Raw genomic sequence first — 56,981 nt, 5'->3', positions numbered from 1 at the left:
TTTCCGAAGGCAGTCATGAAACAGGTTATCCAAAGCGCCCGTACGGGCAAGCTGTCGCTGAAGCAGGTTCCCGAGCCCAAGGTGCGCGGGGGTACTGTATTGGTGCGCACCGAGGCTTCGCTGATTTCTGCGGGCACCGAGCGCATGGTCATCGACTTCGCCAAGAAGTCGCTGGCCGGCAAGGCCAAGGAACGTCCGGATCTGGTCAAGAAGGTCCTCGACAAGGCCCGTCGCGACGGATTGATGGCCACCTTCAAGACGGTGATGGCCCGACTCGACGAGCCGTTGCCCTTGGGCTATTCCGCCGCCGGTCGGGTGGTGGCCATCGGTAAGGGGCTGGAAGGAACCTTCCACATCGGCCAGCGCGTGGCCATGGCTGGGGCTGGTCTGGCCAACCATGCCGAGTTGAACGTGGTGCCGCGCAATCTGGTCGCCTCGATTCCTGACGATGTCAGCGACGACGAAGCCTGTTTCGGCACCTTGGCCTCCATCGCCATGTCCGGTGTACGCAATCTGGCGCCGCACTTAGGCGACGTGGTGGCGGTCCTCGGCGTCGGTCTGGTCGGGCAGTTGGCTGCGCAATTGCTGGCTTTGTCCGGCGCCCGGGTCATCGCCATCGATGTTGACGCCCAGCGTTTGGCTCTGGCCAAGGCCAATGGCGCCGAGCTGACCTGGGTGTTGGGTCAGGCTGGCCTGCCGGAAGCGGTGGCGGCCCTGACCGGCGGTGTGGGGTGTGACGGCGTGCTGATCGCTGCGGCCACCGATTCGTCCGAACCGTTGGAACTGGCCGCCGAATTGGCGCGTGACCGCGCTGCCCTGGTCATGGTCGGCAAGACCGGTACCGAATTCCCCTATGCCGCCTTCATGAAAAAAGAATTGCGCATTATGGTGTCGCGTTCCTATGGACCGGGCCGTTATGACGAGGATTTCGAGGGGCGCGGCGTCAAGTATCCGGTGGGCTGGGTGCGCTGGACCGAATCCGACAATCTGCGCGAATGCGTCCGGCTGATGAGCTCCAGTTTGCGTCAGCGTCTGGATGTGGCCTCACTCATCACCCATCGCTTTGCTTTCGACAATGCGGAAGACGCCTATGATCTGGTCACCACCCGGCGCGAACCCAGCATGGGCGTGGTGCTTAAATACGACAGCGAAACAAAGCCCGCCGTGGCGCCGGTATTCAATCAGGCGCATCCCGCCGCCGGGGCGTGCGTGCTGGGGGTGATCGGTGCCGGCGCCTTTGCCCGCACCGTGCTGCTGCCGGAACTGAAGCGGCTGCCCGGCATCACCTTCCAGACCATCTGCACCACCCGCGGTCAGACCGCCGACCATGCCGCTCAGGCTTTCGGCTTTGGCCGCGCCACCACCGAAATCGACGACGTGCTCAAGGATCCGGCCATCAATGCGGTGCTGGTGGCCACCCGGCACTCCAATCACGCCGAGCTGACCGCCCGTTGTCTGGCGGCGGGCAAGTCGGTGATCGTGGAAAAACCGTTGGCGCTGGACCACGCCCAGGTCAATCAGGTGATCGCCGCGCGCGAAACCTCGTCCGGCTTCTTCACCGTCGGCTTCAACCGTCGTTTCGCCCCCATGATCGTCGAGGCCGTCTCGCTGCTGGCCCGCCACCAGGGGGCGAAAATGCTGGTGCTGCGCGTCAATGCCGGGGCGCTGCCGGCGGAAAGCTGGGTCAACGCGGCGGAAGAAGGCGGTGGCCGTATTCTGGGTGAGGTCTGCCATTTCGTCGATCTGGCCCGCGCCCTGGCGGCATCCCCCATCATCAGTGTCCAGGCCGACGCCGCCCAGGTCAGCCATGGCGGCTGCGACGATCTGACCGTGACCCTGACGTTCCGCGATGGCTCGCTGGCCACCATTATCTACACCGCCCAAGGCGACTCGGCCTTCTCCAAGGAACGCTTCGAGTGTTTCGCTGGTGGAACAGTCATCGCTATCGACAATTTCCTCACCCTATCGATCACCGAGAATGGCCGCACGCGGGTGGAAAAGGCCAGGATGGGGCAGGACAAGGGCCATCGGGCCGAACTGGCCGCCTTTGCCGCCGCCGTCGCCGCCGGCGGTCCAGCCCCGGTGGATGAGGCTGAATTGGTCGAAACGGCGCGGGCCACCATTGCCGTGCTTGAGTCCTTGCGCGAAGGACGGCGGATCGTTCTGGGGGATTGATGGACCTCTTGGTGCAGATGGGGGGTGGCTTGGCCCTGGCCGCCTTTGCCCTGACGGTGCTGGCGACGCGGCGGGTGCTGGTCTATTTGCGCCAACGGCAAATCCTGGATTTGCCCAACGAACGCTCCAGCCATAGCTTGCCGACGCCGCGCGGCGGCGGTTTGGCGACCACGCCGGTGATGGTGCTGGCCTTGCTGGCCCTGCCCGATTTCCGCTTGCTCGCGGTCGGCGCGGTGGTGCTGCTGGCCATATCCTGGGTCGATGATCGTAAGGGTTTGCCGCCCGTGCCGCGCTTTGCCGCCCAGGCGGTGGTTGTTACCATCTTTTTGCTGCTGCTGCCGGCGGAGAGCCTGGTGTTTCAGGGTTTGCTGCCGGCCTGGGCCGACCACCTGCTGGCCGGGTTGTGCTGGCTGTGGTTCGTCAACCTGTACAATTTCATGGATGGTATCGACGGCATTACCGGGATCGAAACGATTTCCCTGGGATTGGGTGTCGCCTTGGTCGGTGGGGTGGCCGTGGCGGCGCCCGGCTTGGCCATTGCCGCTGTAGCCGCTGGTTTCCTGCTGTTTAACTGGCACCCGGCCAAATTGTTTCTGGGCGATTCAGGCTCGGTGCCGTTCGGTTATGTATTGGGGGGATTGCTGATCCTGCTGGCGGTTCAAGGCCATTTGGCCGCCGCCCTGATCCTGCCTGCCTATTATCTAGCTGATGCCACGATCACCATCAGCCGTCGGGCCCTGGCGGGGGAAAAAATATGGCAGCCGCATCGCCAGCATTTTTATCAACGGGCAGTGCAAGGCGGCAAGCGCCACGATCAGGTGGCCATCGCCATCGCTATTGGCAACGCCGCCTTGGTCGGCTGCGCCATGCTGGCCACCAACGCTCAGGTCGTGCTCGGCTGTGGGCTTGCCATCGTGTCGGTTGCGGTTTTGCTGATCGTGTTGCAACTGTGGTCGCGGGGGGGGCGAGCATGAAAATTCTGGTCACTGGGGCCAGCGGCTTCGTCGGATCACGGCTGGTGGCGGAATTGCTGCGTCGGGGGCATCAGGTGGTGGCCCCCATGCGTCGGCCGCGTCCCTGGGCCGGGGTGGACACCCTGCCCATCGGCGATTTGGGGCCGGACACCGATTGGTTGGCGACTTTGTCCGGCTGCGACGCGGTGGTCCACAGCGCCGCCCGCGCCCATGTTCTTGATGACCGATCCGCTGACCCGTTGGCTGTGTTCCGCCGGGTCAACCGCGACGGCACCCTGCATCTGGCCAAACAGGCGCATCAGGCCGGGGTCAAGTATTTCCTGTTCATTAGTACCATCAAGGTTAACGGCGAAAGCACGCCGCCCGACTGTCCGTTCCGGGCTGAAGACGCGGCTAATCCGCAAGATGCTTACGGCATCGCCAAGGCCGAAGCGGAAGCGGGTCTGCGCACCCTGGATGGCCTGGCTCTGACCGTCTTGCGCCCGCCGCTGGTGCATGGACCGGGGGCCAAGGGCAATCTGGCGGTGTTGATCAAGGCAGTCGCCAGGGGAATGCCCTTGCCGTTGGGGTTAGTTCGTAACCGGCGCTCCATGGTCGGCGTCGACAATTTGGCCGACGCGGTGGCCTTTTTGCTCGACCATCGTCCGGCAGGAAGGTTTCTGATTCGAGACGATGGCGACTTGTCCACCGCCGAGCTGGTTCGGACCCTGGCTGCCGCCCTGGGGCGGTCGCCGCGGCTGTTGCCGGTGCCACCGGTTCTGTTGGCTTTGGCCGCCCATCTGCTGGGCCGCCGGGCTATGGTCGAACGGGTGTTGGAATCGTTGGTGGTGGACGACACCCCCTTGCGCGCCTTAGGCTGGACACCGCCACTTTCCTTGCAGGCGGGCTTGGCCCGCATGGTCCGGGACGACAGATGAACCAATATCCAGAGACGCTGATTCCCGTCATCTTGTCCGGTGGGGCCGGTACCCGGCTGTGGCCGCTGTCGCGCGAGCTGCGGCCCAAGCAATTACTGAAGCTGAATTCAAACCTGAGCTTGTTGCAAGAAACGGCGGGACGCCTGGGCGGGCGGCCCATGGTGGTGTGCAATCAGGAACATCGTTTCATCGTCGCCGAGCAATTGCGCGAGTTGGAGATGGAGCCGCGCGCCATCGTCATCGAACCGGTGGGACGCAACACGGCGCCGGCGGTGGCGGTCACCGCCTTGCTGGCCACGCCCGAGTCCCTGCTGCTGGTGATGCCGTCCGACCATCAGGTGCGTGACGTCGATGCCTTTCGTCAAGCGGTGAGCCAAGCGGTCCCTTTGGCGCAAGCCGGCCAGTTGGTGACCTTCGGCATCCAGCCGACCGAGGCCAATACCGGCTATGGCTATATCAAGCGGGGGGATGGTTTCGCTGTCGAAAAGTTTGTCGAAAAGCCGGACCGCGAGACGGCGGAAGCTTATCTTGCCTTGGGCCAGTATCTGTGGAATGCAGGCATCTTCTTGTTCCAGGCCAAGACCTATCTCGACGAATTAGTCGCGCACCATCCGGCCATGGTCGAGCAATGCCGCGCCGCCTTGGATCAGGGCAGCTCGGATCTGTTCTTTTTCCGTTTGGCGGAGGAGCCCTTTGCCGCCATCAGCGGCGAAAGCATCGATTATGCGGTGATGGAAAACACCAGTCGCGCCGCCGTGATACCGGTGGACATGGGCTGGTCGGATATCGGTTCGTGGTCGGCACTGTGGCAGGAAAGTCATCGCGATGACAAGGGCAACGTGCTGTTGGGCGACGTTATCGCCGAGGGTGTGGATAATTGTTATGTGCGCGCCGATGATCGTCTGGTCGCTGTCATCGGTGTGCGCGATCTGATCGTGGTGGCCACCGACGACGCCGTGCTGGTGGCAGACAAGACCTGCGACCAGGACGTGAAGAAGGTGGTGGAGCGGTTAAAAATAGCCGGTCGGTCCGAGGCTACCCAAGGCAGCCGGACATGGCGGCCCTGGGGCTGGTTTCAGACCATAGACGACGGGCAACGCTATCGAGTCAAGCACATCCAGGTCAATCCGGGAGCAAAATTATCCCTGCAAAAGCACTGGCATCGTTCGGAACATTGGGTAGTGGTGACGGGTACCGCCCTGGTTACCTGTGGCGACAACACCTTTACCTTGCGGGAAAACGAATCCACCTTTATTCCCGCCGGAATGGTCCATCGCTTGGAAAATCCCGGCAAGCTGCCGCTCAGGATCATCGAGGTGCAGTCGGGTGAATATGTTGGGGAAGACGATATCGTCCGCATAGAGGACGATTATGGACGGGGTGTGAGGTAACCCGACATGGGGATGCAGTTGGCCACTTTACTTGTCGCCCCCGTGTTCCTGCTGGTTGCCGTGGGCTTGGGCGGCTGGCTCGTACCGCGAAGTGCTCTGGGTGTCCGCGCCATGGTGGGGGTGGCCCTTGTTTCCGTGGTCGTTTTGTTCGCTCATACCGCCGCTGGCCTGCCGTTGGCCGGGGTTGTCTGGACTCTGACGGTGGCTGGGCTGGGTGGGGTCTTGCGCCGCCCACCGTCACATGACGCCTTGTTTCATCCTCTGGTCGTCCTGGTGGCCGCCCACGCCGTTTTGGGTCTGATCCATGGCGGTGTTGCCTATGTGCCGTGGGGTGACGATGAGTTCATAAATTGGCTGCGTGCGGCCAAACAGCTTTACCTAGCCCGTTGGGATTTCTTGCCGCACATCCAGTTTTCCCTGCCGTCTTATCCCCAGGCTTGGCCCACTCTTTTGGCGCTGCCTTCGATCATGCTCGGGCGGTTCAGTGAGGACATGGCGTCCGTCCTTCCGTTCGCGCTGCATGTGGCCTTCCTTGGCGTGCTGTTCGACTTTGCCGGGGCGTTATCCAATCGGCGCACTGCCTGGGTGCTGGTGCTCTTTGGGTTGACGGTTGAGATTACCTGGAAGCTGCTGCCGCTCAACCTGATGTCGGAACAGCCTCAGATTTACGCCGTGGCCGCCGTGTTCGTGCTTTGCCTATGGGCGGAATTGGGCAAACCGTGCCAGCGTCGATCTTTGCTGTTGGCCGCTGGAATGGTGACGGCCCACGCCTATCTGATCAAGTCGGCGGCACTTCTGTTGGTGCCCGCCTTGATGGTGGTGGTGGGTTGGCCTTTAGTGGTCGGCTGGCGTCAATGGCGGTGCCGGATGGGAACAGTCGCCACGGAAGCGCTGCTGGCGTTGGGGCCGTTCACGGTCGTCTGGTTTGCCTGGAGTCGTTTGGCCGGGGATGGCGACCACTGCGCGACCAGCCTAGACAATTATCTCTCCGCATCGGGAGTAAGGCATCTGCTGGCTGACACTTCGGCCTTATCGGCCTATGTGCGGGCATCGCTGGAGTATTATGCCTCGTATAAGGTGCCGCTCAGCGTTGCCACCGGATTGGGGCTGGCCTTTGGTTTGGCGGCGACGGTTACCCGGAAGGTAACGGTGGCGACGTTAGTTTATGCGCTTCTATATCATGTCGTATTGTTTTGGAGCTACCAGACTTGCCCTGACAGTTTCAATTTCTTCCTGTCCTCACTACAGCGTTACATTCTGGTGCCGCTTCGGGTCTTGCACGTGTTGGGCTTGATCTTGCTGTTCCATGCCCTGCTGCCACGAGTGCCGTTCCCGTCGCGCCGTTTTGGCACCGTGCTGGTTGCTGCTGCCGCATTGTTGGCGGCGGGTCAGGTATGGTTCCTGCATCGTGGTCTTGTGGAAATCCGCCAACGCATCAACGGTGGAGAATTTGCGGCCATAGGGCAGGCGATCAAGGCGTCCGAAGAACCGTTGCGGCGGGTTGTCGCCTCGTGGAACGGTCGGCCGCGGGTTCTGCAAATGGCACGATTCGCCTATGCGTATCCACTTTATCCAACTTACCATTACTTAATGAATGCCGATGGTCGGACCTTGCCTTTCGCCTATTGCCTAGCAACCGGTGAGGGAGAAGTGGTGCGCTTGGACGCCTTGGTGCCCAATGACTGCGTCGGAACTACCTTGGAACAGGAATTGGCGGCCACCGACATCGTCTGGCCGCTGTCGTTATCCCCGCCCATGATCGATAAACTCAGGCCTTGGCTGGATCAGGGCTGTCCCATGGATCTTTCCGGTCAGCTGTTGGTTCGGCGTGGCGATGCCTTCACCTGCGGTCCCCCATGACCTTGCCACCTGCTCTTCACCGCGTCGTGCGGGTGGCCAGTTGGATGATCATGATCGCCGCGTTGGCCTATCTGGCTGGGGTGGTGGTGCATGCGTTGCCTCGATTGGGAGAATTTCTGCGCCGTGAAATGATCGTGCCCATGGTGCTGGCCATCCCCGCCTATACGGTGCTGCTGGGTGTGGTGGCGTTGGGATGGGCGGCGTTGGTGCTGTCCGCCATGCCGCGCGGGCGGTCGTTGCGGGCGCTGGTGGCGGTGTATGGCACGTCGCAACTTGCCAAATATCTGCCTGGCAATGTCTTTCATTTGGTTGGACGGCAAATGCTGGGGCAAGGGCACGGCTTTGCACAAAAAGCCATGGCGGTCGCCTCGGTTCAGGAAGGGGTGTCCGTGCTGGTCGCCTGCGTGGCCTTATCGTTGGGTGCCGAACTGGTGTCCGACTGCGTGATTGTTCCGGTCGCCAAAGGCCTCGGGGCGGCATTCTTGCTGGCGGGAGCGGTTTTGCTGCTGCTGGCGCTGGCCTTTCATCGCCATTTCGGGTCTTTCGGAGCGTACATACATGTACCGGCCCTGCTGGGGGCCTTGTTTTGCCATACGCTGTTCCTGGTGGGCAGTGCCGTGATCGTCCATGCCCTGGCGGGCGCGCTGGTCATGGCACCGCTGTCGTTCGCCACTGTATTGGCCAGTTGGTGCTGGGCTTATCTGTCGGGCTTTGTCACTCCGGCGGCCCCGGGCGGAATCGGTGTGCGCGAGGCTGCTTTCGTCGCCTTGCTGCCGCAACAGGACGAATTGGGCATGGTCCTGGTCCTGGTTTTCGCCATGCGCGTGATTTCGGCGCTGGGGGATCTGTTGTTTGCCGCCATTGCCTTTCGGCTGGGCCGGGTTCAGGCCGGTTGAGCGGCCATGGCGGTACGCATGGCTGCGGCCATGATGGTCAGCGTTGGCGATGCCGCCGGACTATCGGGAAAAACCGTCGAGTCGCACAGATACACCCCGGGCTCCAATCGACCATTGGCATCAACGCCCGCCGTCCCATACGGCAGCGTCCCGGCATAGTGCGAACTGGTTTTTTGACGCAGCAGCGGGACGCTGGGCACCAGGAATCCCTGGCAGCCAAGTGCGCGGCGTAGACTGCGCCATAACCCTACGGGCATGCCACCCGTGCGGCGCAGGGACAGCCTGGGTGCCCCGTTCGCTGCCAATCCCATGCGTATGACTGAGCCATGATCGGAATGAAGGTAAAGCCGACCGATCACCAAATGCTGCCGCAGAAGGCGTCCGACCGGCACCAATGCGGACCATAACCCCCCGGGGGTGAAATAGGCCCAAAGATGATCCATGGCCGGATAAAGCTGTACCGATGCCGATGGCAAGGCCGGGTCTTTCGGGATCACGGTGATGCAGCCGTTGGTCATACCGAAATATCCGGCGTCTTCCGCAGGGGCGACAGTGCCGCCGGTGACCAGGATGGGAAAAGTGAAGACCGGGTTGTCCAGCATGTCCAGAGCGGACACGGCTGGCAGGGTGCGTAACAGAATTTGCGCTGTTCCCAGGCACCCTGCGGCTACGAGGATCAGGTCGAACGGCCCGACCTGTTCCTGCTCTCCTTTCTCCCAAAGGATGGAAAGGGTGCGGGATTGGGAATGGACGGCCAGCACCTTAGCTGCGGTCACCTTGCAAAGCACGCCTTCGGCAATCATCCGCTCGATGGTGATCGAGGCGGAATAGATGGACTGGCGCGGACAACCGGCCATGCAGTCGCCGCTATAGGTACAGCATCGGGTCGTTCCCGGCCGTGTCTCCACCGCTAGGGTCGGCAGAAAAGGTTCCAACCGTAAATCGGGGGAAGAGCTGGTCCTTGCCGCCGCCAAAAGGCGGGCGATGGCTGCGACCGGGCGCAGTGGCGGGCGGTCTCCCGTGCCGCACAGCCCCATTTCGGCGGTGGCCCAGTCGTAGAACGGAGCCAGTTCGGCCTCGTCGATGGGCCAACGCCGCAAGTCGGCGGCGTCAAAACGCATGCCCAGCCCCCCCCAATAGCCGGTCAGACCACCGCGGTCACGGGCTTCCCACAGCCGGCCCCAGCCAGGTACCGGCATGGTGGGGCATTTGGCTCCCCAATGAGTCTTGGGAGGAGGAAAGGACAAGCCGTGCCGCTGCCGTGTCTGTCGGTAAAGGTCGTGCCAGTAACGGGGCGACGGTTCAAGGGAAGGAGGCGGAAGTGGGGGCGGGTCGGGCGGTTCGCGGCGTTCGAACAGGTGAGTTTCAGCCTGGGGAAAGCGTCTTTGCACCCCCAGCAAGGTGCCCGCGGCGGCGGCACCCGAGCCGATGATCGCGATGCGGATTCGCGCTCCTGGGGCCGCCACGACGGCTAGGGCCGCTTCTGCTGGCGGATCAGTTCGGCGATGATGCCGAAGGAGAGTGACTGCATCCCCAACATGACCAGCCCGAACACCAGATTGACGTTGGTCACCGGTTTATCGGTGATGCCCAGAAAATACATCGCTATTTGGATGATGAAGAGTACGCCGCCGATCAACGTACAAATCAGTCCGAACCGGCCAAAAATTCGCATGGGGGCGAACATTGCCAGGATGATCAGAATTTGACTGATGGCGATGATCGGATAGCGCAAGGAAATAAAGGACTGACCGGTGGTACGCGGCCGGAACGACACATCGACCTGGGTGAATCGCATGCCGTTGAAATAGGCGTCTAACAGAATTTGCTGGGAATAATTGTAGTTTCCGGGAATATGGAACTTGCTGAGATAGGCGGCGCCCAGGGCGATGATCCCCGGCTGTCCATCGGTGACCTCCTGTTTGGTCAGGAAGCCCATCAATGCATTGAAGAACTTGTTCCCCAATCTGCGGATCAAGGGCATGCGGTACGCGATGCGGTTGTGCCGATGACCATAAACCAAGTCAGCCCGGTCCTCCAGGATGGGAGAGATAAGGGCGGGAATGTCGGTGGGGTCATGCTGCAGGTCAGCGTCGAACTTGACGACGATGTCCGCTCCCCTTGCGATGGCCTCGTTGATACCGGTACGCACCGCCGCTCCCAGTCCCTGATTGATCCGGTGGGAAACCAGTCCATCGACGCCGGCTTTTTCCGCCTCGGCCACCGTGCGGTCTTTCGAACCGTCGTTGACCAATAAAATGTGAAGGCTGCCGCCCAAGCCGCCGATGGTATCGGCAATGGAACGCAGACCGCTTATCACCGCCGCGATGGAGGATTCCTCGTTATAGGCCGGAACCACCACGAAGAGCTGGAACGGTTTGCATGCGGTCGAATGCTGTTCCGGTTCGTCAGCTTGTGGATGTTTGGCGTCCATGGCTTTCATTTGTCACTGATTTTCTGGCTGTTGCGCGAAATACGACCGAAGTGCGCATACGATATTTTTCGCTTGCGCATGGGGATATCCCGGATAGGTCGGCAGGATCAGGACAGAGTCTGCCACGTGGCGTGTTTGGGGGCAATGGCGTTGGAAGGGGGCGAAGACGTCATAATCGGCGCAATTGCCGATGTGCTGGATGACCACGTCCAATCCAGACCACAGAAGATGTTCCTGGCAGGCTAGGCGGTCCGGCACCTGGATGGCGTAGCCCAGGAAAATGTCCTCGGCTCCGGGTAGGCTTTCAGGATGGGTGATTTCAGGAATCCCGCGCAAGCCGTCGGCGTAGATGCGGGCCAAGGCCAGACGCTGTTCCTGTTGCGTGCTGATCCCCGACAACTGAGTCAGGGCGATACGGGCCTGCATGGGAGTAAGGCGGCAATGCCAAGCGACGGGGAGGGTGTGGCGGACGATCGGATTGCGTTCGGTGGAGAAAAGGGCGGCACCCGTACGTTCACCCACCAAAGCAAGCCGACGGAAAAGGTGCCGGGTCAGCCATGGGAACACGAGACGAGACACCGCCATGGCAATGATGGCGCAATGGATGACTCGCTTGGCCAGCACTGCGGTGGCCACCTCGGGCCATTGGCGGATGGCGGTGCGGATGGTGGTGGCCAGCGTATCATCGTCGGTAATCACCATGCCGCCGAAGAAGCAGTTGACGTTCTTGGCCCTGCCGAAACTGAAGATGCCCACTTGGCCCACCGCCCCTGCCATCCGTCCGTGCCAGCGCCCGCCGAAGGCTTGGGCGACATCTTCGATCAGCACCGAACCATGGGTATCGCACAGGGCGGAAATCGCCGACAAGTCGGCCAACATGCCATGAAGGTGGGTGACGATTACTGCCGCAGTATCGTCGTCGAGTAAGGGGGGCAGTGTGATGGGGTCCAGGTTGCCCGAGCGTGGATCGACATCGGCGAAGACCGGTGTGCCGCCGGCGCAGACGACCATGTTGACGACGTCATATATGGTGTAGGGCGACAGAATCACCTTGCGCCGTTGAGTGCGGGCCAGGATTTCCCTGATCACCAGATATAACCCGACCCGTGCCTGCGGTACCGCCACCGCATGACGGCGTCCGGTCATACGGCAGACTTCGTTTTCAAGCCGGGCCACGTCGTCGCCGTCATGCACCCGTCCCGCCAGGACGTCCCGCGCCGCCGCCATGAAAATGTCGGGGGTGCCATAGAACTTGAAACGCGGCCAAGCGGTCATCTGCCGGATTCCTTCGGCACCAAACTGACGATTTGGTTGTGCCCCAGCATGAAGCGAGAATAGTGAGCCAGTTTCAGGCCGGCCAGCGCGGCGGCGCTTTCTATGCGGGCGCGATCGGGCAGGCCAAGGTTGCGGTCATAGGTGTCCGCCCCGAATATCCCCAGGCGCGCCCCCATGCGGTGCAGTAGGTCGGCCTGCGGCATGGGTGAGGTGACCACGATCCGCCCGCCGGGGTTGAGCCGGGCGGCGAAGCGGGACAGCAGCCCAGGCAAATCGGCCACATAGCCGATTACCGCCATGGCGATGATGGTGTCGAAACCGCTTTGGCCGTCCAACTGGTCGGCGTGCAGGAAGGTATATCCCGGATGCAGGCGCCGTGCCTCGGCCAAGGCGGTCGGGTCGGCGTCCAGGCCGACGAAGCGCTCTGCCGGCACTAGGTCGCACAAACGGCCTCGCCCGCAGCCAAAGTCCAGCACCCGTCCTTGCAGATGGGGACGCACCGTGTCGATGCGGATACGGGCCAGAAGCGGTGAAAATACCCCGTTCACGACGTGCCGTCTGTGTTCAATGACGCTTCCTTTCTTAGAACGCAGAGCACCCACATGGAAAAAAGGCGTGAGTTGAGCTTGTTCAACATGTTTTCCATCGCCATCAACGGACGAGCGTAATACTTGACTGCAGCTGGTGGAATCCTGAAATGCATGGAGCTGAGTACAAACAGATGTGCCAGGTTGCCGCCGTATTGCAGCCGGTCAACCACCGCTTTTCCCTCGAATGCTTTCAGCACAAGGTCGATATCGATCGAGGCTTCGTTGTCCTGGAAATATTGCGGGTCCAGTCGGTACCACAGCTTGCGGGCGCGGTCGAAAGCCGAGCCGCATTCAGGCTCCCACAACAGGAAGCGTCCGCCGGGCTTCAATACCCGGTGCACTTCGGCTAGGCACTGATCCAAATGAGGGTGGCTGTGGTGCAACGATTCGGTGACGACCATGTCGAAGCTGGCATCGGCGAATCCCATGGCGGTCATCGATCCGGTGACCACGGCGGAATCAGTGAACCGACGCCGGAAGATGGCGCATTGGGCGTCCGAGATGTCCAGCCCGACCACTTCGGCCTCATGTTCCTTGAAAAAGAGCGAATTCTGTCCGCCGCCACAGGCCATATCGAGCACGCGGATCCCGCCGAGTGCTACACCCTTCAGGATATCCGCGAACAACTCCTTGCGATACAGCAGGGCGTAGGGGCTGGAATAGCTGGAATCATATTCGCCAGCGATTGCGTTGTAATAAGCTCTCTGTGTGCTCAATGGGTCGGTCAAGGCCTCTGTCCTGGCTGGATTCCTACCGTCATTGCCGCTCAATCCAGTTCGAAGGCGTTCTTGTAATCCAGCTTCAGGGCTGGATCCTGGTCTTCCTTTTTCAGGAAGCAATTGCCGACGGTCAGCACCTCGATTTCGCTGCCCATGAAGCAGCGGAAGGCGTCTTCAGGGGTGCAGACAATGGGCTCGCCGCGGACATTGAAGCTGGTGTTGACCACCACCGGGCAGCCGGTTTTGCCCTTGAAGGCCGAAATCAGCGCGTGATAGCGCGGATTGGTGTCGGCGTGCACGGTCTGGATGCGGGCGGAATAATCCACATGGGTGATGGCCGGCAGGGTGGAGCGCGGCACGTTCAGCTTGTCGATGCCGAACAGGGCGTTTTCTTCCTCGGTCATGGCCCGACGGTGTTGTTCGGCCACCGGGGCGACCAGCAGCATGTAAGGTGAATCGCCGTCGATTTCGAACCATTCCGCCACGTCTTCACGCAGCACCGAGGGGGCGAAGGGGCGGAAGCTTTCGCGGTACTTGACCTTGAGGTTCAGCATTTTTTGCATGCTTGGTGAACGGGGGTCACCCAGGATCGAACGTCCGCCCAGGGCGCGCGGGCCGAATTCCATCCGGCCCTGCATCCAGCCGACGGCTTTTTCGTCCGCCAGGGCCTGGGCGGTTTGTTCGATCAGGTCGTCATCCGACAGCACGGTGAAAACGGCACCGGCAGCTTTCAAGCGGGTCTCGATATCGTCTTGTTGCCATACCGGACCGAGATACGATCCCTTCATGGCGTCCTTGCCGCCGCCGGTCACGCTGCGCGGTTGGCCCTTGTGAATGTGATAGCCGGCCAGGGCCGCCCCCAGGGCGCCACCGGCATCGCCGGCCGCCGGCTGAATCCAGATATTGTCGAAGATGCCTTCGCGCAAAATCTTGCCGTTGGCGACACAGTTCAGGGCCACGCCGCCGGCAAGACACAGATTCTTGGCCCCGGTTTCAGCCCGGATGGACCGGGCCAGTTTTAGCACGATATGCTCGGTGACCGCTTGGATCGACGCCGCCATGTCCATGTGGAACTGGGTCAGCGGGTCCTTATCGGCCTGACGCACTGGTTGACCGAACAACGATGCGAATTTGTCGTTGGTCATGGTCAGGCCGGTACAATAATCAAAGTAGCTCTGGTCCAGGTGGAACGAGCCATCGGCTTTGACATCGACAACCTTGTCCAAGATAAGGGCGGCGTATTTCGGCTCGCCATAGGGCGCCAGCCCCATCACCTTGTATTCGCCGGAATTGACCTTGAAGCCGGTGTAATAGGTGGCGGCGGAATAAAGCAGGCCGAGGGAATGGGGGAAATGCAATTCCTTATGGATTTCCAGGGAATTGCCCGCGCCCATGGCCAAAGAGGTGGTGGTCCACTCGCCGACGCCGTCCATGGTCAGTACGGCGGCATCCTCGAACGGTGACGGGAAAAAGGCCGAGGCGGCGTGCGACAGATGGTGTTCGGCGAACAACATCTTGCCCATCCAGTCGAAATCCGTGGCGAATTTCTTGAATTCCTTCGCCAACAGATCCTTTTGGAACAGCTTTTCCTTCAGCCACACCGGAATGGCGGTCTTGAACGAGGAAAAGCCCCGAGGGGCGAAGGACAGATAGGTTTCCAGCAGCCGTTCGAATTTCAGGAATGGCTTGTCATAAAAGACGACGAAGTCGATATCGTTCAGGCCGATTCCAGCCTCAGCCAAGCAATATTCGATGGCCAGCTTGGGAAAGGCCGCATCGTGTTTTTTGCGGGTGAAGCGCTCTTCTTGGGCGGCGGCAATGATGCGGCCGTCCTCGATCAAAGCGGCGGCACTGTCGTGATACAGCGCGGAAAGGCCAAGAATCTTCACCCGCAACCCCTTTTAGAACAGCGTGTAGATGAACGGTGCCACCGCCGAGCCTTGGCTGAGGATGATCAGGCCACCGAACAGCACCATCATGACCAAGATGGGCAGCAGCCAATATTTCTTGCGCGCACGCAGGAAAGCCCACAATTCAAGCAGGAACGCCATGGTCACACCTTATTAGAATTGAGTCTTCATGGAATCCGGCTTGGGACCGGGCGGATCACGGGGGATCCAATAGCTGGCGGCGCTTGCGTCGCGCTTGAGCCGCATGGGGTCCTTGCCGGTGGCGCGCATCAGCAGGCCGACCGGGGTGACGGTCAGAAAGAACAGCAGGCCCATGATCAGCGGCGTCATGATTGAATGCAGCAGCAGGCCAAACTTGAACCAAATCAAGTTCAGCGGCTTAAGCAATGCCGGTCGGGCCAGGGCGACGATCAGAAAAAGCACGGCAACGGCCAAGGCCCACAGCCGGATATCACCGCCGCTTTTCAGCGGCCACAGGCCAATAATGGCGAAAACGGCGGTGAAAATGAAGCCGAACGAACGTTCCGATCCCATCTGCGCCGGCGCGGAATGGCCTTGGGTTTCCAGAACCGGAGAGGATTTGTTGCTCATGCCCGTCGCGCCATCGTAAAAACCTCGGCTCTCATAGCATGGGGAAGGAAATGCTTCAAACGCTAACCCCCGGACGCAAGCGCTGTTCCAAAACGTCACACAGGGCGTGGCCGATCAGGATATGCATTTCCTGAATGCGGGCGGTGACCGTCGATGGCACCACGATCAGGGGATCGCACAGACCGACCATCTTGCCGCCATCGCGCCCGGATAGGCCGGCGGCGATACCGCCAAGGCCGCGGGCCGCTTCCAGGGCCTTCAACACATTGGGGCTGTTTCCCGAGGTGCTGATGCCGAGGGCGACGTCGCCGGGGCGCAGCAAGGCTTCGATCTGGCGGGCGAAGATATCGTCATAGGAAAAATCGTTGGAGCACGCGGTCAGGATCGAGGTGTCGGTGGTCAACGCCAAGGCTGCCAGGGCACGACCGTTGGTGCGATAGCGGACCACCAGTTCGGCCGCCAAGTGCTGGGCATCAGCGGCGGAGCCGCCATTACCGAAAAACACGATCTTGCCGCCCTGATTGAGCGATCGGGTGCAGGCCTCGGCAAGAGTGACGAAGGCGGGGCCGACGCTGTCTTTGCTGGCGGCAACGGTCTGTTCATGCTCGATGAATTGATCGGCCAGGAATTGGCGCGGGTCCATGGGTCATCTCCGTCCCCGAAAGTCGCCTCCTTACCTAATGCAACCGTCTTCGCCGTTCAACCTCCATCGGCGAGACTTTTCAGGTGGCGGTTGGCGACCACCAGCATGGACAGATCCAAGTGCGGTGCCGCGCGCAGTTCCGCCACCAGGGAATCGGCGCGGGCGATATCGTCGTGACGGCTTTCACGCCATTGTTCCAGCGCTTGATCCGGGGGTAAATCCGGTGACGCGGTGAGAACCGAATGGGTGATCGCTCGTTGCAGGGCGTGCAGATCCTCGGTGGCGGCATTGATGGCCAGTTTCTGCCAATGGCCGTTGGCGCTTAGCTTTTGCGCCGAAGACCGCAACCAGCCCAGACCAAAGCGATGGCCGACCAGGAAGTAAAGCTGCCCGACCACCGCTACCGGCAAATGATGCACATCGGCCAGACGGACGATATCGGCGGCCGAAGCCAGCATGATCAGCCCGCCGATCTTGGTGGATAAATCGACCGGGGCGCCTTGGGCGACGTATTCTTGCGCACGGGCGGCCATGGCTTCGGCCAGTTCGGTTGGCAAGATGGCGGTGTCCGCCTGTTCCAGGGCGGCGATTCCGGGGGCCAGGCTGGCGATGGCCGCGCCCATGTCCATGGGAGAGGCGACGGAGCGCAGGACCCAGCCGGTGGTGCGTTCCAGCAATCGGTTGGCCTCGGTCAGCAAGGTGATTTGCACCGATGCCGGAACCGATCCATCCAGGGCTTCCACCGCCTGCCACAACGAACGCAAGCCGTAGGTGTCGCGGGCGACGACATAGGCGCGGGCAATATCGGCGGGGCCAAAACCGGTGCGATCCATCATGTCGAGTACGAAGCCGATCCCGACCCGGTTGATCATGGAATTGGTGATGGCGGTGGCGACGATTTCGCGCCGCAATCGGTGACAGCCGATTTGCGCGGCAAAGCGGTCTTGCACGGCCGTGGGGAAATACCGGATCAGATCGGCGGCCATGAACGGATCATCGGGCAGGTCCGAGGCGATGACCGCGTCGTGCAGCCAGATCTTGGCATAGGCCAGCAGCACCGACAGTTCCGGCCGGGTCAGGCCGCGTCGATGGGCGGCGCGTTCCAGCAAGATATCGTCGGTGGGCAGAAACTCGATGGTGCGATCCAACCGCCCGGCCTTTTCCAGCAGACGCATGAACCGGGCGTGACCATCCAAAAACTCGGCGCCGCCGGCTTCCATCACCGACAAGGCTTGGGTTTGCAGGTAATTATCGCGCAGCACCAGCGCGGCGACGTCGTCGGTCATCGAAGCCAACACGTCATCGCGCTGTTTGCCGGTCAGATCGCCGGCGGCGACGATTTCGTTCAGCAAGATCTTGATGTTGACCTCGTGATCCGAGGTATCGACGCCGGCGGAATTGTCGATGGCGTCGGTATTGAGCCTAATCCCGGCCAAGGCCATTTCCACCCGCCCGCGCTGGGTGATGCCCAGATTGGCGCCCTCGCCGATCACCTTGGCGCGGATGTGGCGGCCATCGACGCGGATGGCCTCGTTGGCGCGATCGCCCACCTCGGTGTGACTTTCGTCATGGGCCTTGATGTAGCTGCCGATGCCGCCAAAGAACAGCAGATCGACCGCGGCGGTCAGCAGGACCCGGATCAGGGCATTGGGGGTCAGAACCGTTTGGGGGATGGCGAAGCGTTCGGCCATTTCGGCGGAAATGGCAATGGTTTTGGCCGCGCGTGAAAACACCCCGCCACCGGCTGAAATCAGCGTGGCGTCGTAATCCCCCCAGCCCTTTACCGCCTTGAACAGGCGCTGGCGTTCGCTAAAGGAAAGGGCGGCGTCGGGATTGGGGTCAAGGAAGATATGAGAATGGTTGAAGGCGGCGACCAACCGGGTATGGGGCGAACACAGCATGCCGTTGCCGAAGACGTCGCCTGACATGTCGCCGATGCCGATGGCGGTGAAAGCGGTGGTCTGTATATCGATTCCGCTGTCGCGGAAGTGCCGTTTCACCGCTTCCCAGGCGCCGCGCGCGGTAATGCCCATGGCCTTGTGGTCGTAGCCCTTTGAACCGCCAGAGGCAAAGGCGTCGCCCAGCCAGAACCCGTATTCCAGCGACAAGGCATTGGCGATATCGGAAAAGCTGGCGGTGCCCTTGTCGGCGGCGACCACCAGATAAGGATCGTCGCCGTCGCGGCGGACGATGCCGGCGGGGGGGACCACGGCGCCGGCGCGAAGATTATCGGTCAGATCCAGCAGGCCGCGCATCATGGTCTGATAGCAGGCGATGCCTTCGGCCAGCAGGGCCTCGCGCCCCCCTTCGGCCGGCGGTTGCTTGACGACGAAACCGCCTTTGGCTCCCACCGGCACGATGACCGCGTTCTTGACCATTTGCGCCTTCATCAGGCCCAAAATCTCGGTGCGGAAATCGTCGCGGCGATCCGACCAGCGGATGCCGCCGCGCGCCACCTTGCCGCCGCGCAGATGCACGGCTTCGACTCGGGGGCTATAGACGAAGATCTCCACCTTGGGCCGGGGCAGCGGCAGATCGTCGATCAGGGTCGAATCCAGCTTCAACGACAGATAGTCCAGTCCTTGGAACCAGTTGGTGCGCAAGGTGGCCGAGATCAGGTTGAAGAAACGACGCAAGATGCGGTCGTCATCGGCGCTATCGACCCGATCCAACAGGGCAGTGGTTTGGGCCTCGATGATGCCGGCATCACCGGATAAATGGGTGGGATCGAACAACGCCTTGAACCAGGCGACCAACGTCGCCGTTTGTTCCGGGTTGTCGTAAAGGGCGCGTTCCACATAGCTTTGCGACAGCGGCGAGCCGGCTTGGCGCAGATATTTGGCATAAGCGCGGACGATGACCACTTCGGTCCAGTCAAGACCGGCCATCAGCACCAGCCGGTTGAAGCCGTCGCTTTCGGCGGCGCCGCGCCAGATGGCGGTCAAGGTCTTTTCGAACAGGCTGGCGCGGTCGCCGATATCGATGGCGGCGCCATTGGCCGATTGGACCTGGAAATCGTGCAGCCAGAACGACTGGTCCAGATCGGCGGCGCGGATTTCATGGGGGACTTCGGTGATCACCCGCAGGCCCATGGCTTCCAGAATGGGCAGGATATCCGACAGCGCCACCGTGTCGCCCCGGCGCAGCAATTTCAGCCGGGCTTCATGGGCGGGGGCCTCTACCGGGCGGTACAGGTTCAAGGCGATGTCTTCGCCCGCGGCCACCCGTTCCAGCCGCTCGACATCGCCCAAGGCGGCCAGCGGCATCTGGCGCTCGCGATAGGCGGCGGGAAAGCCATCGCGCCAGCGCCGCGCCAGGGTCAAGCCGCGTCCCTCGCCGTGACTGTGAACCAAGGCTTCTTGCAGGTGATCCGACCATGACCGGGTGGTGATGGCGATGCGGTTTTCCAGCTCGCTTTGGTCGGGATGGGGCGAGGTGCCGGGATGGGTGCGGATGATCAGATGCAGACGGGCCAGCGGACCATCGGATACCTGGGTATAATAAGCGTCCAGGCTGCCGTCATAGGCCTGTTCCAAAATGCGGGTCACCGCCAGGCGCATGGGGGTGTCGTAACGGTCGCGCGGCAGATAGACCAGACACGAGGCAAAGCGGGAAAAATCGTCGTGGCGGACGAATAAGGCGACGCGTGGACGGTCTTGAATGCGCAAGATGCCCAAGGAAATCCGGAACAGTAAATCCTCGGAAATCTGGAATAATTCGTCGCGCGGATAGGTTTCCAAGATATTGGCCAACGCCTTGGCGTCGTGGCTATGGCGGGGAAAGGCGGCGCGAGCTTCGACGCGGGCAACCTTTTGCCGCAACAACGGAATGCTGTCCGGATTGCGGGTATAGGCGGCCGAGGTGAACAAGCCGATAAAGGCGTGCAAGGCCGTCACCCGGCCATTGGCATCGCAATATTTGACGCCGATGACATCCATGTGGGCCGGGCGGTGCACATGCGATGGGTTGACCGACTTTGTCACCAGCAGCAAGCCGGGAGCGTTGACGAAAGCGCGGACTTCGTCGGGCATGGCCGCCAGCGCCATGGCGTCGTCGAACACCATCATTTGACTATTGCGCAAGATACCCAGGCTTTCGCCGCTTTCCGCCGCGACCATGGGGGCCTCGGCCGGGCCGGACAAAGTGAAGCGGCGATAGCCGAGCAAGGTAAAATGGTTGTCGTGCAGCCATTGGAGAAAGGCGACGCTTTCGTTGACATCCTCGGCGGCGGCGCTGCCGCAATTATGGGGTAATTCCGCCGCCACGTTTTGAATGCGATCGCGGATGCCGTGCCAGTCGTTGACGGCGGCGCGGACCTCGGCCAAGACCGTGCTGAGCTGGGTGCAAATCCCGGCATGGGCATGGCTTTCCTGGCGGTCCACCTGGATATGCATGACCGATTCGTTCAGGCTGCCTCCCATTGCCGTCAAGCTGCCGTCGGTGGCGCGATCGACCGGCAGGATGGGGTGCATCAACTGGTGGATGCTCAGACCCAAGGACGACAGCCGCATGGCCACCGAATCCAGCAGGAAGGGCATGTCGTCGTTGACGATCTCGATGACCGAATGGGACGATGTCCAGCCGTCGGCTTCCAGGTCGGGATTGAACATGCGCACGCAAACCTGTCCGGGAACGCGCTGTTTCATGAAGCCCAGCAGGCCAATGGCGATGGCGAAAAATTGGTGCGGGTCGATGGTGTCGAGATCGGCGCCGGGCAATCCGGCCAGCAAGGCGGCGGCGACGATTTCGGCTTGGGGGACGCGCTCATCCTTAAGATGCTGGTGGATGATGGCGGTGACGTCGTTGGCCAAATTGGCCCGCAAGAAATCGCTGCTGTGGTTCATGACGCCATCCCCTTGATTGGGCATTCGGATTTGCCGTTAACCCATTAGGTGGCTTTTGACGGAGCGTTTCAACAGGGGACGGCGCTTATTTTGGCCGTCCTGCCGCCCGACATAATTGCATGATGGCGCGCGAGCAGATTTCCTCGGCCGGCATGCCGGTGGTCTTGCACTCGGTTTCGGCTTCGATCAGCCGTTCCAGGGCTTGGCCGACGCGATCGGCCGGCCAGCGGGAAAGTTGGCGGCGGAAACGATCAACGGCCTTGAAGATGACCGGGGGCTTAAGCGCATTCATCGCCTGTTCGCTTGATTTGCCCTGGGCCATGATGCCGGCAGCCAAATGCAAGCGCTGAAAATGCCGCGACAAGGCGCGCAACACCGCCACCGCATGGGTGCTTTCACGGAACAGGCGGTCCAGCACCCGCTGGGCGGTGGCGTGGTCGCCTTCGGCGGTGGCCATGGCCAGATCGTCCATGGACAGGGCGGCGGTGTCGCCGATACAGGCGAGCGCGTCGTCCAGGCTGACGCGGCCAGGGGCGCCCATGTACAGGGCCAGCTTTTGCAATTCCGACCGGGTCAACCGGCGATCGCCGCCCAGATGATCCATCAGAAAGGCCATGGCCTCGGGTTCGGCGGTGAGCTGATTGGTTTTCAGCTCTTCGGCGATGACCTGTTGCAGGCTGGCGCCTTCGTCGCCATAGCAGGCCAGGGCGGCGGCATTGCTGGCGCCTTCGAACAGCTTACGCAGACTTGAGCGTGGCCCCAATTCCCCCGCTTCGACCACCACCAGGGCATCGCCGACGGGATTGGCAAGGAAGCTTTGGAACAAAGACGACACGGTGTCGCCGCCATCGCGCAGCATCACCACCCGGCGTCCACCGGTCAAGGCCATGGCGGCGGCCTCGTCGGCCAGGCGGGCGGGATCATCTTTCAATGCCGCGGGGGTCAGCTCGGCGACGCGGAACGGGTCGTTGAGATCGGAAAGGACGGTTTTGGCCAGCTTGACCGCACGCTCGCGCACCAAGCCATTATCGGGTCCGAACACCAAGATGGCCCGCATGGCGGGGTCGGGAGCGCGTAAAAAGGCTTCGGCTTTTTGGCCGGAGAGTTTCACGGAATGGTTCCGCTGGGCCGTTTGCCATTGGCGAAATAGGCCGCCACCTGGGCGCGGATGTCTTCGGCCAGATCGGTCAGCGCCCGTTGCTCGGCATCGCGTTCCACCGCCGTGCTGCCGTAACGTGGTCCCAGCAGACGATAGCTGACGACGGAGCGGCTACTGCTGGAAAATACCGGCTTCTCGCTTTGGTAATCGACCAACTGGAAGGTGGCGGTGATGAACAGACGGCCGAGAGAGGCCTTGCCGTCATTGCGCTCGGCCAAGTTTTCTTGGCTCGTGGTCAGTTTGACATTCAGGCTGTGGGTACTGTGCGCCGGCTCCCCCAAGGGGGTGATGCGCTGGACCAAGGCGTTGCGCAGGATTTGACCGGATCGGTCCTCGATCCCGGCGACCCGAATGCCCGCCAGTTCGGCCACCACCGGGTTGGCTTGGGATTGGTTCTTGGCATACATGGGGGTGAAGCCGCAGCCCATTGGGCCCAGCGCCAGCAATCCCACCATCAGAGCGACTTTAGACCACCACATTGACGATCCGGTTCGGTACCACCACCACCTTGCGCGGTGCTTTGCCAGACATTGCCGTGATTACCGCGTCCTGCGCAAGCGCCGTTTGCTCGGCCAGTGTGGCGTCGCAATCCTTGGGCAGTTCGATGGTGGCGCGCAGCTTGCCGTTGACCTGGACGGCGATGGTCACCGAATCCTCGACCAGCAGGCTGGAATCGGCCAGCGGCCAAGCGGTGTCCACCACCGGGACGCTGTGGCCCAGTTCCGCCCACATTTCTTCCGCCAGATGCGGCATCATCGGCGAAATCAGCAAGGCGGCGGCTTCCAGCCCCTGGCGCAGGACCCAATAATCGCCAGCGGCGGCGGGCTTGAAATCACCCAGCGCATTGGTCAGTTCGCGGATGCGGGCGACCGCCTTGTTGAAGTGGAAACGATCCAAATCCTCGGCGACGGCGGCGATGGTCTTGTGGGTCATGCGCCGCAATTTGGTGGCGGCATCGCCCAGTTCCGGCATGACGCTACCGGGCGGCGGCAGGGTGTCGGCGGCGATGATGGTCAGGCGCCACAGGCGGTTGACATAACGCCAAGCGCCGTCGATACCGGCCTCGGTCCATTCCAGATCGCGTTCCGGCGGGCTGTCGGACAGCATGAACAAGCGGGCGGTGTCGGCGCCATAGGTGGCGATGATATGGGCGGGATCGACGACGTTGCGCTTGGATTTGGACATCTTTTCCGAGCGGCCCAAGCTGACCGGCTTGCCGGTCTGGGCGTGGATCAAACCACCGGCTTCGGCCTTGATCACCTCGTCCGGGTACAGCCAAGCGCCGGCTTCATCCTTATAGGTCTCGTGGCAGACCATGCCTTGGGTCAGCAGGCCGGCGAAGGGTTCGGACACCCCCAGATAGCCGCAGGCCTTGAGCGCGCGGGTGAAAAAGCGCGAATACAGCAGATGCAGCACGGCATGTTCGATGCCGCCGATATACTGATCCACCGCCATCCAGTAATCGGCGGCGGCGCGGTCGAAAGCGACGTCGTCGCGGGTGGGCGAACAATAGCGGGCGAAATACCACGACGATTCGAAGAAGGTATCGAAAGTGTCGGTTTCGCGCCGTGCCGGCTTGCCGCAGCACGGACAGGCGACGTCTTTCCAGGTCGGGTGGTGGGCCAGCGGATTGCCGGGCTTGTCGAAGCTGACATCCTCGGGCAGGCGCACCGGCAAATCGGCTTCGGGGACCGGAACCGGGCCGCAGCTGTCGCAATGGATGATCGGGATCGGGCAGCCCCAATAACGCTGGCGCGAGACGCCCCAGTCGCGCAGGCGCCAGTTGACGGTGCGTTCGCCCAGGCCGTCAGTCTCGATGCGGTCATTGGCGCGGGCCTTGGCGGTGACCACGTCCAGGCCGTCAAGGAAGCCGGAATTGAACAGTGTGCCGTCGCCGCTATAAGCCTCGTCACCGATCTGGAAGGTGGCGGGATCGGCGCCTTCGGGCAGCACCACCGGCTTGACCGACAGATTGTATTTGCGGGCGAAATCCAGATCGCGCTGGTCGTGGGCGGGGCAGCCGAAAATGGCGCCCGAGCCATATTCCATCAGCACGAAATTGGCGACGTAAACCGGCAATTCCCAGCCCGGCACCAACGGGTGCAGGGCCTTGATTCCGGTATCCATGCCCTTCTTTTCCGCCGCCTCGACCACCGCTTCCGAGGTGCCCATGCGGTTGCATTCGGCGATGAATTCGGCCAGGGCCGGATTGCCGGCGGCCAATTCGCCGGCCAACGGATGGTTGGGCGAAATGGCCAAAAAGGCGGCGCCGAACAAGGTGTCGGGACGGGTGGTGAAAATCTCGAGTTGGTCGCCGCGCCCCTTGAGGTTCCAGGTCAGCCGCGCCCCTTCGGAACGGCCGATCCAGTTTTCCTGCATGATGCGAACGCGGTCGGGCCAGCGGTCCAAGGTCTTCAGGCTATCAAGCAACTCATCGGCAAAGGCGGTGATCTTGAGGAACCATTGCGACAGCAGCCGCTTTTCCACCAGGGCGCCGGAGCGCCAGCCACGGCCGTCGATGACTTGTTCGTTGGCGAGGACGGTGTTTTCCACCGGGTCCCAATTGACCCAGGATTCCTTGCGATAGACCAGTCCGGCCTTGAGGAAATCCAAAAACATCTTTTGTTCGTGGCGGTAATATTCCGGCTCGCAGGTGGCCAGTTCGCGGCCCCAATCATAGGACAAGCCCATGGATTTGAGCTGTTCGCGCATGGCGGCGATGTTTTCCCGCGTCCACTTGGCCGGATGAACGCCGCGTTCGATGGCGGCATTTTCCGCCGGCAAGCCAAAGGCATCCCAGCCCATGGGGTGCAAGACGTTAAAGCCACGGGCGCGCTTGTAGCGGGCGACGACGTCGCCCAAGGCGTAATTGCGCACGTGGCCCATGTGGATGCGGCCCGACGGATACGGAAACATCTCAAGGACGTAATATTTAGGGCGCGAGGAATCGACGGTGGCGACAAAGGAATCGCGGCGATCCCATTCCTGCTGCCACTTGGTTTCGGTTTCCTTGACGTTATAACGCTCGTCGGTGCGCGACATGGCGGCCGGCCTGTACCTTGCTGAAAGGGGAAATGACGAAGAGGGGCGAAGCGCCCGCCTATTCGGTGGAAACGATGCGCAGCTGCCGGGCGCGGGTCAGAATGGCGTTTTCCAGATCGGTGGCCATCTTGGGTTCGACCCGGACATCGACCCACTGGCCCATGGAATCGCGACCTTGCTTGAAGACCGACACCTTGACGCCGTCGGCGCGCAATGCCCGGTCAAGGATGAAGACATTCAGTTTAAAGCGCTCGTTCGGCGTTTCCGGCAATTGGTACCAATCGGTGATGATGGTGCCGCCAAACGGATCGGCCGAGGCGATGGGCATGAAACCCAAGGTATCAAGCGAGGCGCGCCACAAGAAGGAATTGACGCCAATGCCTTCGCCGGCGCCTTCGCCTTTTTTCTTGTCGCCGAACATGCCTTCGGGGCCAAAAATGGTTTCGCGCTTTTCGTTGCTCATCCGCGGCGAGGTGTCACCTTTGCCACGGGTCGGGAAGACGGCTTGCGAATTGTCGCAGGCGCCCAAGGCAACCAAGGAGAACGCCAAGGCTACGGCCGAGCCAGCCAAGCGGAAAGTCTTCATCGTCGATAATACCCTGTCTTGCCCGCATGTCGCCGGAACGCCCGACGCGTTTCGGCAGAATGCACCTTTGGCGGCCCCGGCGGCAAGCCGCCTTTTTTAAAACGCGGCAAGCCGCCTTTTTTAAAACACGGCAAGCCGCCTTTTAAAAGCTAGGCCTTGGTCCGCTGCGAACAGGCCAGCATGGCATCGCGTTCGCTGTTCCACAGATCGGCATAGCCACACTCGCGGTAATCGTCGAAATAGGGGCCGCCGGTGGTGTAGTGGATCAGGGACAGCTGATCGACCGGCACCTCGGGGTCGTAATCGACCAGATGGCCCCAGCGATGGGGCAACTCGCCGATCAAGGAATCGTCTCCCAGCCACTTGAACTGGTGCAGGTCCAGCCCCGACGCGCTGTTGACGTATTCGGGCGTCAACGCCGTGCATTTGGCGTTGTTGAACAGGACGACGCTGGACCAGTTCTTCTTTTCATACTTGGTCTGCACGGCGCCGAGGAATTTTTCGTCCTCGACCGGGCGGTGGTCGTGCTTGATCACCTGGACCGCATATTTGTCATCGGCCAGGGCGAACAGGCTGGCGACGTCATCCAGCACCAGCATGTCGCAATCGATGAACAGGGACCAACCTTCATAGCCGGACAGATGCGGGGTGAGGAAGCGGGAAAACGAGAAATCGGTGGATTGCAGGGGGTTCCGTTCGCGCCACATCTTTCCGCCCAATTGGTTCAAGGCCAGGGGGATGACCGCGGTCGGGGCCGACGTCCGACGCAAGATGGAATATTGCAAGACGTTAAAGGCGACCGCTTCATGTGGGTCGAAGCCGATGAAGATGCGCAGCATGGGATTTCCCCCGAAAAGACTATGGCTATGGGCGTCATCTAACGCCACCGCCAAGGGTGGCACAAGTCCAATTGCGCGCAGAGCGAAGGGCTTGCCGGGATGTGCCTGTGTGGCTACCGTGCCCCCACCCAGGCTTATCTCCCGAGGACTTCATGGCTCCGCCTTCTCTTCAGCTTCTCGCCGGTCAGGCGCATGCGGCGCTTCAGCGGGGAGATTTGCCGTTAGCGGCCAAATTGTCCCGCCAAGCCCTGGCGCAGCAACCGCGCAATCCTGGTCTTAATCATCTGGCAGGGGTGGTGGCGTTTCATGCCGGGGATTTCGCCGCCGCAGTGAAGTACTTGCGTAAGGCGGCGGAAATGCGGCCGCCGCCGCCCGGCGTGCTGACCGATCTTGGCCAAGCTTTATTGTCCTGGGGACGCAAGGATGAGGCGATCAAAGCGTTTCAGGACGCAACCCGGCTGATGCCGGGCGATGCCGATGCCTGGGATGGCTTGGGCAATGTGTTGGTGGAGGTCAACCGGTTCGACGACGCCATTTCCGCGTTCCGTCACGCACTTTCCCTGGCGGCGGGTCATCCGCGCATTTTGTCCAATCTGGGGTCGGTCTTGGCTCGCGCCGGTCAGACCGATTCGGCGCGCGAAACCTTGGCCGAAGCCGTGCGGCGAACGCCGGGCATGCCCGATCCCGTGGCCAATCTGGCGATGCTGGAGGCCGAGGATGGCGATCCGGCCGCCGGCAAGGCACTGGCGCAACAGGTCCTGGCCAAGGTTCCGCATCATCTGGTCGCCTGGATGGCCCTGGCCAATGCGGAGCAGAAACTGGGTAATCCAGAGGAAGCGGAGCGGTTGCTCGGCCAAGTCCTGGCGGCTCATCCCGGCAATGGCCAAGTCTTGCTGTCGCTGGCCAGCGTGCTTGCCGATCTTGGCCGCAATGACCAAGCGGCGGAACTGTATGATCAGGTGTTGGGACAAAACCGCTCCAATCCCAAGGCGTTGACCGGGCTGGCGCGTATTCATGCCGCTGCCGACGCTTTCGGCGCGGCGCGGGCTTTGCTGCACGAAGCCTTGCAGATTGCACCCGATTGGGTGGCGTCGCGCATGGAATTGGCCCTGCTGGAAGCAGCTTTAGGGCGGTTCCAGCAGGCGGCCCCGCATTGGGTGTGGCGATTCCGGGCGGAAAATCAGCGCCAGCGGCGGCCTTTCCCGCAGCCGACATGGGATGGCGTGTGCCGGCCTGGCCACAAGCTGTTGTTGTGGGGCGAACAGGGGGTGGGTGACGAAGTGCTGTGGCTGTCCCTGGTCCCCGATCTGCTGGCGGCGGGGATGGAGGTGATCATCGAATGTGATGAGCGGCTTCGGGATTTGCTGCGCCGGTCCTTCCCTACCGCGACGGTGGTAACGCGTCAGGACCCGCCCGATCCGGCCTGTCTGGATGCGCAAGTCGTGCAAATGTCGCTGGGCGAATTGTTTTTGCATGTTCCCCGCCAGGACGGCCGTTCCGGGTATCTGCGCGCCGAGGACGACAAGGTGGCCCGGTTGCGGCGGCAGTTGCAGGACCAAGGCGGCGGCAAGCCGCTGATTGGTTTGTCGTGGCGATCCAATGCGGTCAATTACGGTAAGAACAAAACGCTGTCGTTGGATCAATGGAAAGCCATCCTGTCCGTTCCCGATGTCAGTTTCGTCGCGCTGCAATATGGCGATATCGACGCCGATCTGGCCGCCGCCGAGGCGGCGACCGGGGTGCGGGTGCTGCGGGCCGTCGGGATCGACATCATGAACGATCTGGACGGCTTCGCCGCTTTGGTCGCGGCCATGGACAAGGTCATCACCACCAGCAACACCACGGTTCATTTCGCTGGGGCGTTGGGGGTGCAAACCCATGTGCTGCTGCCCAAGGCCCGTGGCCGGTTATGGTATTACGGCGTCGCGGGTTCCTCGTGCCGCTGGTATGCCAACCACCGTCTGTATCGCCAATCGACGCAGGATGGCTGGGATGATGTGTTGGATGCGGTCCGGGCCGCAGCTTTTCCCTGATCAGGCGGGGCGGGATGAGCGTGAAGTCCTTGCTATATTCGCAGCTGCGAACAAAAGTGTTGCATTCATGGCACAGTGGGGAGGGAACGACACAGGCGCGTTTGGTTGCGCTTGACGGTCGGGGGGGTGGCGTGGCCCTATCCGTCATGTTCGTTCATACGGAACGCCATGGCCGGTTCAGGCCGGTTCCGCGTATCCCTAGAGAGGAGTTACCATGAAGAAGATTCTTATCGCCAGCACCGCGCTGGTCGCCGCCGGCATGATCACCGCCGGTTCGGCTTCCGCTTCGGAAAAGATCAAGCTGAACCTGGGCGGCTATTCCAAGTGGTGGGTTGTCGGCGCTTGGCAGGACAGCGGTTACGAAGCCGCCTTCGGCGCTGGTTCGGGCTCGGCCAACAACGTTGACGTCCAGGGCGAAAACGAAGTCTGGTTCGGTGGCTCGACCACCCTGGACAACGGCCTGCAGGTCGGCATCGACATGCAGCTGCGCACCGGCGGCCGCTCCGACAGCAACACCGCCTATGGCACCGCCGACGTCATCGACGAATCCTATGTCTGGGTTTCGGGCGGCTTCGGTAAGGTCATCGTCGGCACCGAAAACAACGGCACCTACCTGCTGCACGTCACCGCTCCGGATGCCGCTGGCAACTGGAACGAAGGCGGCGTGATGATGGGCAACCAGGCCATCGCCCGTCCGGCTTCGGTCACCACCCTGCGCGGCGGCAACACCACCGCCATCCTGACCGACGGCGACGCCGACAAGATCACCTATGTCGCTCCGGCCTTCTACGGCTTGACCCTGGGCGCTTCCTACGTCCCGAACACCAGCGAAGACAACCAGAACGTCTATGGCTCCGGCGGCTCGAGCTTCAGCGCCGCTTCCGAGATCTACGGCGTCGGCGCTCTGTACGCCAACACCTTCGGTGGCGTTGGCGTCAAGGTCTCGGCCGGCTACGTCACCTATGACGTTGCCGCCGCTACCGACCGTTCGCAGGAACTGGCTTTCGGCACCCAGCTGTCCTATGCCGGCTTCACCCTGGGTGGTTCGTACCGCAACCAGTCGGAAAACGCCGCTCAGAACCAGAGCGTTACCAACACCGGTTACGGTTGGGACGTTGGTCTGCAGTACGCCACCGGCCCGTATGCCGTGTCGCTGGCTTACTTCAACTCCAAGGTTCAGGGTTCGGCCACTGTTAACGGTGAAGACGAAGTCACCGCTTACCAGCTGTCGGGCAAGTACAACATGGGCGCCGGCGTCGATCTGCTGGCCTCGGTTGGTCACATCGAATATGACGGCGAAGAAGCCAGCGTTTCGGGTGGCGACGTGAACCACAACGAAGGCTGGACCGTCATGACCGGTCTGTCGCTGCAGTTCTAATTGCCGCGATCCGGGGCGGGTTCGCCCGTCCCGTTTGCGAAAGGCCCCTGCCGCAAGGTGGGGGCCTTTTTGCGTGCGGATACAAATGTTGCAGTTTTGCCACATCCGCCGGCAACTGCGATTCAAGCGCGATCCGTCAATTGACCGTTTCGGTGCGCTGCAATAGCATGCCTTGAAATTAGGCGGCTGAGGCGCTGCTTACATTCTGGTCATACTGAAAGATTGAGGGACACACATGAAAAAGATTCTCGTTGCCAGCACCGCGCTGGTCGCCGCCGGCATGATCACCGCCGGTTCGGCTTCCGCTTCCGAGAAGATCAAGCTGAGCCTGGGCGGCTATTCCAAGTGGTGGGTTGTCGGCGCTTGGCAGGATGACAACTACGAAGCCGCTTTCGGCAAGGGCGCTGGCTCGGCCAATACCGTTGACGTCAAGGGCGACAACGAAATCTGGTTCGACGGCTCGACCAAGCTGGACAACGGCCTGGAAGTCGGCGTCCACATGGAACTGGAAGCCGGTGGCCAGACCGACACCAACACCTCCGCCTCGGCCGCCACCAGCTCGGACATCATCGACAAGTCGTATGTCTATATCTCGGGTGGTTTCGGTAAGGTCATCGTCGGCACCGAATCCAACGGCACCGTGCTGATGCACACCATGGCCCCCGACGCCGCCGGCAACACCGGCGCCGACGGTATCCTGACCGGTGGTCTGGCCATTGCGCGTCCGGCCAACGTTACCGCCAAGGTGACCACCGAGATCGACACCGACGCCGAAGCCGACAAGATCACCTATGTGTCGCCGACCTTCTACGGCTTCACTGTTGGCGGTTCCTATGTTCCGAACGTCAGCGAAGACAACCAGAACGTTTATGGTTCCGGTGGTTCGACCAACAGCGCCGCTGCCGAAATCTACGGCGTTGCCGCCATGTACGCCAACACCTTTGGCGGTCTTGGCGTCAAGGCTTCGGCCGGCTACGTCACTTATGACGTCGATGTTGCCACGGATCGTTCGCAGGAACTGGCTTTCGGCACCCAGCTGTCCTATGCCGGCTTCACCCTGGGCGGCTCCTATCGTAATATCAAGCAGAACCTGGGCGCGACCCCCGGCAGTTTCGCTGGTTCCGACGGTTACGCCTGGGATATCGGTCTGCAGTACGAGACCGGCCCGTACGCCGTCAGCGTGACCTACTTCAACTCGGTCGCCGAAGGCACCGTCGCCGCCGGTGAAGACGAATTCACCGTCTACCAGATGTCGGGCAAGTACAACATGGGCGCCGGCGTCGATCTGCTGGCCACCGTTGGCCATGCCGAATACGCCGACGAAGGCAGTGCCGCCATCGACAACAACGAAGGTTGGTCGGTCATGACCGGTCTGTCGCTGCAGTTCTAATCGAACTACAGAGATTGCGTTGGGGAAAGGGCGGCAGCAATGCCGCCCTTTTTCATGTTTTATCGGGAAAGACCACTGATGGCGGCCCAGCCATGGGCGCAGCCGGGGGGGATGCGGCGCCAGCTTTGGCGATTAAGGCCCCCCAGGGCAATAACGGCAATGTCATGCTGGCGCGCCCACAGGGCAAAGCGCAGCGGCCCGATGCCGCTTTGGCCAGGATGGGAGCCGCTGGCGAAAACCTGCGATAACACACAAAAATCAGCCATCATGGTTTTGGCCCAAGCCACCGCCACGGGCGAATGGGCGGCCATGCCCAAGATCCCGCCCCGGCGTTTCAACCATAACCGGCATGGGGAAGCCCGGCCGGATCGGGCAAGGCCTTCGGCCAAATAAATCCCATCGGCGCCAATTCGCGCCGCCAGCCGCCAATCATTGGCCACCAGCAGGCAAAGCCGTCGTTGCCGGCACAGCCGCGCCACCTGCCGCGCCAAACCGCACCGTCGCGGATCATCATAATGGCGAAAGATCACGCCGCTGCCGACGGGCAACCGGCTGATGGCCGGCAGGGGGTCGGGCAGGCGGTGGTCGTCGGTGAGCAGGAACAGACGTGGAATCCGGCCGGCGGACGAATTGAGTCGGGAGATGGGCTCTGCTAGGGTCATGGCCGTCAGTGTACAGGAGTTTCCCCCCATGTCCGAAGCCGCCCAAAATATCGCCGCCCTGCGCGCCGTCATGGTCGCGGCCGAACAAGCCGCCGGCCGGCCCGCGGGCGCGGTGAACTTGGTCGCGGTGTCGAAAACCCACGATGCCGAGACGATCCGACCGTTTTTGCAGGCGGGATTGCGGGTCTTTGGTGAAAACCGGGTGCAGGAGGCCAAGGGGAAGTGGCCGGAATTGAAGCAGGAATTTCCCGATAGCGAATTACACCTGATCGGGCCGTTGCAGACCAATAAGGTGCGTGAGGCGGTGGCCCTGTTCGATGTCATCGAAACCATCGACCGCCCCAAACTGGCCCGCGCCGTCGCCGAGGAAATCGCCCGCTGCGGCCGGGCGCCGCGTTGCCTGGTCCAGGTCAATGTCGGCCGTGAGGGGCAAAAGGCCGGGATTGATCCCGATCAGGCGGTGGCCTTGGTCGAGTTGTGCCGACGCGAATACGCTTTGCCGGTCACCGGTCTGATGTGCATTCCTCCGGCCGAGGGCGACCCCGCCCCCTATTTCCGCCTGTTGGCCGATCTGGCCCACAAGCTGGGCCTCAGTGATATCAGCATGGGCATGAGTGGGGATTTTCCCACCGCCATCGCCTGTGGCGCCACCCATGTGCGGGTGGGATCAGCCCTGTTCGGGCGGCGCGACAACCACTAAACGGTCACCGGGACGGCACGACTTCAAGAGTTCAAGCAAATCGCCAAGGGCCAAGGCGACGCAGCCTTGTGTCGGCTTGCCGTCGGGGTCAGCCACATGCAGGAAGATGGCGCTGCCCAGGCCGGGAAGCGGGGGCGAATCATTGTGTCCCAGCACGACGACCACGTCGTACAGATGGTCGTCGCGCCACATTTTCTCGCATGAGCCGGGGTGCGGCAGGCGGACCGGACGATTGTAATCGGCGTGGGTGGGATCGTCGCACCAACCGTCATCGGCGTCGATGGCGCGAACGGCCAGGGCGGTATCGGGACGGCTGACCCGGTCGGGACGATAAAGCACGACGCGCAACGGCCATGCCCCTATCGGGGTGGCGCCATCGCCTTCGCGTTTGTCCTGGGACAGGCCGGCGCGGCCGAGGCGGCACTTCAGTTTTAGCCCCCCCGCGTGCAGGTGGCCATCGGCATCAACTTGGATGTCCATGGTTATTGCAAAGTCTGTATGGTGGCGGGATTTTCGGCGCGCGCGGCCAGATTGCCGGCTTTTTGGTACTTATCCAGGGCCGTGTTCATGGATTGCAGCCAATCCGACGAGCCGCCGGCGGGATTGGCGCTGGGCAGCATCGGGTGCTGAGTTCCTGGCGTCAGGCCTTGCTGCGCCATGGCCTTTTGCACGGCGATCGGGTCCGGGGTGTGGCCGGTCAGCGGGCTGCGGCCGGTGACCGGGACATTGGACCGGCTGCTGCCGCCAGAGACGGGCACGGTCACCGGCGGCGGCGCCTGTTCGGCGGCGCTGATGGTCCGGCTGGGCGGGGCCATGAAGCGGGGGGCGCTGGCGGTGTTCAGCGGCATCGGTTTGATGGACGCGACGACAGGGGTGGTGACGGCAGGGGCGGTGGCGGCGGCGGTTTGTGGGGTGACCAAGCCATCGGCGCTGAACATCATCGCCGCGGGAGTGGCGGCGGCGGCGGCGGTGGCGGCGGTCGGCGTCGGGGTTTCGGGCATGGGGATCGCCGGCAGGGCGGATTCTTCTTGCGGTGCGATCGCCGCCATCTGCTTGGGTTTGTCGGTGGTGACGGCTTGGGCGGTGGCGGGCGTGTCCGGGGATGGTGAAGCGGGCGTTTCGCTGGCGACGGCGCTGTCGCTGGCGGCATCATCCTTGAACAGGGCCATGACATGGCCGCCGATATCGTCGCCGGTTTCTTCCTCGACGATGCAGCCGATGGCCGAGGCAACCAGGCCAATGGGGCCGCCGAACAAAGCCCCGCCAGCCAGACGGGCGCCGACGCCGATCTTGTCGCCGGTCAGTTCCTGGTAAAGGGTGTTGACCACCGGAATGTGCTGCAAGGGATTGATGACGTCCAACAGATCCCAAAAGCTGGGTTCATCGTCACCTTCGCCGAACAGGGTCAGGTGCTTGGCGTCCTGCTGCTTTTGTGTCGCCGCGGTGGTGGCGTTTTCGCTGGCGAAAACCGGTGCGAACTGGTTCGGGTCGGTATATCCGGAACTGGCGGCGGCGGAAACGGACATGGTGCACCTCTGAATTGGCCGAACCTTCTATGCAGTGTCCATGCCAGTTCATAACGTGTTGTATATAAAGGATTTAGCTGATGGGTGGGGAAGGTTTGGCCGGGCATTTTCTGCCCAGGGTCTAGAACATATGGCCGCTACGCGTCGCCTTGGTCCGTAAATAGCCCTGATTGTGATCGTTGGAGGCAAAGATGTGCGGCACCCGTTCCGTCACCTGGACGCCGTGGGCGGCCAGGGCGTCGACCTTGCGCGGATTGTTGGTCAGCAGCCGCACCTGCTTGACCCCCAACAGCGCCAGCATGCGAATGGCCGGTTGATAGATGCGTTCGTCGTCGTCGAAACCCAGTTGCAGATTGGCGTCCAAGGTATCGAAGCCGCCATCTTGCAGTTCATAGGCGCGCAGCTTGTTGACCAGCCCAATGCCGCGGCCTTCCTGCGACAGATACAGCAAGATGCCGGATCCGGCCTGGCCGATTTCGGCGATGGCGCCGCGCAACTGATCGCCACAATCACAGCGCAACGAGCCCAGCAAGTCGCCGGTAAAGCATTCCGAATGCAGCCGGGTCAGTACCGGCTGGTCGCCATCGGGTTCGCCGATGATGATGGCCAGATGCTCGATGCCGCCATCGGCGGGGCGAAAGGCGGCGATGCGGGCGTTTTCCGCCCCCGACAGCGGCACTCGGGCTTGGGATACCAGACGCAGAGTGCGGGCGGCATTGAGATTATGGTCGATGACGTCGGCGGCATCGACCACCAGCACGCCTTGTAACAGCAAGGCCCCGGCCGGGGGGATGGCGACGATGGTGGCGGGCAGCAACCGCGCCACCTTGGCCAAGGTGACCGAAGCGGCGGCGGCGGTGTCATCGGCCAGCGCCGTCAAGGTCAGGGCGCTGGTATCGGGACGGCTGACGTCGCGCACCACCGGATCGGCCAGCCAGGCCGCGGCTTCCGCCGTCAGACCGGCGGCCATGTCCAGACGGATCATGCCGGCCTGGGCCGGGGCCAGGCCCAGCACCCCGACACGGCGTCCGGTCAGCACCAAAAAGGGCTTGCTGCCAGACATGGTGGTCAAATTGACCAAACTTTCCGCTGTCGCCGCTTCGGCGGCAAGCACATAGGCGATGCGCCCACCGGCGGCGCGGACGGCGACGACCGCGCCGCGACGCAGTTCCGCCACCGCACGGTCAACGGCGATCAGAGGAGCGGGGGCCGGTTGGGTTGGGCCTGGGGTGGTGTCCAGCAGCTTGGTCATGGTTCGAAAAAATCTTGGTCCACAAAGGGGCTGGCACCATAGCCCTTTTCCAGGCTGGGAAAAAGAGTTGGCGAACCGCCATTTCCGCAAAGCGGCATCTGTATTATATCTGGCACTGTTTTGCCGTACCGCAATGGACGCCCTTGTGACTTTTCGGCCCCGCATTTTGATCGTCGATGATGATTCCGCCTTGCGCCAGCTTCTGATCGAGATGCTGGACCAAGCCGGCTATGACGCCGCCGAACAGGGCGATGTTGCGGCGTTCCAGCTGGTGCTGACCAGCATCCCGCGCGCCGACCAAAACATTCCGCAGGTGATGTTGACCAAGCCGGTGCGCATGGGAAGCCTGTTGACGGCGATCGGCCAAGCCTTGACCGAGGCCTCGCCGCCGTTGCGGATTGGGCCGTGGCGGTTCGATCCGGCGGCGCGTCTGCTGGCCAAGGAGGACGGCACGGTGCGGCTGACCGACAAGGAGGTCGCGATTTTGTCGCATCTGCTGACGGCCGGCGGGGTGGTTCGCCGGGACGATTTGCTGGCGCAAATCTGGGGCTATTCGCCCGAGATCACCACCCACACCCTGGAAACGCATATCTATCGCCTGCGTCAGAAGATCGAAGCCGATCCGGCCCAGGCCCGTTTGCTGCTGACTGAAATCGGCGGCTATCGCCTGAATGGGGAATTCTGATCCATGTGCGGCATTGCCGGCAGTACCCGTGCCACTCCCGATCTGTTGCGGCGCATGGCGATGGTCATGGCCCATCGCGGCCCCGATGCCCAAGACCTCTGGTGTGAGGATGGGGTGGGGCTGGCCCATGCCCGTCTCGCCATCATCGACCTGTCGCCGGGCGGGGCGCAGCCCATGCACAGCGCATGCGGCCGCTGGGTCATTGCCTTCAACGGCGAGATTTACAATCACGCCGCCTTGCGCGCCGAGTTGGAAGCCGTGGGCGAAATGTTCGTTTCCGCCAGCGATACCGAGGTATTGCTGCGGCTGCTGATGCGCGACGGCAGGGCGTGCTTGCATAAGCTGATCGGCATGTTCGCCTTTGCTTTGTGGGACCGGCAGGACCGATCCTTGCTGCTGGTGCGCGATCGTCTGGGGGTCAAGCCGCTGGTGTGGGGGGCTTTGCCCGCTGGCGGCATCGCCTTCGCCTCGGAAATCGACACCTTGCGCTGTCAGCCGGAATTGGATTTGGGCCTGGACCGCCAGGCCTTGTCGGAATATCTCGCCTGTCTGTACGTGCCGGCGCCGCGCACGTTGCATGCGGGCATCCACAAAGTGCCGCCCGGCCAGTGGCTGGAATGGAAGGCGGGCCATATCACCACCGGCACATGGTGGAAGCCGGCCTATACCGGTGCGCGGGCCATCAGCCTGGAGGAAGCGGCGGAGGAGGTGTTGCCATTGCTCGACAGTGCCGTGCGTCTGCGCATGGTCGCCGATGTCGAGGTTGGCTGTTTTCTGTCGGGGGGGATCGATTCCTCGGTCATCGCCGCGCTGATGAGCCGGGCTGCCCAGGAAAGCGGCGCGCCGCCGGTGCGCAGCTTTACCATGACCTTTGATGAACCGGCCTATGATGAACGGGTGGCCGCGCGGGCGGTCGCCGATCATGTGGGGACCATTCACGCCGAGCTTCCCGCCCGTCCCGGCGTTACCGATTTGCTGGACGACATGGTGCGGGCCTTTGGCGAGCCCTTCGGCAATCCCACCGCGTTGTTGATTCACGACTTATCCTTGAGTGCGCGCCAGCATCTCAAGGTCGCCCTGGTCGGCGATGGCGGCGACGAAGTGTTCGCCGGCTATCCCCGCTATCAGGGCGGGCTGTTGGCGGAACGTTATCGCCGTCTGGCGCCAAAGCCGTTGCGGGGCTTGGCCGGCCTGGCGGCGCAGCTTATCCCGGAAAGCAGCGCGGGGCGGCATGGCTGGCGGCGGGCACGGGAATTCCTGAGTGCGGGCACGTTGCCGGCCGATCAGATGTATGCGTCCTGGGTGGAATATTTCGATCCCGAGGAACGGCGGCAAATGCTGGGACTGACGGGGATGCCCACTCGGCCCATCGCTGATCTTTACCGGCAATCGCCGTCCATGGCGGCGCTCGACGCCATGCAGCAAACCGATCTGGTGTCGTTCCTGCCGGGCAATCTGCTGTCTTATGGCGATGCCATGAGCATGGCGGTGGCGCTGGAATTGCGTCACCCCTTCCTTGATCATCGCTTGATCGAATGCGTCGGCACCATGGCGGCGGCCACCCGCTTTGCCGGCGGCAAAAAGGGGATTTTGAAGGCGGTGGCGCGCCGTCTGCTGCCCGCCCATATCGTCGACCGGCCCAAGCTGGGCTTTAACCCGCCCATGGGGGTGTGGCTCAAGACCGATCTCAAGACCCTGGTGGAACAGCGCCTGAACGCCGCCCGCATGGCCGCTTTGGGGCTGGAATGGGCGCCGGTCGCCCGCCTGTTGGCGGAACACCAAGGCGGGCGGCGCGATCATTCCTTGAAGGTCTGGGCGCTGCTGGTTCTGGAAGCGTGGGAGCGCGGGCAGCGGCGCTGAGACGGGTCAAGGCCTGCCGCTGCCCGGTTCCGATCAGCGGGCGGGATTACTCTTTCGGCACCATGCGGCCCAAGCGCTTGCCGCCGAAGATGTGGACATGCAGGTGTGGCACTTCCTGGCCGCCATTGGCGCCGATATTGGAAAGCAGGCGCCAGCCGTCCTCGCTGACGCCGACCATCTTGGCCACCGTGCTGACGGCGCGGAACAAGGCGGCGATTTCCGCATCGCCGGCCCTGGCGGTGAAGTCGTCCATGGAGAGGTAAGCCCCCTTGGGGATCACCAGCACATGCACCGGGGCCTGGGGGGCGATGTCGTGGAAGGCCAGGGTGTGGTCGTCCTCGTACACCTTGTTGCACGGAATCTCGCCGCGCAGGATCTTGGCGAAGACGTTGTTGTTATCGTAAGCCATGACACAACCTCGTTGGGGATGGGTTCGTTGCGGATGGGCTCATTGGGGGCGCGCGTTCTTTTCGGCGATGCCGGAAATGCCTTGGCGGCGGGCCAATTCCGCCCACACATCGGCAGGGTCGATACCGGCATCGGCCCACAGCACCAGCAGATGGTACAGCAGATCGGCACTTTCGGCGGCGATGTCGGCCGGGGTTTCCGATACGGCGGCGATGGCGGTCTCCAGGCCTTCTTCCCCCACTTTCTGGGCGATCTTCTTGCGGCCCTTGGCGAACAGCTTGGCGGTATAGCTGGTTTGGGGATCGGCGCCTTGGCGGCTTTGGATCACCTGAAACAACTGGTCGAGAACGTGGTCGGTCATTGGCGCGGCTTTTCCACCAAAACCCAAAAGTCCATCTGGGTGCGGTTATCGGATTGGGAAATCAGGGGCTCAACCATCTGTGCGCTCTCCCTCAGACCGGTCGCACCGGGATGCCGGCGGCGGCCATGTGGGCTTTGGCCTCGGCGATGGTGAAAGTGCCGAAATGGAAAATCGAGGCGGCAAGGACGGCGGTGGCGTGACCGTCGCGGATGCCTTCGACCAGATGGTCAAGGGTGCCCACCCCGCCCGAGGCGATCACCGGCACGGTGACGGCATCGGCCACGGCGCGGGTCAGCGGCAGGTTGAAACCTTGTTTGGTGCCGTCGCGGTCCATGGAGGTCAGCAGGATTTCCCCCGCGCCATATTGAACCATGCGGCGGGCCCATTGCACCGCGTCGATGCCGGTGGGGTTGCGGCCGCCATGGGTGAAGATTTCGAATTTGCCGTCGCCCACCTGCTTGGCGTCGATGGCGACAACGATGCATTGGCTGCCGAATTTTTCCGCCGCTTCGCGCACGAATTCGGGGCGATGGACGGCGGCGGTGTTGATGGATACCTTGTCGGCGCCGGCCAGCAGCAGCTTGCGGATGTCTTCGACCTGACGGATGCCGCCGCCAACGGTCAAGGGCATGAAACAGGCCTCGGCGGTGCGGCTGACCACGTCATAGATGGTGTCGCGATTGTCGACGCTGGCGGTGATGTCGAGAAAGGTCAGTTCGTCGGCGCCGGCCTTGTCATAGATTTTCGCCTGTTCGACCGGATCGCCGGCGTCAATCAAGTCAACGAAGTTGACGCCTTTGACGACGCGGCCGTCTTTCACGTCCAGGCAGGGGATGACGCGCATCTTCAACATCAAACTTACTCCGCCAGCAAGGCGATGGCCGCGGCCACGTCGATGCGGCCGTCATAGATGGCGCGGCCGGAAATCACCCCGGCGATGCCGGATGCGGCGACCGCTTTCAAGGCCCGCAGATCGTCCAGGGACGACACCCCGCCCGAAGCGATCACCGGGGTGGAAATGGCCTGGGCCAAGGCCGCCGTCGCGGCGGTATTGGGGCCGGCCAGCACGCCGTCGCGGTCGATATCGGTATAGATGATGGCGGCGACGCCGGCATCTTCGAACTTCAAGGCCAAGTCCAGCACGGTCAGGTCAGAGGTCTCGGCCCAGCCTTCCACCGCCACCTTGCCGCCCTTGGCGTCGATCCCGACGGCGATTCGGCCTGGGAAACGCTTGCAGGAATCCTTGACCAGTTGCGGATCGCGCAGCGCCACGGTGCCAAGAATGACCCGCGAAACCCCCTTGTCCAACCACATCTCGATGGTGGCCATGTCGCGGATGCCGCCGCCCAATTGCACCGGCGCGGTGACCGCGTTCAAAATGCTTTCCACCGCCGCGGCATTGACCGGCTTGCCGGCGAAGGCGCCGTTCAGGTCAACCACGTGAATCCACTGAGCGCCGGCATCGGCGAAAGCCTTGGCCTGGGCGCCGGGATCGGTGTTGAACACCGTCGCCTCTTCCATCAGGCCCAGCTTGAGGCGCACGCAATTGCCGTCTTTCAGGTCGATGGCGGGAAACAGGATCATGGTCGGCGTCTCGGCACAGGACGAAGGAAGATGCGCAACCTAGCAAGCTCGGCGTCCGGGGGCAATCATCCCGGCATGTTGAAGAAGGCGCGGATGCGCCCCAGCATCTGCCGCGCCGCGCCCTGGTCGTCGCCGATTTCCATGCTGTCCTGCCCGGCGGCCATGCGCGCCGCCGTCTGGCCTTGGCGTTCGGCCAGGATACGGCTTAGGGTTTCCGCCACCAATGGCCGCCGGTTCAGCAATTCGGCCATGGAATCCTTGCCGATTTCGGTGATCAGACTATCCATGGCCGGAATGACGGTGGCGCCGCAGGGGGCGCCGGTCAGCAGCGACATTTCGCCGAAGACGTGGCCGGGGGCGATCTGGCCGACTTGGGTATGGCTACCGTCGGCGGTGGCGACCGAAACGCAAAGCAGGCCTTCGTTCAACAAGAACAGCGATGACCCCGGCGCGCCCTGATGCAGGATCGGCTTGCCCATGGGCACCACCCGTTGTTCGGCGGTGCGGGCCAAGATGGCCAGATCGTCCTCGGACAAGGCGGAAAAAACCGGCGAGGTTTTCAGCATGCGCTCGATGGAACTGAGTTCGGCCCCCAGCGAACTGCGCATCACCCTGATTTCTTCCATGGGGACCGGCATGCGCAGCCCCGACATGTGGACATTGCGCAAGATGTTGGTGTGGACGGCGAAGCGGATGGAGCTGAGACGGCCGAAATCGGGCGCCCAGTACAGTAACCGCCAGATGACGCCACGGTCGTCATATTCGGCGATGGACACCGACGACGTGCGGTGATGGGCCGCCAGCTCGGGGATCTGTGTCACCGCCGACAGCAAGATGCGCTGGCCCTGTTGGGGGGTGACCTCAAAGGGCAGCGGGATGAGCAACTCGTCGCGGAACCAGGTGTCGGGGCGGGAATAATTGCGGAAGGTTTCGGCGGCGATGTTGCCGTTGGGAACGATGATGGTGACCTCGTCGGTGGTCAGCAGCCGCACCGCCCGCCATGTCATGTCCACCACTTTGCCAGCGACCGCGTCCACCTCGATCCAATCGCCGATGGCGAAGGGTTTTTCGATGGACAGCGCGATGCCGGCGAAGAAATCCGAGATCAGTTCGCGCACGGCAAAGCCGATGACGCCCAAGGTTACCGTCGAGGTGGCCAGCAGCGCGGTCAGCGATTGGTCAAAGACCACTGCCGCCATGGTCACCGCCAGGGTCAGCCACACCATCAGGGCGACCAGATCCATCAGCATTTTCGGCACCGGGGCGCCGCCGTTGCGCCGCGTGGCCAACGGCCAGACGATCAAGGCGAAGCCCTTGTTGATCAGCCAGCCGCCAACCATCCATTGCAGCACCACCAGCGACAGTTCCAGCTTGTCTTGCAAGCTGCCATCCAGCTTGGCGACAAAGGGGGCCTGATCCCATTGCGTCCTGGCGATGATGCTCAATGTCAGCAAGGCCAGCGGCATTCCCAGCCGCCAGACCAGCCGGGCAAGCGCTGCACCCATGCTTTTGTCCCTCTGATTTCCCACCGGGATAAGCCTCGGCCCAGGCCGGTGTAACAAAAGGGATAAAAAACAACTGTGAAGCTTCGGTTACATCAACCGGCGTTCATGACCAATCGCCTGAACGCAATCCTTCGCCGATGGCGATGGCGCGGGTGGCTTGCTTGCCTTCGATTTCCTCGATGAAGCGAGGATGAAGCCCCAGGGATTGCTTGCCGGGCCGCAAGATGGCGACGTTGACGTCTTCATGCAGCCTATCGCCGGCGGCGATGGCGCGGATGGCTTGCAGGCCACGGCGGGCAAAAGCGGCCAGTTCCTGCTCTTCCGTTCGGATATGCTTGATGCCGCTGCCCAGAACCTGCTCGGCCTCGCGGATTTTGCCGACCATCAGCGTCAGTTCGCTGGCCGTCAGGGCAAAGGGGTGATCGGGGCCGGGCAGGGCGTTGTGCAAGGTGAAATGCTTTTCGACGCAGCGCGCCCCACGGATGACGGCGGCGACCGGGGCGGTGATGGGATCACGGGAATGGTCCGACAATCCCGCCGCGCCGCCAAAGGTGTCGCGCAGCCAGTCGATGGTGGCGACGTCGATGGACGATAACGGCGCCGGATATTTGGCCGTGCATTGCAGCAGGCAGAGATCGCGGCCGCCTTGGGTTTGAAAGCGATCGACGGCCCAGGCGATATCCTCGGCGGTGGCGGCGCCGGTGGACAGCACCAGCGGCTTGCCGCCTTTCGCCGCCAGATCGATCAGACGAATATGGCTGAGTTCGTAAGAGGCGATCTTGTGCACGTCAACATGCGGGTCAATGGCCTGGAAATCGGCGGCGGAAAACCCCGTCGACATGAAGCCGATGCCGGTTTTGCGGCAATATTGGGCCAGTTCGGCCAGCATTTCGTAAGGCATGGCCAGATCGGCGAAGATATCGGCGATGTCTTCGCTGACACCGGCATCGGCGAGATAGTCGCTTTGGCCGGCATTGGCGACGTAAACGGTTTGCGGCCGGTAGGTCTGGAACTTGACGAAATCGGCCCCGGCCTCGACGGCGGCATCGATCAGGGCATGGGCCATGGCGCGGTCACGCTTGGCCGTTCCCATGCGCCAGTTCGAGCCGGCCTCGGCGATCACCCGCACCCGGCCCCGGTTCCAAAAGCCTTGGTCAGCAGAAGACGGGGTCATGGGCGATGTCTCCGGCGGTTATGGCTTCCAGCGCAGGAAATTGGCGATCACCTGCAAACCGGTGGCTTGGCTTTTTTCCGGGTGAAATTGGGTGCCGACCATGTTGTCGCGGCCGATCATGGCGGTGATCGGCCCGCCATAGGACACGCGGGCCAATTGGTGGCGCTGATCGGCGCATTGGAACCGGTAGGAATGAACGAAATAGGCGTGCGGGTTGTCGCCCAGATCGGCCAACAGCGGATGCGACCCCGGCACCCAGGCCAGTTCGTTCCAGCCCATATGCGGGACTTTCAATGCCGGATCGGAGGGGGTGATCGGCACCACCTCGCCCTTGATCCAGTCCAGACCGGCATGATTGCCGTGTTCACGCCCCAAGCTGGCCATCAATTGCATGCCGACGCAGATGCCCATGAACGGCCGGCCCTTGTCGATCACCTGTTCGGTCATCGCCGCGACCATGCCGGGCAACGCGTCCAGACCGGCCCGGCAATCGCCAAAGGCGCCGACGCCGGGCAGAACGATACGGTCGGCCTTTAGGATCCTCTCGGCATCGGCGGTGACGACGATTTCCGCCGTCAGGCCCTGTTCGGCGGCGACGCGTTCAAACGCCTTGGCGGCGGAACGCAAATTTCCCGAACCATAATCGACGATGGTCACCAACATATCAGAGCGATCCCCCCAGCACACCCTTGGTCGACGGCACCGCGTCGGCCTTGCGCGGGTCGATCTCGACGGCGTGGCGCAGGGCGCGGGCCAGGGCCTTGAAGCAGGCTTCAATGATGTGGTGGTTGTTTTCACCATACAGGCATTCGACGTGAAGCGTGGCGCCGGCGGCCTGGGCGAAGGCCTGGAACCATTCCTTGAACAATTCGGTGTCCATGTCGCCCAACCGGTCGCGGCGGAAATCCACCTTCCAGATCAGATAGGGGCGGTTGGACAAATCAATGGCGACGCGGACCAGGGTTTCATCCATGGGGATGTAAGCATGGCCATAGCGATTGATGCCCTTGCGCTCGCCCAGCGCCTTGGCCACGGCGGTGCCGATGGCGATGCCCGAATCCTCGGTGGTGTGATGGGCGTCGATGTGCAAATCGCCGTCGGCCTTGACGTCCAGGTCGATCAGGGAATGGCGCGACAATTGTTCCAGCATATGATCAAGGAAACCGATACCGGTATCCACGGTATAGGCGCCCTTGCCATCCAGATTGACGGCGATCTCGATGCTGGTTTCGTTGGTCTTGCGCGCGACGCTGGCTTTGCGCATGGATTCGCTCCTGAAAAACAGACCTTTCAGATATCAGGAATGGCCGAACCGCACCAGACTTCCCTTTTCGTCATTTCCTCCCATATGGGCTATCATCCGCTCACTTTCTTCCGCCCATGGGAAAATTCATGTCCGAAAATCACCCCTCTTGGCATGGCACCACCATCTTATCGGTGCGCAAGAACGGCCGTGTCGTCATTGCCGGCGACGGCCAGGTCTCGTTGGGACAGACGGTGATCAAGGCCAATGCCCGCAAGGTGCGTCGCATCGGCGCGCAAAACGACATTTTGGTCGGCTTTGCCGGGGCCACCGCCGACGCCTTCACGCTTTTGGAACGGCTGGAAGGCAAATTGGAAAAGCATCCCGGGCAATTGACCCGCGCCTGCGTCGAATTGGCCAAGGATTGGCGCACTGATCGTTATTTGCGCCGGTTGGAGGCGATGATGGCGGTGGCCGACAAGGAAGTGTCGCTGGTCCTCACCGGCCAGGGTGACGTCTTGGAGCCGACCGACGGCATTATCGGCATCGGCTCGGGCGGCAATTACGCCCTGGCCGCCGCCCGCGCCTTGATCGACATGGATATCGACGCCGAGGAAATCGTGCGCAAATCCATGGCGGTGGCCGCCGACATCTGCGTCTACACCAACCGTAACGTCATCATCGAAAGCCTGTGACCATGAGCGCCAGCGCCTTTTCCCCGCGTGAGATCGTTTCTGAACTGGACCGTTTCATCGTCGGCCAGAACGACGCCAAGCGCGCCGTCGCCATTGCGTTGCGCAACCGCTGGCGCCGCCAGCAATTGCCCGATTCCCTGCGCGAGGAAGTTCTGCCCAAGAACATCTTGATGATCGGCCCCACCGGCGTCGGCAAGACCGAGATCGCCCGGCGGCTGGCCCGCTTGGCTCAGGCGCCGTTCTTGAAGGTCGAGGCGACCAAGTTCACCGAAGTCGGCTATGTTGGCCGCGATGTCGAACAGATCATCCGCGATCTGGTGGAAATCGCCATCGGCATGACGCGGGAGAAGCTGCGCAAACAGGTGGTGCCCAAGGCCGAGTTGGCGGCCGAGGAACGTCTGCTTGATGTTCTGGTCGGTGAAACCGCCAGCGCCGATACGCGGCAGAAATTCCGCAAGATGCTGCGCGAAGGGGCGCTGGATGGCCGCGAGGTGGAAATCCAGGTGGCTGAAAGCGGCGGTGGCGCCGGCATGCCGACCTTTGACATTCCCGGCATGCCCGGCGGTCAGATGGGGATGATCAATCTGTCCGACATGTTGGGCAAAGCCTTTGGCGGCGGCCGCACCAAGCCGCGCAAGATGAACGTCAAGGACGCCCTGGCAGCGCTGCTATCCGAGGAATCGGACAAGCTTTTGGATCAGGATTCGGTGGTCAAGGACGCCATTTGGGCGGTGGAAAATCACGGCATCGTCTTTATCGACGAAATCGACAAGATTTGCGCCCGTTCGTCCGAACATCATGCCGGCGGCGGCGATGTCAGCCGCGAAGGGGTGCAGCGCGATCTGCTGCCGCTGATCGAAGGCACCACCGTGTCGACCAAGCACGGCAACGTCAAAACCGACCATGTCCTGTTTATCGCCAGCGGCGCCTTTCATCTGGCCAAGCCCAGCGATCTGCTGCCCGAACTTCAGGGCCGCCTACCCATCCGCGTCGAATTGCAGGCGCTGACGCGCGACGATTTCGTTCGCATCCTGACCGAGCCGGAAGCCAGTCTGATCAAGCAATACGTGGCCCTGCTGGGGACCGAAGAGGTGGTCTTGAAATTCGAGGATGGCGCCATCGACGCCATCGCCGATCTGGCGGCCGAGATCAACCGGTCGGTGGAAAATATCGGCGCCCGGCGTCTGCATACGGTGCTGGAACGGCTGCTGGAAGAGATCAGCTTTACCGCCCCGGATCAGTCGCCGGGAACCGAAATCGCCATCACCGCCGATATGGTGCGTGACCGCGTCGGCACCTTGGCGAAAAAGGCCGATCTGGCCAAGTTCATCCTTTAGCGCTGTCCCCTCGGCCCGCCATGTATTGGCCAGGCGCTTTGCACAGAGAAGGCTATTGCATGGCCTAATCGGCAGGAGGGATCAATGATCGAGATTACGCAACGGGCCGCCATGGCCCACGCCGATGGTCAAGCGGCCGGCATACGGATCACCGCTCGGCGTTGTAAAGGCGGGCGGACCACTTTATGATTGAGGTCATAGCAAGGAGTGGCTATGGCTGCCGATTATTCGAAATTGCTGGAAGGCATCCGCCCCAACCGTCTCATGCTCGCCGCCGGCGATGTGGTCATGCGCGCCGGTGACAAGGTCGCGGCTATCTATGCGGTGGAGACTGGGCGTGTGGCGCTGTCGCGTCATGGCAGCGTCGTGCATGTGGCCGATCCTGGCACGTTGTTCGGTGAAAGCGGATTATTCGGCGAAACCAATCCGGTGGATGCGGTGGCCATGGGGCCGGCGGTGGTGCTGGCCTATGCCCAGGCCCAGGTGCTGTTGCATCTGCGCGCCCATCCCGACCTCAATCTGGCCTTTTCCGCCTATCTGGCCCGCCGTCTGAACGCGGCGCGGGCGCGCATCGAATTGGGCAAGCTGCGCGGTGCCCAGGACCGGGTGGTGGCTTTTCTCACGCAGGCCGGGGCGGCGGAAGGTTGGATCAAATTGGGGCAACCCTTATCGCACATTGCCGCTGATATCGGCCTGACCCATGAAGCGTTTTATCGAACCTTGCGCAAGCTGGTGGATGCCGGATTGTTGGAACGCCAGGGCCGACGGGGCTTTTGGCTGAAGGGCGATCATGCATAAGGACCGGTTGGTGGCGGTGGCCTTTACCCTGTGGGCGGTTTTGGTGACCGGGGCCTTTCTTCAGGCCAATGGTGCCTACTTGTTTGGCAAATTGCTGGAACGGCTGGGGCGGTGATGCTGGCCTTTGCCGTGACAGCCGCACTGATTCTGGCTTTGGCCGGATTGGGCCGGCCGCTGGCATGGCGGCTGGGGACATGCCGAAATGGCCAGCACTTGACCGAGGCCGAGCTGTGGGCCTTGGCCCCGTTATTGGGGGCGTTGCCGCTGGCTGTTCTGGTTCAGGTGGTGGGGGCTTGGCGTTACGATCCCCTGAGCATGGCGGTGACGCTGGCTGTGGCCTTGTTGCCTGCCTTGGCGTTCTTGCGCCTGCGTCCCTTTGTGCCCGTGCTGCCGTGGTGGCCGTGGGGATGGATGCTGGCTGTGCTGGTCGGGCTGATGGCGGTGTCGGCCTTGGCCCCTCCGTTGGATCACGACAGCATTCGTTACCACCTGACCTTGCCGCGCCGTGACCTGGAATTGGGACGGATCGGGCTGTGGTTCGGCTGGAGCATCTACGAGTTTTTTCCGCCATTGACCGCTTTGCTGACCCGGCTTGCCTATGCCTTGGGCGGGGCCGCGGCGGCGCAGATGCTTAATGTTTTTTGGGTGGTGATGGCGGCATTGTGGGCTGGTCTGCTGGCGCGGCGGTTGGGCTTGGGGCCGCAAGGTGCGATGGCGGCGGCATTGTTGTTCGTCAGCCAAAGGGTGGTGCTGAATCTGGGGGCGGCGGTGACCACCGATATTCCCTTGGCCGCCTTCATCGGTGCTTTCGCTGCTGTGGCCGTGGCCGGAACCGAGGGGGCGCGCCGTGCTTTGTTGCTGGGTTTGTTGCTGGGCGCGGCAATGGCGACCAAGTATCAGGGAATTGTCGCGGCTGTGGCGATGATGACACCCTTGGCGGTGTTGGCGCTGCTCCGGCGGCGTGGCCTGCCGGCCTTGATTCTGGCGGGAAGTGTCGCCCTGCTGGTGCTCTCGCCGATCTTATTGCGGAATTTCTGGATCACCGGCAATCCTGTGTTTCCAACCGCGCATCCATTGTTCGGCGCCGACAATCTGGACATTTTCGCCCCCTTTACCCAGGCCATGGCCGCAAGGTCGGTGGTTCCCGGCGGCTTGGCTGCTTTGCCGTGGACCATGTTCATTTTGCAAGACGCGTTCGATGGTCTGCAATTCGGCTTTCCCATTTTGTTGTTGGGCTTGCCTTTTGCTTTCTTCCGCCATCAAGGCGGGCGGGCGTTATGCTTGGTCGGGATCGTGATTTATACCCTGGTCTGGTGGGGGGCCATGCCTCATTTGCTGCGCTTCTTGCAGCCGATCTTTGTGCCCCTGGCCGCGCTGGCGGCGGCGGGGCTGGTCGAAGTGGCGGTTGTCGGCAGACGCATCGGCTGGTTTCGTCCGGTCTTTGCCGCAAGTGTCGGTGTGGCCATTGGCATACAGGCATTGTTCGCCGGTTCATCGGCATTGTATCGGCTGCCGGTTGCCTTGGGATTGGCGGATATTCGCTCTGCCTTGGAAGTTCCAGCGTTTCAGTATTACGGCCTGATTACCCCGTGTCTGTGGCTGCAAGACAACTTGCGGCCGGGAGAACGCTATGTGGCGGTGATCAACGATCCTTCGGTCTACTGCCCGCAAGCACCGACTTTGCATCCTCTTGGCGCTGGCGAGGCGGCGCGGTTCTATAGCCGTGGCGGCCTGCCGGCCCTATCGGCGGCACAGGTCGCAGAGATGTTGCGCGGCGGCAATGTGCGCTATGTGCTGGTGGCGAATAATCCCGGCACCGATGACGAAACCTATGCCTTCGCCAAGCATCGTTTCGATGCTGTGCTGTTGCCGATTCTTCGGCAGCAAAAGCCGTTGGTGGATTCGGCCAGCGGCAAAATCTACGATGCGCTTGCGGTCCTGGCCGCGTTAGAAAGCGGCATTGGCGCAGCAGAGCCAGCATCCGGGCGGTGATCTGCATGATCAGGCCGGGGCGGGCATGCCACCACACGATCATGATACGTATACTAACGTGAAGGTTGCGCTTAGGCCTGTCTTTTGCTGCACTGCGCAGGTTCTTCCGTCAGCAGGGATTGTGTCATGATTATCGGTATCGACCTTGGCACCACCCATTCCCTGGCCGGTATCATGACTGACCAAGGGCCAAGGCTGGTTGCCAACGCCCTGGGTGAGGTGTTGACCCCCTCGGTGGTCGGCTTGGCCGATGACGGCGCGCTGCTGGTTGGCGCCGCCGCCCACGAGCGCCTGCATACCCATCCCCGGCTGACGGCGGCGGCCTTCAAGCGCTATATGGGCAGCGACCGCGAGCTGATTCTGGGCAATCGCCGGTTCCGTCCCGAGGAATTGTCCGCCCTGGTGATCCGGTCGTTGCTCGATGACGTCCAGGCCCATACCGGCGCCAAGGCGACGGAGGCGGTGATCAGCGTCCCGGCTTATTTCAGCGACGCGCAACGCAAAGCCACCCGCAACGCCGCCACCTTGGCCGGCATCCGGGTCGAACGGCTGATCAACGAGCCCACCGCCGCCGCTCTGGCCTATGGCCTGGACCAGCGCGATGCCGAATCGCGCTTTTTGGTGGTGGATTTGGGCGGCGGCACTTTCGATGTCTCGGTGCTGGAACTGTTCGATGGTGTGGTCGAGGTGCATGCCAGCGCAGGTGACAATTTCCTTGGCGGCGAGGATTTCGTCGACCTGCTGGCCGAGTTGGCCCTGGCCGATTTGAAGTTGGACGCCAGCACGCTGGCCGGCGGTGACGTCGCCGTATTGCGCAATCGCTTGGAGACGGTGAAGAAACGGTTGAGCCGCGAGCCTGACATCGAGGTGGATTTGCCCATCGACGGCGCCAGTCATTGCTGGCGGGTGTCACAGGAACGTTTCATCGCCGCCGCCGCGCCCTTGGTCGAGCGCATGCGCGCGCCTATCCAGCGGGCCATGCGTGACGCCCGGTTGTCGGCGGACCAAATCGACGAAGTGGTGGTGGTGGGCGGTGCCTCACGCATGCCCATGGTGGTGCGCATGGTCGGCACGTTGTTCGGCCGGCTGCCGTTGCGTCATCTCAATCCCGACGAAGCCATCGGCCTGGGGGCTACCGCCATGGCCGGATTGAAAAGCCGCCACGCAGCCTTGGAGGAAACGGTCATCACCGATGTCTGCCCCTATACCCTGGGGGTCGAGACGGTGATGGCCGGCAGTGATGGCAATTGGCTGTCCGGCACCTTTCAGCCCTTGATCGAACGCAATACCACCATTCCGGCCAGCCGCGAGCAGACCTTCGTTCCGTTGCAGCGCGATCAGAAGGAATTGGAGCTGCGCATCTTTCAAGGCGAATCGCCGCGTGTCGCCAACAACATCCTGCTCGGCGCGCTGAAATTGCAATTGCCGCCCTTCGATGAACCGCAACAGATGCCGGTGGTAGTGCGTTTCACCTATGACGTCAATGGCCTGCTGGAGGTCGAGGCGACCTTGGTGGTGAGCCAAAACACCACGCGCATGGTCATCGAACAAAATCCCGGCCTGCTGTCGGCCGAGGAAATCGAGCGACGGCTGACCGCCTTGGCGGCGCTGAAACTGCATCCGCGCGAACAGCAGGCCAATCTGGCGCTGATCACTCGGGCCGAGCGGCTATACGAAGAGTTTCTGGGCGAGGACCGTCAGGCGGTGATGACCTGTCTGGTGGCGTTTCGCTCGGAATTGGAAAGTCAGGATAACGACCGCATTCGCCATGCTCGTCATCATTTCGCTCAATGGCTGGCCCAATTCGATCAAGTCGCCCCGTTATGAGCGTCGATTTCCCCTGGAACGAGCTGGGGATGGATGGTCCCGGCGATCGCCGCGCCATCAAGCGCGCCTATGCCGTCCGGCTGAAATCCTGCCGGCCCGAGGATGATGCCGAAGGCTTTGCCCGATTGCGCCAAGCCTATGAAATAGCCCAGGCCTGGGCGACGGATCAGGACGGGCAGCCTATCGCCCCTGTTTTCGTCGCCGCATCACCGGAGGGCGATGATAGGCCCCCTGCGCCGCCTGCGTCCCCTGCGCCAAGCGAGATGGAACCAGAGCCATGGACCCTTGCTCGGCGTGACAATGATGACCCGCAGGCATTGGCCCAGGCGTTGTTGGCTTTGGAACCGGCGGCGCTGGCGCGCGAACTGGTCGAAAGTCCCGCGCTGTGGAAGCTGGAGGTCAAGGATCGGCTGTCGGCGATTCTGGCCCGCTGCGTGATCGCGGCACCTGGAGCGGTGTCGTCCGAAACCGTGGCGATCCTGGCCGCGTCTTTTCATTGGGATGACGTTGCTGAATGCCGCCGGCTGGCCCAATTGCACATCCCGGTGGACGTGCTGCAACAGATTCTCCAGGCCGCGCAACTGCGTCGGGTGGTGGATGAGGGCGGGCCGGACGTACCGCCATTGGCCCAAAATTTGTTGCGTTGGGGGGCGGGTCCAAAGGCCTGGGCCTATGCCCTGCGGTGGAAGGGGGCGGCCAATGTTGCAGCCTATCTGTCGCAATTCCCGCCGCCGGTGGCCCGGTTGGTGTTCGGCGACAATGTCATTCGGTTTTGGAATCTGGTGGGGTGTGACGGCGGGGTGCTTGCCCTGCATATGTTGCGCCTGAATCTGATCTTGCTGGGCTTGGTGCTGTGGGTGCGTTCGCCCGGCTACCCGGAAGTCAGCATGGGTGATTTCCTAAGAGCCCTGGGCGCTCCGGCTAAGATCATGAACGCTTTGATTCTGTCCATTGCCAGTTTCAAGCTGAGTGTGATCTACGGTTTCCAGCCGATCAGTCAGCCGGTCCCACTGGGGTGGAGCCGTCGGTGGCGTTTGGCGGCAATCGCTGTTTTGATTGCCGTGATGGCGGTGATGGCGGCCTTTACTCCGTTGATCGTGCTCACCGGCCTCAGCTTGGCGATTGCCGGGCTGGTCTGCGTCACCATGCTCAAGTTCACCTCCTCACTCATTTGGGGGGTTTCCACTCTGGCTTTCATCGGGGCGGGCTTGCGCGGGCTGCAGGAATTGTCGTTATTCCGGCCGGTGGTTGAACGGATTCTGAGCTTTGACGGCTTCTGGTTCGGCCTGATGCTGGCCGCATTGTTGATGGTGGTTGCCGAGATGGTTGTGCGCGAAGCTGACGCCGTCTTGCGCTGGCTCCCGCCAAGAATGTCGTCGGGGATCCCCGCCACGGCCGTTCTGCTGGTGATCTGGCTGTTTGCTCAGTGGTTCTGATCGTCGCGTAGCCGTGCCAGCACCTCGATCACCGTCTGGTCGGAAAGGGTGCGGATAGATTCCGCCAGTCGGTTGGCCAGTTCGGTGCGGTCGGGGCTTAGTCCGGCGCTATCAATGGTGACGCGCGGATGCGACAGCTCGGCCAAGCGTTTGAGATCCTCGGCCTCGTCCCAGATCAGGCCGAAATAGCCGGCGATCTGCATGACCAGACCGGGGGCGGGGCGACCGCGATGACCATGTTCCAGCGCCGACAAATAGGCGGAGGAGACGTGCAGGTCGGCGGCCATGGTTTTCAGGGCGATGCCCTTGATCTCACGCAAGCAGCGAATGCGGGCGCCGAAGGGGGTCATGCCCGTTTTCGCTTGATCAGCACATACAGGGCCCCCTCGCCGCCATGCTGGGGCCGGGCGTGGGAAAACCCCAAGATGCGTTCCCGCAGCGGGCTTTGATTGAGCCAGCGCGGGACCTGGGCCCGCAAAATTCCTGGTCCCTGCTTGCCCTTGCCGGTGATGACCAGCACGCAGCGGCGGCCGCTTTCATAGGCGCGGCCAACAAAGGACAGCAACGCCCCATGGGCCGAATCCTGGGTCATGCCATGCAGATCAAGCGAGGCGTCGATGACCATGTCGCCCTTTTTCATCCGTTCGGATGAACGGCGATCTAGGCCGGGGGTGTTGCCGTGACTAAGATCGGGCAGGGCGACACGCGGCTTGGGTGGCGGCGCTGGCGGCGCCGGCGGGTAGGCCGGTGGCGGCGGCGTTGATGGCGGCAGCGGCGCGGCTTCGTCCGTTTCCTCGGCCGGCAGGTCGCGCCCGGGCAAGGGGGCGACGTCGCGGATGACGGCGCGCCAGATTCGGGCTTCATCCGGGGTCACCGCACGGCGGCGCGGACGGTGGCCGGCCGGATAATCGCCGCTCATGGCGGCAGGATTTCGCCGGCGGCGGCATCGGGCATGTCGGTCTCGGCCGGGGTGGCCGCCGCCGCCGCCGGATCATCGGATAAATTGCGCTGGGCGAATTTGCGCCAATCGCCGCGCGGCGCCAGACAGGGCGGCTCGTTGCTGTCGGGCATATAGATGGCGATCCCGCCCAATTGCCAGATCTGATGCCAGTGATGGGCGGTTTCCAGCATATAGGCGGTGGTGCGGTGACGGATGCGCCAGGCGATGAAGTGCTTGATGCCCAGCAGATGGGCCAGGGCGCCGATGGTCATGGCGACGATGCCGAAGGCCACCCCGGTGGCCAGCAAGATGACCAAGGCCAGCACCATCATCACCATCAACGGCATCAGATGGTCCCAACCGTTATGGACGGGCGAGCCCTGGAAATCCAACATGCGCTGATCGGTATAGATGTGCACCCGCCCGCTCTGCACGGCGAGGCGCAGGCGATCGTGCAGAGCGATGGCCTCTTGTGTTTTTTTCTCTCGCCAGGCGGCCATCAGTTCGCTCATGGATCCGATCCGCTAATTGATGCCGGCAATTCTGGGGGAGCGTCGCTGTGGCAGCAATACCCAATAACGGCCGCCGCTTTTCATGCGGCCGGCTTTGTCGAAGGCTTCTTCCCCGGTTCCCCAGAAAAAATCGCCGCGAACGGGGCCTTTGATGGCGGCACCGGTATCTTGGGCCATGACCAGACGGCGCAGCGGCTGCCCCGACGGCTCCACCGTATCGAGAAACAGCGGCAGACCCAGGGCGACATAGCGCGGATCGACGGCGATGGAGCGGCCGGCGGTCAGCGGCACTCCTTCCGATCCAACCGGGCCGTCGCCACTGATGGTCTGATAGAACACATAGCGGGGATTTTCCGCCATCAACGCCTTGGCCTGGGCGGGGTGGGCCTTCAGCCACGCCCGCACGCCGGGCATCGAGGCGTCTTCGATCAAGCCGCGGTCGCGCAAGATGCGGCTGATGCCGACGAATTTCAGGCCGTTGGTGGCGGCGACGCCCAGGCGCAACACGCTGCCGTCCTCAAGACGGATGCGGCCCGATCCCTGGATATGCAGGATATGGGCATCGACCGGGTCTTCCACCCAGGCGATGGCGCTGGCTTGCGTGGCGATGGCCCCCGCTTCGATCTCGGCCCGGCTGGCATAGGGAACGAATTTTCCGCCGACCATCCGGCCGCTTTCCATGCTGCCATCGGCGCCGCGCCGGGTCACCAGATCACGCGGCTTGCCCAGGATGGGGACGACGAACTTGCCCTTCTTGCTGCGTGATCCCGGCAATTCCGGTTCGAAATAGCCGGTGAACAGACCATCGGCCGAACCGTTGTTGACGGCGAGGAAGGGGGTGAACCAGCCTTCGAAGAAAACTCGCGCGCCATCATGGTCGGTGGCGGCGATGCGTCTGGCGGCAGAACAAGGGGTGTACCAATCGGCCACCGTTCCGCCCATGCCGTTCTGGCCCACCGATTTGTCGTTGGGCTGTTTGAGCAGGCGGTCGCAGGTGCGGTTCAGCGCCGGCAGCACGGCGGCGGCGGCATCGTCGCGCCAGCCGGGCAGATCGGCGAATTGCGAGGGAATGAGGCCGAATTGATCCGGGGCCGCTGTGGGCGGCGCGGGCGGGAGCGGCGGCGGCTGGCGCGGCGATCCCGGCGCGCACGACGCCGCCAGGACGGCCAGCAAAAGGACGGCCAGACGCTTCATCGGGGGCTAAGCCTCGTCTTCGACCGGATCGTCGGCGATGGCGCGGGTCGCCGACAATTGCCAGTTGGGATCCTTGGAACGGGTGTCGCGGCTAAAGGTCCATTCATCGATCACCGGGGTGATGCGCGAGGGATCGCCTTCAAGGATGCGGCCGTCCAAATCCTTGACCACGTTGATCTGTTCGGAGACGAAGCGCACGGTGACCTGGGCGACGGTGCCGACCAGCAGCGCCTCGGTGATCTCGGCCGAGCGGATGCCCATGAGTTCACAGTTCAAATCCTCGCCGGCACGGGCGCGGGCGTCGATGCCTTCGCAGAACGGCTGATAGACCTGATCGGCCAGCAACGGCCGCAACGCCTTTTTGTCGCCATTGGCATAGGCGGCGACGATCATCTCGAAGGCCATGCGGGCGCCGGCCAGGAAGGTCTCGCCGGAAAAGCTGGGGTCGCGGGCCGAAATGGCGGCCTCGCCCGGGCTGATCGGGCCGGCAGGGGCGATGCCGGGCTCGGCGGCATCGACCGGCTTGCGGGCCTGCGCCAGATCGACGACGTTGTCGGTGGCCGGTTTGGGGCCATTGTTCCAACGTGTCGGCGGGCGTTCGTTGCCGGTGCGCTTGCCCAGCACGCTGCGCAGGCGCAGAATCAGGAAAACCGCCACTACGGCGAAAAAAACGATATCGAGGGCGTGAAAACCGTCGTCCATGGACCTACGTCGCGTTGTGGCTGTTTGCTACCGTCACAGATAAGCCCGGAAAGGGGAAAGAGCAAGCATGGCTTGGCTGTTAATTGTGGCGGTGATCGCCATTCCGGTGGCGGAAATCGCCGTTTTCATCAAGACCGCCCAATGGGTCGGCCTGCTGGCGGCGGTGTTGCTGGCGGTGGTCGGCGCTTTGGTCGGGTTGATGCTGGTGCGGGCGCAGGGATTGCGCACGATGATGCGGGCCAAGACGCTGATTGATCGCGGCGAAATGCCGGTGATGGAAATGTTTGACGGTCTGTGCGTCGCCTTGGCCGGTGGCCTGTTGATTCTGCCGGGCTTTCTATCCGACGGTCTTGCCCTTTTGCTGTTGCTGCCGCCGGTGCGGGGGCTGTTGAAGCTTTGGTTGGCCCGGCATTTCGTCGTTGCCGGCCCGCCGCAATCGGGGCCGACCATCATTGATGGCGACTATCATGTGGTCGAACCCGACGATCAACGGATCGGCCGGGACTAGAAACAGCCGGCGATCCGTGTTAGCGGTTGGCGATCAGACGCGAATTCCATGCTAAGGAACCAGAAGATGTCCGACGAAAACAACCTGCCTCCCATGGTCATCAACGGCCAGTACGTTAAGGATCTGTCGTTCGAAGTGCCGGGGGCGCCGGGGATCTATGGTGAAATGGCCGGCCAGAATCCGGAAATTCCGATTCACGTCGACATCAATGCCGCCGCCATCGCCGACAAGACCTATGAGGTGACGCTGCACCTGCGGGTCGAGGCGCATCTGTCGGAAAGCAAGCCGGTATTCATCGCCGAACTGGCCTATGCCGGTATCTTCACCCTGAACGTGCCGGACGAGCATGTGCAGCCCATGCTGCTGATCGAATGCCCGCGCCTGCTGTTCCCGTTCGCCCGCTCGATCATCGCCGACATGACCCGCGATGGCGC

Annotated in this window: 53 protein-coding genes (1 of these 53 running past the window's edge); 21 read left to right on the top strand and 32 right to left on the bottom strand. The window is 62.5% G+C overall.

Features of this window, described 5'->3' with window-relative positions:
• Positions 1-15 precede the first annotated feature (15 nt).
• The 6 genes from KEC16_RS13755 (at position 16) to KEC16_RS13730 (ending at position 8,213) form a co-directional block, all read left to right on the top strand.
• Complete coding sequence (locus KEC16_RS13755; RefSeq protein WP_211549881.1) at positions 16-2,175, top strand: bi-domain-containing oxidoreductase; 2,160 nt, start codon at positions 16-18, stop codon at positions 2,173-2,175.
• On the top strand, positions 2,175-3,149 hold the full coding sequence (locus KEC16_RS13750; protein ID WP_249209180.1) for an MraY family glycosyltransferase: 975 nt from the start codon (positions 2,175-2,177) through the stop codon (positions 3,147-3,149). The genes KEC16_RS13755 and KEC16_RS13750 overlap by 1 nt, the downstream gene beginning before the upstream one ends.
• Positions 3,146-4,066 (top strand): NAD-dependent epimerase/dehydratase family protein, encoded by a 921-nt coding sequence (locus KEC16_RS13745; RefSeq protein WP_211549879.1) that lies wholly within the window; start codon positions 3,146-3,148, stop codon positions 4,064-4,066. Before KEC16_RS13750 ends, KEC16_RS13745 begins: the two co-directional genes overlap by 4 nt.
• Complete coding sequence (locus tag KEC16_RS13740) at positions 4,063-5,457, top strand: mannose-1-phosphate guanylyltransferase/mannose-6-phosphate isomerase (protein ID WP_211549877.1); 1,395 nt, start codon at positions 4,063-4,065, stop codon at positions 5,455-5,457. Before KEC16_RS13745 ends, KEC16_RS13740 begins: the two co-directional genes overlap by 4 nt.
• A gap of 273 nt (positions 5,458-5,730) precedes the next feature.
• Positions 5,731-7,317, top strand: coding sequence for a hypothetical protein (locus KEC16_RS13735; protein WP_211549875.1), 1,587 nt, complete (start codon positions 5,731-5,733; stop codon positions 7,315-7,317).
• Positions 7,314-8,213, top strand: coding sequence for a hypothetical protein (locus KEC16_RS13730; RefSeq protein ID WP_211549873.1), 900 nt, complete (start codon positions 7,314-7,316; stop codon positions 8,211-8,213). The genes KEC16_RS13735 and KEC16_RS13730 overlap by 4 nt, the downstream gene beginning before the upstream one ends.
• On the opposite strand, the gene KEC16_RS13725 is transcribed toward KEC16_RS13730, so the two are convergent.
• The 15 genes from KEC16_RS13725 to KEC16_RS13655 form a co-directional block, all read right to left on the bottom strand.
• Positions 8,201-9,334 (bottom strand): GMC oxidoreductase, encoded by a 1,134-nt coding sequence (locus KEC16_RS13725; RefSeq protein ID WP_211549871.1) that lies wholly within the window; start codon positions 9,332-9,334, stop codon positions 8,201-8,203. The genes KEC16_RS13730 and KEC16_RS13725 overlap by 13 nt on opposite strands.
• 350 nt (positions 9,335-9,684) lie before the next feature.
• Positions 9,685-10,656: a glycosyltransferase family 2 protein gene (locus KEC16_RS13720; RefSeq protein ID WP_211549869.1), complete on the bottom strand. Its 972-nt coding sequence runs from the start codon at positions 10,654-10,656 to the stop codon at positions 9,685-9,687.
• A gap of 3 nt (positions 10,657-10,659) precedes the next feature.
• Positions 10,660-11,922, bottom strand: a complete 1,263-nt coding sequence (locus tag KEC16_RS13715) for a DegT/DnrJ/EryC1/StrS family aminotransferase (RefSeq protein ID WP_211549866.1) — start codon at positions 11,920-11,922, stop codon at positions 10,660-10,662.
• Positions 11,919-12,470, bottom strand: coding sequence for a class I SAM-dependent methyltransferase (locus KEC16_RS13710; RefSeq protein ID WP_211549864.1), 552 nt, complete (start codon positions 12,468-12,470; stop codon positions 11,919-11,921). Before KEC16_RS13710 ends, KEC16_RS13715 begins: the two co-directional genes overlap by 4 nt.
• The gene (locus tag KEC16_RS13705; RefSeq protein WP_211549862.1) at positions 12,467-13,240 is read right to left on the bottom strand and encodes a class I SAM-dependent methyltransferase; all 774 of its coding nucleotides are present in this window, start codon (positions 13,238-13,240) and stop codon (positions 12,467-12,469) included. Before KEC16_RS13705 ends, KEC16_RS13710 begins: the two co-directional genes overlap by 4 nt.
• A 38-nt stretch (positions 13,241-13,278) precedes the next feature.
• On the bottom strand, positions 13,279-15,120 hold the full coding sequence (locus tag KEC16_RS13700) for a carbamoyltransferase family protein (RefSeq protein ID WP_211549860.1): 1,842 nt from the start codon (positions 15,118-15,120) through the stop codon (positions 13,279-13,281).
• A 12-nt stretch (positions 15,121-15,132) separates the two neighbouring features.
• The gene (locus tag KEC16_RS13695) at positions 15,133-15,282 is read right to left on the bottom strand and encodes a DUF5989 family protein (protein WP_211549858.1); all 150 of its coding nucleotides are present in this window, start codon (positions 15,280-15,282) and stop codon (positions 15,133-15,135) included.
• A 12-nt stretch (positions 15,283-15,294) separates the two neighbouring features.
• Complete coding sequence (locus KEC16_RS13690; protein WP_211549856.1) at positions 15,295-15,732, bottom strand: SxtJ family membrane protein; 438 nt, start codon at positions 15,730-15,732, stop codon at positions 15,295-15,297.
• Positions 15,733-15,787: 55 nt separating this feature from the next.
• Positions 15,788-16,357, bottom strand: a complete 570-nt coding sequence (locus KEC16_RS13685; protein WP_428846061.1) for a D-sedoheptulose 7-phosphate isomerase — start codon at positions 16,355-16,357, stop codon at positions 15,788-15,790.
• Positions 16,358-16,431: 74 nt separating this feature from the next.
• Positions 16,432-21,219: an NAD-glutamate dehydrogenase gene (locus tag KEC16_RS13680; protein ID WP_211549852.1), complete on the bottom strand. Its 4,788-nt coding sequence runs from the start codon at positions 21,217-21,219 to the stop codon at positions 16,432-16,434.
• A gap of 85 nt (positions 21,220-21,304) precedes the next feature.
• A complete protein-coding gene (gene holA, locus KEC16_RS13675; protein ID WP_211549850.1) occupies positions 21,305-22,330 on the bottom strand; it encodes a DNA polymerase III subunit delta in 1,026 nt (341 codons plus the stop codon).
• The gene (lptE, locus tag KEC16_RS13670; RefSeq protein WP_211549848.1) at positions 22,327-22,857 is read right to left on the bottom strand and encodes an LPS assembly lipoprotein LptE; all 531 of its coding nucleotides are present in this window, start codon (positions 22,855-22,857) and stop codon (positions 22,327-22,329) included. The genes holA and lptE overlap by 4 nt, the downstream gene beginning before the upstream one ends.
• Positions 22,844-25,420, bottom strand: coding sequence for a leucine--tRNA ligase (gene leuS, locus KEC16_RS13665; protein WP_211549846.1), 2,577 nt, complete (start codon positions 25,418-25,420; stop codon positions 22,844-22,846). Before leuS ends, lptE begins: the two co-directional genes overlap by 14 nt.
• Positions 25,421-25,478: 58 nt before the next feature.
• A complete protein-coding gene (locus KEC16_RS13660; RefSeq protein ID WP_211549844.1) occupies positions 25,479-26,006 on the bottom strand; it encodes a DUF3576 domain-containing protein in 528 nt (175 codons plus the stop codon).
• A gap of 149 nt (positions 26,007-26,155) precedes the next feature.
• The gene (locus KEC16_RS13655) at positions 26,156-26,845 is read right to left on the bottom strand and encodes a glycosyltransferase family protein (protein ID WP_211549842.1); all 690 of its coding nucleotides are present in this window, start codon (positions 26,843-26,845) and stop codon (positions 26,156-26,158) included.
• A 152-nt stretch (positions 26,846-26,997) separates the two neighbouring features.
• Between KEC16_RS13655 and KEC16_RS13650 the strand changes: the two genes are divergently transcribed.
• The 3 genes from KEC16_RS13650 (at position 26,998) to KEC16_RS13640 (ending at position 31,646) form a co-directional block, all read left to right on the top strand.
• A complete protein-coding gene (locus KEC16_RS13650) occupies positions 26,998-28,878 on the top strand; it encodes a tetratricopeptide repeat protein (RefSeq protein WP_211549841.1) in 1,881 nt (626 codons plus the stop codon).
• A 214-nt stretch (positions 28,879-29,092) separates the two neighbouring features.
• Positions 29,093-30,256 carry a porin gene (locus KEC16_RS13645; RefSeq protein WP_211549839.1) on the top strand — a complete coding sequence of 388 codons (1,164 nt, stop codon included), beginning with the start codon at positions 29,093-29,095 and terminating at the stop codon, positions 30,254-30,256.
• A 235-nt stretch (positions 30,257-30,491) separates the two neighbouring features.
• Positions 30,492-31,646, top strand: a complete 1,155-nt coding sequence (locus tag KEC16_RS13640; protein ID WP_211549837.1) for a porin — start codon at positions 30,492-30,494, stop codon at positions 31,644-31,646.
• A gap of 59 nt (positions 31,647-31,705) precedes the next feature.
• Here KEC16_RS13640 and KEC16_RS13635 read toward each other — a convergent pair whose 3' ends face one another.
• On the bottom strand, positions 31,706-32,308 hold the full coding sequence (locus tag KEC16_RS13635) for a thiamine phosphate synthase (RefSeq protein WP_211549835.1): 603 nt from the start codon (positions 32,306-32,308) through the stop codon (positions 31,706-31,708).
• A 28-nt stretch (positions 32,309-32,336) separates the two neighbouring features.
• On the opposite strand from KEC16_RS13635, the gene KEC16_RS13630 reads away from it, so the two are divergent.
• On the top strand, positions 32,337-33,008 hold the full coding sequence (locus tag KEC16_RS13630) for a YggS family pyridoxal phosphate-dependent enzyme (protein WP_211549833.1): 672 nt from the start codon (positions 32,337-32,339) through the stop codon (positions 33,006-33,008).
• Here KEC16_RS13630 and KEC16_RS13625 read toward each other — a convergent pair.
• From KEC16_RS13625 to ribA, 3 genes are all read right to left on the bottom strand, one after another.
• Positions 32,976-33,488, bottom strand: a complete 513-nt coding sequence (locus KEC16_RS13625; RefSeq protein ID WP_211549831.1) for a L,D-transpeptidase family protein — start codon at positions 33,486-33,488, stop codon at positions 32,976-32,978. The genes KEC16_RS13630 and KEC16_RS13625 overlap by 33 nt on opposite strands.
• A gap of 2 nt (positions 33,489-33,490) precedes the next feature.
• Positions 33,491-34,534 carry a hypothetical protein gene (locus KEC16_RS13620; RefSeq protein ID WP_211549829.1) on the bottom strand — a complete coding sequence of 348 codons (1,044 nt, stop codon included), beginning with the start codon at positions 34,532-34,534 and terminating at the stop codon, positions 33,491-33,493.
• Between the two features lie 121 nt (positions 34,535-34,655).
• Positions 34,656-35,786 (bottom strand): GTP cyclohydrolase II, encoded by a 1,131-nt coding sequence (gene ribA, locus KEC16_RS13615; protein ID WP_211549827.1) that lies wholly within the window; start codon positions 35,784-35,786, stop codon positions 34,656-34,658.
• 145 nt (positions 35,787-35,931) lie between these two features.
• On the opposite strand from ribA, the gene KEC16_RS20135 reads away from it, so the two are divergent.
• Positions 35,932-36,471 (top strand): response regulator transcription factor, encoded by a 540-nt coding sequence (locus tag KEC16_RS20135; RefSeq protein ID WP_346344087.1) that lies wholly within the window; start codon positions 35,932-35,934, stop codon positions 36,469-36,471.
• 3 nt (positions 36,472-36,474) lie between these two features.
• Positions 36,475-38,331, top strand: a complete 1,857-nt coding sequence (gene asnB / locus KEC16_RS13605; RefSeq protein WP_211549823.1) for an asparagine synthase (glutamine-hydrolyzing) — start codon at positions 36,475-36,477, stop codon at positions 38,329-38,331.
• Positions 38,332-38,377: 46 nt separating this feature from the next.
• On the opposite strand, the gene KEC16_RS13600 is transcribed toward asnB, so the two are convergent.
• From KEC16_RS13600 to hisB, 8 genes are all read right to left on the bottom strand, one after another.
• Positions 38,378-38,740 carry a histidine triad nucleotide-binding protein gene (locus tag KEC16_RS13600; RefSeq protein ID WP_211549821.1) on the bottom strand — a complete coding sequence of 121 codons (363 nt, stop codon included), beginning with the start codon at positions 38,738-38,740 and terminating at the stop codon, positions 38,378-38,380.
• A gap of 39 nt (positions 38,741-38,779) precedes the next feature.
• A complete protein-coding gene (locus tag KEC16_RS13595; RefSeq protein WP_211549819.1) occupies positions 38,780-39,100 on the bottom strand; it encodes a phosphoribosyl-ATP diphosphatase in 321 nt (106 codons plus the stop codon).
• 91 nt (positions 39,101-39,191) lie between these two features.
• Entirely contained in the window at positions 39,192-39,953 is a 762-nt protein-coding gene (hisF, locus tag KEC16_RS13590; RefSeq protein ID WP_211549818.1) for an imidazole glycerol phosphate synthase subunit HisF, read from the bottom strand.
• A gap of 5 nt (positions 39,954-39,958) precedes the next feature.
• Positions 39,959-40,684: a 1-(5-phosphoribosyl)-5-[(5-phosphoribosylamino)methylideneamino]imidazole-4-carboxamide isomerase gene (gene hisA, locus KEC16_RS13585; protein ID WP_211549817.1), complete on the bottom strand. Its 726-nt coding sequence runs from the start codon at positions 40,682-40,684 to the stop codon at positions 39,959-39,961.
• A gap of 65 nt (positions 40,685-40,749) precedes the next feature.
• Positions 40,750-42,189, bottom strand: a complete 1,440-nt coding sequence (locus KEC16_RS13580) for a mechanosensitive ion channel domain-containing protein (RefSeq protein WP_211549816.1) — start codon at positions 42,187-42,189, stop codon at positions 40,750-40,752.
• A gap of 103 nt (positions 42,190-42,292) precedes the next feature.
• A complete protein-coding gene (locus KEC16_RS13575) occupies positions 42,293-43,363 on the bottom strand; it encodes an N-acetylneuraminate synthase family protein (RefSeq protein ID WP_211549815.1) in 1,071 nt (356 codons plus the stop codon).
• An 18-nt stretch (positions 43,364-43,381) separates the two neighbouring features.
• Entirely contained in the window at positions 43,382-44,026 is a 645-nt protein-coding gene (gene hisH, locus KEC16_RS13570) for an imidazole glycerol phosphate synthase subunit HisH (protein WP_211549814.1), read from the bottom strand.
• A 1-nt stretch (position 44,027) separates the two neighbouring features.
• The gene (gene hisB / locus KEC16_RS13565; RefSeq protein ID WP_211549813.1) at positions 44,028-44,627 is read right to left on the bottom strand and encodes an imidazoleglycerol-phosphate dehydratase HisB; all 600 of its coding nucleotides are present in this window, start codon (positions 44,625-44,627) and stop codon (positions 44,028-44,030) included.
• A 128-nt stretch (positions 44,628-44,755) separates the two neighbouring features.
• Here hisB and hslV point away from each other — a divergent pair, with 128 nt between their 5' ends.
• From hslV to KEC16_RS13535, 7 genes are all read left to right on the top strand, one after another.
• On the top strand, positions 44,756-45,301 hold the full coding sequence (gene hslV, locus KEC16_RS13560; RefSeq protein ID WP_211549812.1) for an ATP-dependent protease subunit HslV: 546 nt from the start codon (positions 44,756-44,758) through the stop codon (positions 45,299-45,301).
• A 2-nt stretch (positions 45,302-45,303) separates the two neighbouring features.
• Positions 45,304-46,638 carry an ATP-dependent protease ATPase subunit HslU gene (hslU, locus tag KEC16_RS13555; protein ID WP_211549811.1) on the top strand — a complete coding sequence of 445 codons (1,335 nt, stop codon included), beginning with the start codon at positions 45,304-45,306 and terminating at the stop codon, positions 46,636-46,638.
• Between the two features lie 213 nt (positions 46,639-46,851).
• Entirely contained in the window at positions 46,852-47,436 is a 585-nt protein-coding gene (locus tag KEC16_RS13550; protein WP_211549810.1) for a Crp/Fnr family transcriptional regulator, read from the top strand.
• Positions 47,429-47,551, top strand: a complete 123-nt coding sequence (locus KEC16_RS20010) for a hypothetical protein (RefSeq protein ID WP_283091920.1) — start codon at positions 47,429-47,431, stop codon at positions 47,549-47,551. Before KEC16_RS13550 ends, KEC16_RS20010 begins: the two co-directional genes overlap by 8 nt.
• Positions 47,551-49,428: a DUF8201 family protein gene (locus tag KEC16_RS13545; RefSeq protein WP_211549808.1), complete on the top strand. Its 1,878-nt coding sequence runs from the start codon at positions 47,551-47,553 to the stop codon at positions 49,426-49,428. The genes KEC16_RS20010 and KEC16_RS13545 overlap by 1 nt, the downstream gene beginning before the upstream one ends.
• Positions 49,429-49,554: 126 nt before the next feature.
• Entirely contained in the window at positions 49,555-51,255 is a 1,701-nt protein-coding gene (locus KEC16_RS13540; protein WP_211549807.1) for a molecular chaperone HscC, read from the top strand.
• A complete protein-coding gene (locus KEC16_RS13535; RefSeq protein ID WP_211549805.1) occupies positions 51,252-52,691 on the top strand; it encodes a hypothetical protein in 1,440 nt (479 codons plus the stop codon). Before KEC16_RS13540 ends, KEC16_RS13535 begins: the two co-directional genes overlap by 4 nt.
• On the opposite strand, the gene KEC16_RS13530 is transcribed toward KEC16_RS13535, so the two are convergent.
• The 5 genes from KEC16_RS13530 to KEC16_RS13510 are packed head-to-tail and all read right to left on the bottom strand — an operon-like array spanning position 52,679 to position 56,039.
• A complete protein-coding gene (locus KEC16_RS13530) occupies positions 52,679-53,041 on the bottom strand; it encodes a helix-turn-helix domain-containing protein (protein ID WP_211549803.1) in 363 nt (120 codons plus the stop codon). The genes KEC16_RS13535 and KEC16_RS13530 overlap by 13 nt on opposite strands.
• Positions 53,038-53,610, bottom strand: coding sequence for a Smr/MutS family protein (locus tag KEC16_RS13525; protein WP_211549801.1), 573 nt, complete (start codon positions 53,608-53,610; stop codon positions 53,038-53,040). Before KEC16_RS13525 ends, KEC16_RS13530 begins: the two co-directional genes overlap by 4 nt.
• Positions 53,607-54,143, bottom strand: coding sequence for a hypothetical protein (locus KEC16_RS13520; protein WP_211549799.1), 537 nt, complete (start codon positions 54,141-54,143; stop codon positions 53,607-53,609). Before KEC16_RS13520 ends, KEC16_RS13525 begins: the two co-directional genes overlap by 4 nt.
• A gap of 12 nt (positions 54,144-54,155) precedes the next feature.
• Positions 54,156-55,337, bottom strand: coding sequence for a murein transglycosylase A (gene mltA / locus KEC16_RS13515; RefSeq protein WP_211549797.1), 1,182 nt, complete (start codon positions 55,335-55,337; stop codon positions 54,156-54,158).
• Between the two features lie 6 nt (positions 55,338-55,343).
• On the bottom strand, positions 55,344-56,039 hold the full coding sequence (locus KEC16_RS13510; protein ID WP_211549795.1) for a Tim44/TimA family putative adaptor protein: 696 nt from the start codon (positions 56,037-56,039) through the stop codon (positions 55,344-55,346).
• Between the two features lie 67 nt (positions 56,040-56,106).
• Between KEC16_RS13510 and KEC16_RS13505 the strand changes: the two genes are divergently transcribed.
• Together KEC16_RS13505 and secB are read left to right on the top strand one after the other, a co-directional pair.
• Positions 56,107-56,547 carry an FxsA family protein gene (locus KEC16_RS13505; RefSeq protein ID WP_211549793.1) on the top strand — a complete coding sequence of 147 codons (441 nt, stop codon included), beginning with the start codon at positions 56,107-56,109 and terminating at the stop codon, positions 56,545-56,547.
• 66 nt (positions 56,548-56,613) lie between these two features.
• Positions 56,614-56,981 carry the 5' portion of a protein-export chaperone SecB gene (gene secB / locus KEC16_RS13500; RefSeq protein WP_211549790.1) on the top strand. It continues 94 nt past the right edge of the window, so the window shows 368 of its 462 coding nt (coding positions 1-368); its start codon is at positions 56,614-56,616; its stop codon lies off the right edge, out of view.

Origin of the sequence: Magnetospirillum sulfuroxidans (genome assembly GCF_018224925.1) — a bacterium.
In the GTDB taxonomy this organism is placed as follows: domain Bacteria; phylum Pseudomonadota; class Alphaproteobacteria; order Rhodospirillales; family Magnetospirillaceae; genus Magnetospirillum; species Magnetospirillum sulfuroxidans.
The sequence above is the reverse complement of the archived record's forward strand: the minus strand, read 5'-3'. Positions and strand labels throughout refer to the sequence as shown.

Coding starts and splice junctions, on each gene's coding strand:
- KEC16_RS13755 (WP_211549881.1), top strand. CDS start 16: ATGAAACAGGTTATCCAAAGCGCCCGTACGGGCAAGCTGTCGCTGAAG.
- KEC16_RS13750 (WP_249209180.1), top strand. CDS start 2,175: ATGGACCTCTTGGTGCAGATGGGGGGTGGCTTGGCCCTGGCCGCCTTT.
- KEC16_RS13745 (WP_211549879.1), top strand. CDS start 3,146: ATGAAAATTCTGGTCACTGGGGCCAGCGGCTTCGTCGGATCACGGCTG.
- KEC16_RS13740 (WP_211549877.1), top strand. CDS start 4,063: ATGAACCAATATCCAGAGACGCTGATTCCCGTCATCTTGTCCGGTGGG.
- KEC16_RS13730 (WP_211549873.1), top strand. CDS start 7,314: ATGACCTTGCCACCTGCTCTTCACCGCGTCGTGCGGGTGGCCAGTTGG.
- KEC16_RS13725 (WP_211549871.1), bottom strand. CDS start 9,334: ATGCGTTTTGACGCCGCCGACTTGCGGCGTTGGCCCATCGACGAGGCC.
- KEC16_RS13720 (WP_211549869.1), bottom strand. CDS start 10,656: ATGAAAGCCATGGACGCCAAACATCCACAAGCTGACGAACCGGAACAG.
- KEC16_RS13715 (WP_211549866.1), bottom strand. CDS start 11,922: ATGACCGCTTGGCCGCGTTTCAAGTTCTATGGCACCCCCGACATTTTC.
- KEC16_RS13695 (WP_211549858.1), bottom strand. CDS start 15,282: ATGGCGTTCCTGCTTGAATTGTGGGCTTTCCTGCGTGCGCGCAAGAAA.
- KEC16_RS13690 (WP_211549856.1), bottom strand. CDS start 15,732: ATGAGCAACAAATCCTCTCCGGTTCTGGAAACCCAAGGCCATTCCGCG.
- KEC16_RS13680 (WP_211549852.1), bottom strand. CDS start 21,219: ATGAACCACAGCAGCGATTTCTTGCGGGCCAATTTGGCCAACGACGTC.
- lptE (WP_211549848.1), bottom strand. CDS start 22,857: ATGTGGTGGTCTAAAGTCGCTCTGATGGTGGGATTGCTGGCGCTGGGC.
- leuS (WP_211549846.1), bottom strand. CDS start 25,420: ATGTCGCGCACCGACGAGCGTTATAACGTCAAGGAAACCGAAACCAAG.
- KEC16_RS13660 (WP_211549844.1), bottom strand. CDS start 26,006: ATGAAGACTTTCCGCTTGGCTGGCTCGGCCGTAGCCTTGGCGTTCTCC.
- KEC16_RS13655 (WP_211549842.1), bottom strand. CDS start 26,845: ATGCTGCGCATCTTCATCGGCTTCGACCCACATGAAGCGGTCGCCTTT.
- KEC16_RS13650 (WP_211549841.1), top strand. CDS start 26,998: ATGGCTCCGCCTTCTCTTCAGCTTCTCGCCGGTCAGGCGCATGCGGCG.
- KEC16_RS13645 (WP_211549839.1), top strand. CDS start 29,093: ATGAAGAAGATTCTTATCGCCAGCACCGCGCTGGTCGCCGCCGGCATG.
- KEC16_RS13640 (WP_211549837.1), top strand. CDS start 30,492: ATGAAAAAGATTCTCGTTGCCAGCACCGCGCTGGTCGCCGCCGGCATG.
- KEC16_RS13635 (WP_211549835.1), bottom strand. CDS start 32,308: ATGACCCTAGCAGAGCCCATCTCCCGACTCAATTCGTCCGCCGGCCGG.
- KEC16_RS13630 (WP_211549833.1), top strand. CDS start 32,337: ATGTCCGAAGCCGCCCAAAATATCGCCGCCCTGCGCGCCGTCATGGTC.
- KEC16_RS13625 (WP_211549831.1), bottom strand. CDS start 33,488: ATGGACATCCAAGTTGATGCCGATGGCCACCTGCACGCGGGGGGGCTA.
- KEC16_RS13620 (WP_211549829.1), bottom strand. CDS start 34,534: ATGTCCGTTTCCGCCGCCGCCAGTTCCGGATATACCGACCCGAACCAG.
- ribA (WP_211549827.1), bottom strand. CDS start 35,786: ATGACCAAGCTGCTGGACACCACCCCAGGCCCAACCCAACCGGCCCCC.
- asnB (WP_211549823.1), top strand. CDS start 36,475: ATGTGCGGCATTGCCGGCAGTACCCGTGCCACTCCCGATCTGTTGCGG.
- KEC16_RS13600 (WP_211549821.1), bottom strand. CDS start 38,740: ATGGCTTACGATAACAACAACGTCTTCGCCAAGATCCTGCGCGGCGAG.
- KEC16_RS13595 (WP_211549819.1), bottom strand. CDS start 39,100: ATGACCGACCACGTTCTCGACCAGTTGTTTCAGGTGATCCAAAGCCGC.
- hisF (WP_211549818.1), bottom strand. CDS start 39,953: ATGTTGAAGATGCGCGTCATCCCCTGCCTGGACGTGAAAGACGGCCGC.
- hisA (WP_211549817.1), bottom strand. CDS start 40,684: ATGATCCTGTTTCCCGCCATCGACCTGAAAGACGGCAATTGCGTGCGC.
- KEC16_RS13580 (WP_211549816.1), bottom strand. CDS start 42,189: ATGGGTGCAGCGCTTGCCCGGCTGGTCTGGCGGCTGGGAATGCCGCTG.
- KEC16_RS13575 (WP_211549815.1), bottom strand. CDS start 43,363: ATGACCCCGTCTTCTGCTGACCAAGGCTTTTGGAACCGGGGCCGGGTG.
- hisH (WP_211549814.1), bottom strand. CDS start 44,026: ATGTTGGTGACCATCGTCGATTATGGTTCGGGAAATTTGCGTTCCGCC.
- hisB (WP_211549813.1), bottom strand. CDS start 44,627: ATGCGCAAAGCCAGCGTCGCGCGCAAGACCAACGAAACCAGCATCGAG.
- hslV (WP_211549812.1), top strand. CDS start 44,756: ATGTCCGAAAATCACCCCTCTTGGCATGGCACCACCATCTTATCGGTG.
- hslU (WP_211549811.1), top strand. CDS start 45,304: ATGAGCGCCAGCGCCTTTTCCCCGCGTGAGATCGTTTCTGAACTGGAC.
- KEC16_RS13550 (WP_211549810.1), top strand. CDS start 46,852: ATGGCTGCCGATTATTCGAAATTGCTGGAAGGCATCCGCCCCAACCGT.
- KEC16_RS20010 (WP_283091920.1), top strand. CDS start 47,429: ATGCATAAGGACCGGTTGGTGGCGGTGGCCTTTACCCTGTGGGCGGTT.
- KEC16_RS13545 (WP_211549808.1), top strand. CDS start 47,551: ATGCTGGCCTTTGCCGTGACAGCCGCACTGATTCTGGCTTTGGCCGGA.
- KEC16_RS13540 (WP_211549807.1), top strand. CDS start 49,555: ATGATTATCGGTATCGACCTTGGCACCACCCATTCCCTGGCCGGTATC.
- KEC16_RS13535 (WP_211549805.1), top strand. CDS start 51,252: ATGAGCGTCGATTTCCCCTGGAACGAGCTGGGGATGGATGGTCCCGGC.
- KEC16_RS13530 (WP_211549803.1), bottom strand. CDS start 53,041: ATGACCCCCTTCGGCGCCCGCATTCGCTGCTTGCGTGAGATCAAGGGC.
- KEC16_RS13525 (WP_211549801.1), bottom strand. CDS start 53,610: ATGAGCGGCGATTATCCGGCCGGCCACCGTCCGCGCCGCCGTGCGGTG.
- KEC16_RS13520 (WP_211549799.1), bottom strand. CDS start 54,143: ATGAGCGAACTGATGGCCGCCTGGCGAGAGAAAAAAACACAAGAGGCC.
- mltA (WP_211549797.1), bottom strand. CDS start 55,337: ATGAAGCGTCTGGCCGTCCTTTTGCTGGCCGTCCTGGCGGCGTCGTGC.
- KEC16_RS13510 (WP_211549795.1), bottom strand. CDS start 56,039: ATGGACGACGGTTTTCACGCCCTCGATATCGTTTTTTTCGCCGTAGTG.
- KEC16_RS13505 (WP_211549793.1), top strand. CDS start 56,107: ATGGCTTGGCTGTTAATTGTGGCGGTGATCGCCATTCCGGTGGCGGAA.